The sequence below is a fragment of the Kitasatospora sp. NPDC090308 genome, from assembly GCF_044769485.1.
GTDB lineage: Bacteria > Actinomycetota > Actinomycetes > Streptomycetales > Streptomycetaceae > Kitasatospora > Kitasatospora fiedleri.
On the sequence record NZ_JBIVXY010000017.1, the window covers coordinates 1 to 57671 of the forward strand.

Annotated in this window: 46 protein-coding genes (1 of these 46 running past the window's edge); 28 read left to right on the top strand and 18 right to left on the bottom strand. The window is 74.4% G+C overall.

The genetic code is table 11. The features are described from left to right. The first annotated feature begins 239 nt into the window (after positions 1-239). Positions 240-1010 (top strand): phosphatase PAP2 family protein, encoded by a 771-nt coding sequence (locus tag ACIQVD_RS29205; protein ID WP_402292211.1) that lies wholly within the window; start codon positions 240-242, stop codon positions 1008-1010. A gap of 8 nt (positions 1011-1018) precedes the next feature. On the opposite strand, the gene ACIQVD_RS29210 is transcribed toward ACIQVD_RS29205, so the two are convergent. The 6 genes from ACIQVD_RS29210 to ACIQVD_RS29235 form a co-directional block, all read right to left on the bottom strand. After that, the gene (locus tag ACIQVD_RS29210; protein WP_402292212.1) at positions 1019-1876 is read right to left on the bottom strand and encodes a winged helix-turn-helix domain-containing protein; all 858 of its coding nucleotides are present in this window, start codon (positions 1874-1876) and stop codon (positions 1019-1021) included. Between the two features lie 169 nt (positions 1877-2045). Next, complete coding sequence (locus tag ACIQVD_RS29215) at positions 2046-3053, bottom strand: ABC transporter permease subunit (protein ID WP_402292213.1); 1008 nt, start codon at positions 3051-3053, stop codon at positions 2046-2048. Then, on the bottom strand, positions 3050-3955 hold the full coding sequence (locus ACIQVD_RS29220) for an ABC transporter ATP-binding protein (RefSeq protein ID WP_402292214.1): 906 nt from the start codon (positions 3953-3955) through the stop codon (positions 3050-3052). The genes ACIQVD_RS29215 and ACIQVD_RS29220 overlap by 4 nt, the downstream gene beginning before the upstream one ends. Further along, positions 3952-4341 (bottom strand): GntR family transcriptional regulator, encoded by a 390-nt coding sequence (locus tag ACIQVD_RS29225; protein ID WP_402292215.1) that lies wholly within the window; start codon positions 4339-4341, stop codon positions 3952-3954. Before ACIQVD_RS29225 ends, ACIQVD_RS29220 begins: the two co-directional genes overlap by 4 nt. A gap of 172 nt (positions 4342-4513) precedes the next feature. Further along, positions 4514-5068, bottom strand: a complete 555-nt coding sequence (locus ACIQVD_RS29230; protein ID WP_402292216.1) for an acetate uptake transporter — start codon at positions 5066-5068, stop codon at positions 4514-4516. A 302-nt stretch (positions 5069-5370) separates the two neighbouring features. Continuing rightward, positions 5371-8028, bottom strand: coding sequence for a SpoIIE family protein phosphatase (locus ACIQVD_RS29235; protein WP_400690272.1), 2658 nt, complete (start codon positions 8026-8028; stop codon positions 5371-5373). Positions 8029-8442: 414 nt separating this feature from the next. Between ACIQVD_RS29235 and ACIQVD_RS29240 the strand changes: the two genes are divergently transcribed. The 8 genes from ACIQVD_RS29240 to ACIQVD_RS29275 all read left to right on the top strand — a co-directional run bounded on the left by ACIQVD_RS29240 (position 8443) and on the right by ACIQVD_RS29275 (position 20984). Continuing rightward, positions 8443-12906, top strand: coding sequence for a HAMP domain-containing protein (locus ACIQVD_RS29240; RefSeq protein ID WP_100840724.1), 4464 nt, complete (start codon positions 8443-8445; stop codon positions 12904-12906). Positions 12907-13107: 201 nt separating this feature from the next. After that, positions 13108-13743: a response regulator gene (locus ACIQVD_RS29245; RefSeq protein WP_402292268.1), complete on the top strand. Its 636-nt coding sequence runs from the start codon at positions 13108-13110 to the stop codon at positions 13741-13743. 121 nt (positions 13744-13864) lie between these two features. Beyond that, positions 13865-16585 (top strand): DNA translocase FtsK, encoded by a 2721-nt coding sequence (locus ACIQVD_RS29250; RefSeq protein ID WP_402292217.1) that lies wholly within the window; start codon positions 13865-13867, stop codon positions 16583-16585. Positions 16586-16742: 157 nt separating this feature from the next. Further along, entirely contained in the window at positions 16743-17600 is an 858-nt protein-coding gene (locus tag ACIQVD_RS29255) for a helix-turn-helix domain-containing protein (RefSeq protein ID WP_402292218.1), read from the top strand. An 82-nt stretch (positions 17601-17682) separates the two neighbouring features. After that, entirely contained in the window at positions 17683-19164 is a 1482-nt protein-coding gene (rimO, locus tag ACIQVD_RS29260) for a 30S ribosomal protein S12 methylthiotransferase RimO (RefSeq protein WP_402292219.1), read from the top strand. Continuing rightward, positions 19161-19793, top strand: a complete 633-nt coding sequence (pgsA, locus tag ACIQVD_RS29265; RefSeq protein WP_400690283.1) for a CDP-diacylglycerol--glycerol-3-phosphate 3-phosphatidyltransferase — start codon at positions 19161-19163, stop codon at positions 19791-19793. The genes rimO and pgsA overlap by 4 nt, the downstream gene beginning before the upstream one ends. Next, positions 19786-20298, top strand: coding sequence for a CinA family protein (locus tag ACIQVD_RS29270; protein WP_402292220.1), 513 nt, complete (start codon positions 19786-19788; stop codon positions 20296-20298). The genes pgsA and ACIQVD_RS29270 overlap by 8 nt, the downstream gene beginning before the upstream one ends. 317 nt (positions 20299-20615) lie before the next feature. After that, positions 20616-20984, top strand: coding sequence for a helix-turn-helix domain-containing protein (locus ACIQVD_RS29275; RefSeq protein ID WP_030457965.1), 369 nt, complete (start codon positions 20616-20618; stop codon positions 20982-20984). Positions 20985-21318: 334 nt separating this feature from the next. Here ACIQVD_RS29275 and ACIQVD_RS29280 read toward each other — a convergent pair whose 3' ends face one another. Next, complete coding sequence (locus tag ACIQVD_RS29280) at positions 21319-25950, bottom strand: ATP-dependent helicase (RefSeq protein WP_402292221.1); 4632 nt, start codon at positions 25948-25950, stop codon at positions 21319-21321. Between the two features lie 149 nt (positions 25951-26099). Here ACIQVD_RS29280 and ACIQVD_RS29285 point away from each other — a divergent pair, with 149 nt between their 5' ends. Genes ACIQVD_RS29285 through ACIQVD_RS29305 form a run of 5 tightly spaced genes read left to right on the top strand, consistent with a single transcriptional unit; the run spans position 26100 to position 30950 of the window. Continuing rightward, positions 26100-27737 (top strand): S8 family serine peptidase, encoded by a 1638-nt coding sequence (locus ACIQVD_RS29285; protein WP_400690291.1) that lies wholly within the window; start codon positions 26100-26102, stop codon positions 27735-27737. 42 nt (positions 27738-27779) lie between these two features. After that, positions 27780-27974 carry a DUF3046 domain-containing protein gene (locus ACIQVD_RS29290; protein ID WP_100840424.1) on the top strand — a complete coding sequence of 65 codons (195 nt, stop codon included), beginning with the start codon at positions 27780-27782 and terminating at the stop codon, positions 27972-27974. A 34-nt stretch (positions 27975-28008) separates the two neighbouring features. Beyond that, positions 28009-29442, top strand: a complete 1434-nt coding sequence (locus tag ACIQVD_RS29295; RefSeq protein WP_400690295.1) for an AI-2E family transporter — start codon at positions 28009-28011, stop codon at positions 29440-29442. 57 nt (positions 29443-29499) lie between these two features. Then, positions 29500-30036, top strand: a complete 537-nt coding sequence (locus tag ACIQVD_RS29300; protein ID WP_402292222.1) for a SigE family RNA polymerase sigma factor — start codon at positions 29500-29502, stop codon at positions 30034-30036. 35 nt (positions 30037-30071) lie between these two features. Then, a complete protein-coding gene (locus tag ACIQVD_RS29305; RefSeq protein WP_402292223.1) occupies positions 30072-30950 on the top strand; it encodes a hypothetical protein in 879 nt (292 codons plus the stop codon). 56 nt (positions 30951-31006) lie between these two features. Here the strand turns inward: ACIQVD_RS29305 and ACIQVD_RS29310 are convergent, their stop codons facing one another. Beyond that, the gene (locus ACIQVD_RS29310; protein WP_402292224.1) at positions 31007-31972 is read right to left on the bottom strand and encodes a zinc-binding dehydrogenase; all 966 of its coding nucleotides are present in this window, start codon (positions 31970-31972) and stop codon (positions 31007-31009) included. Between the two features lie 79 nt (positions 31973-32051). Between ACIQVD_RS29310 and ACIQVD_RS29315 the strand changes: the two genes are divergently transcribed. Beyond that, positions 32052-32582: a MarR family winged helix-turn-helix transcriptional regulator gene (locus tag ACIQVD_RS29315; protein ID WP_402292225.1), complete on the top strand. Its 531-nt coding sequence runs from the start codon at positions 32052-32054 to the stop codon at positions 32580-32582. 151 nt (positions 32583-32733) lie between these two features. On the opposite strand, the gene ACIQVD_RS29320 is transcribed toward ACIQVD_RS29315, so the two are convergent. Further along, positions 32734-33177: a MarR family winged helix-turn-helix transcriptional regulator gene (locus ACIQVD_RS29320; RefSeq protein WP_400690307.1), complete on the bottom strand. Its 444-nt coding sequence runs from the start codon at positions 33175-33177 to the stop codon at positions 32734-32736. A gap of 135 nt (positions 33178-33312) precedes the next feature. Here ACIQVD_RS29320 and ACIQVD_RS29325 point away from each other — a divergent pair, with 135 nt between their 5' ends. The 4 genes from ACIQVD_RS29325 (at position 33313) to rny (ending at position 37607) form a co-directional block, all read left to right on the top strand. Beyond that, a complete protein-coding gene (locus ACIQVD_RS29325; protein ID WP_400690309.1) occupies positions 33313-33705 on the top strand; it encodes a nuclear transport factor 2 family protein in 393 nt (130 codons plus the stop codon). Positions 33706-33912: 207 nt separating this feature from the next. After that, positions 33913-35028, top strand: a complete 1116-nt coding sequence (gene recA, locus ACIQVD_RS29330; RefSeq protein WP_402292226.1) for a recombinase RecA — start codon at positions 33913-33915, stop codon at positions 35026-35028. 4 nt (positions 35029-35032) lie between these two features. After that, positions 35033-36010, top strand: coding sequence for a regulatory protein RecX (locus ACIQVD_RS29335; protein ID WP_402292227.1), 978 nt, complete (start codon positions 35033-35035; stop codon positions 36008-36010). A gap of 193 nt (positions 36011-36203) precedes the next feature. After that, complete coding sequence (gene rny / locus ACIQVD_RS29340; RefSeq protein WP_400690318.1) at positions 36204-37607, top strand: ribonuclease Y; 1404 nt, start codon at positions 36204-36206, stop codon at positions 37605-37607. A 64-nt stretch (positions 37608-37671) separates the two neighbouring features. Here rny and ACIQVD_RS29345 read toward each other — a convergent pair whose 3' ends face one another. From ACIQVD_RS29345 to ACIQVD_RS29365, 5 genes are all read right to left on the bottom strand, one after another. Next, positions 37672-39345, bottom strand: a complete 1674-nt coding sequence (locus ACIQVD_RS29345) for an FAD-dependent monooxygenase (protein ID WP_400690321.1) — start codon at positions 39343-39345, stop codon at positions 37672-37674. A gap of 107 nt (positions 39346-39452) precedes the next feature. After that, positions 39453-40280, bottom strand: a complete 828-nt coding sequence (locus tag ACIQVD_RS29350) for an amino acid ABC transporter permease (RefSeq protein WP_400690324.1) — start codon at positions 40278-40280, stop codon at positions 39453-39455. Next, positions 40277-40927: an amino acid ABC transporter permease gene (locus ACIQVD_RS29355; protein WP_100840413.1), complete on the bottom strand. Its 651-nt coding sequence runs from the start codon at positions 40925-40927 to the stop codon at positions 40277-40279. Before ACIQVD_RS29355 ends, ACIQVD_RS29350 begins: the two co-directional genes overlap by 4 nt. A gap of 40 nt (positions 40928-40967) precedes the next feature. Further along, positions 40968-41882 (bottom strand): glutamate ABC transporter substrate-binding protein, encoded by a 915-nt coding sequence (locus ACIQVD_RS29360; RefSeq protein ID WP_400690328.1) that lies wholly within the window; start codon positions 41880-41882, stop codon positions 40968-40970. 75 nt (positions 41883-41957) lie between these two features. Next, on the bottom strand, positions 41958-42740 hold the full coding sequence (locus tag ACIQVD_RS29365; RefSeq protein WP_400690331.1) for an amino acid ABC transporter ATP-binding protein: 783 nt from the start codon (positions 42738-42740) through the stop codon (positions 41958-41960). A gap of 416 nt (positions 42741-43156) precedes the next feature. On the opposite strand from ACIQVD_RS29365, the gene ACIQVD_RS29370 reads away from it, so the two are divergent. Both ACIQVD_RS29370 and ACIQVD_RS29375 read left to right on the top strand, forming a co-directional pair. Beyond that, a complete protein-coding gene (locus ACIQVD_RS29370) occupies positions 43157-43966 on the top strand; it encodes a response regulator transcription factor (protein WP_402292229.1) in 810 nt (269 codons plus the stop codon). A gap of 6 nt (positions 43967-43972) precedes the next feature. Then, a complete protein-coding gene (locus ACIQVD_RS29375; RefSeq protein ID WP_111555743.1) occupies positions 43973-45397 on the top strand; it encodes a HAMP domain-containing sensor histidine kinase in 1425 nt (474 codons plus the stop codon). A 42-nt stretch (positions 45398-45439) separates the two neighbouring features. Here the strand turns inward: ACIQVD_RS29375 and ACIQVD_RS29380 are convergent, their stop codons facing one another. Then, on the bottom strand, positions 45440-46477 hold the full coding sequence (locus ACIQVD_RS29380; RefSeq protein WP_400690337.1) for a TAXI family TRAP transporter solute-binding subunit: 1038 nt from the start codon (positions 46475-46477) through the stop codon (positions 45440-45442). A 105-nt stretch (positions 46478-46582) separates the two neighbouring features. Between ACIQVD_RS29380 and miaB the strand changes: the two genes are divergently transcribed. Together miaB and ACIQVD_RS29390 are read left to right on the top strand one after the other, a co-directional pair. Continuing rightward, positions 46583-48112 carry a tRNA (N6-isopentenyl adenosine(37)-C2)-methylthiotransferase MiaB gene (miaB, locus tag ACIQVD_RS29385; protein WP_402292230.1) on the top strand — a complete coding sequence of 510 codons (1530 nt, stop codon included), beginning with the start codon at positions 46583-46585 and terminating at the stop codon, positions 48110-48112. A gap of 249 nt (positions 48113-48361) precedes the next feature. Continuing rightward, positions 48362-49054, top strand: a complete 693-nt coding sequence (locus tag ACIQVD_RS29390) for a hypothetical protein (protein WP_400690341.1) — start codon at positions 48362-48364, stop codon at positions 49052-49054. Between the two features lie 9 nt (positions 49055-49063). Here ACIQVD_RS29390 and ACIQVD_RS29395 read toward each other — a convergent pair whose 3' ends face one another. Continuing rightward, on the bottom strand, positions 49064-49420 hold the full coding sequence (locus ACIQVD_RS29395; protein ID WP_402292231.1) for an antitoxin: 357 nt from the start codon (positions 49418-49420) through the stop codon (positions 49064-49066). A 108-nt stretch (positions 49421-49528) separates the two neighbouring features. On the opposite strand from ACIQVD_RS29395, the gene miaA reads away from it, so the two are divergent. From miaA to hflX, 5 genes are all read left to right on the top strand, one after another. After that, complete coding sequence (gene miaA, locus ACIQVD_RS29400; protein WP_402292232.1) at positions 49529-50506, top strand: tRNA (adenosine(37)-N6)-dimethylallyltransferase MiaA; 978 nt, start codon at positions 49529-49531, stop codon at positions 50504-50506. Between the two features lie 252 nt (positions 50507-50758). Beyond that, a complete protein-coding gene (locus tag ACIQVD_RS29405; protein WP_282202716.1) occupies positions 50759-51244 on the top strand; it encodes a hypothetical protein in 486 nt (161 codons plus the stop codon). A gap of 116 nt (positions 51245-51360) precedes the next feature. Beyond that, entirely contained in the window at positions 51361-52239 is an 879-nt protein-coding gene (dapF, locus tag ACIQVD_RS29410) for a diaminopimelate epimerase (protein ID WP_402292233.1), read from the top strand. Between the two features lie 176 nt (positions 52240-52415). Continuing rightward, complete coding sequence (locus tag ACIQVD_RS29415) at positions 52416-54704, top strand: RelA/SpoT family protein (RefSeq protein WP_402292234.1); 2289 nt, start codon at positions 52416-52418, stop codon at positions 54702-54704. Position 54705: 1 nt separating this feature from the next. Next, the gene (gene hflX, locus ACIQVD_RS29420; RefSeq protein WP_100840403.1) at positions 54706-56205 is read left to right on the top strand and encodes a GTPase HflX; all 1500 of its coding nucleotides are present in this window, start codon (positions 54706-54708) and stop codon (positions 56203-56205) included. 92 nt (positions 56206-56297) lie between these two features. Here the strand turns inward: hflX and ACIQVD_RS29425 are convergent, their stop codons facing one another. Both ACIQVD_RS29425 and ACIQVD_RS29430 read right to left on the bottom strand, forming a co-directional pair. Beyond that, complete coding sequence (locus ACIQVD_RS29425) at positions 56298-57443, bottom strand: trypsin-like serine peptidase (protein ID WP_400690356.1); 1146 nt, start codon at positions 57441-57443, stop codon at positions 56298-56300. A gap of 56 nt (positions 57444-57499) precedes the next feature. Beyond that, positions 57500-57671 carry the end of a trypsin-like serine peptidase gene (locus ACIQVD_RS29430; protein ID WP_402292235.1) on the bottom strand. The gene runs 959 nt beyond the window's last position, so 172 of the gene's 1131 nt are visible here — the last part of the coding sequence; its start codon lies beyond the right edge, outside the window; its stop codon occupies positions 57500-57502.

The following is a 57671-nucleotide window of genomic DNA, read 5'->3' on the forward strand; positions in this document are numbered from 1 at the left end:
CGCCGATGGTACTGCAGGGGGGACCCTGTGGGAGAGTAGGACGCCGCCGAACAATCTTTGTGGGAAAGCCCCCTGACGGGATGTCAGGGGGCTTTTTCGCGTTCCCGGGAACGGGCGGGTAGCCTTCGCCAATGCAGAACCTGACGTTGACGTGGCAAACCTCGGCCGGTGCCTCCGTGGCGCTGTACGCTGCGGCGTTCGCGGTCAGGCGAGGGGTGGCTCGGCGGGCCGGCGGGGAGGTGCGGCGGCTTCGGGCGGGGGTGGCGGCGGACGCGCTGCGGGAGGCGGGGACGCTGCTGGCGTTGTTCGCGCTGTGGCAGGTGGTGGGGCACCTGTCGTTGGTGGGCACCGGCCACGCGTTGGAGCGGGCGGAGTGGATCCACCGGACGGAGGGGGAGTTCGGGCTGCCGGACGAGGCGTCGTGGCAGCGGGCGGTGGTGGGGCATCCGTGGCTGGTGCAGGGGGCGAACTACTACTACGCGACCATGCACTTCGGCGTGATGCTGGTGGTGCTGCTCTGGCTGTTCCTGCGGCACCGGGCGCGGTACGCGTGGGTGCGGACCACGGTGGTGGCGACCACGGCGGTGTGCCTGCTGATCCAGTTCATCCCGGTGGCGCCGCCGCGGATGCTGCCGGGCAGCGGGTTCGTCGACCTGGCGGAGCAGTACGGGCAGTCGGTGTACGGCAGCGCGGTCGCGGGGGTGGTGGCGGACCAGCTGTCGGCGATGCCCTCGGTGCACGTGGCGTGGTGCGTGATCGCGGCGGTGGCGGTGGTCTCGGTGGCGCGCGGGCCGTGGCGGTGGCTGATGGTGCTGCACCCGGTGGTGACGGTGTGGGTGGTCGTGGTGACGGCGAACCACTTCTGGGCGGACGGCCTGGTGGCGGTGGTGATCCTGCTGACCGTGTACCTGGTGCAGGCGGCGGTCTCGGGGTGGCGCCAGAAGGAGGAGGACGGGCCGCAGGCCGCGGCGTCGGGGCCGGGGGAGCGGGAGCCCAGCGCGGCCCGGTAGGCCGGAGGTCAGCCGGGCTGGGCGGAGAGCAGGGCTTCGGCGAGGGCGGTGCGGTAGTAGCGGCCGGTGGTGGTGCCGGCGATCAGGCGGGCGTCGAGCAGGACGGTGAGGTGGTCGTCGACGGCGGCCGGGCCGAGGCCGGTGAGGGCGGCCAGCTGGGTGGTGTCGCGCGGGCGGTCGAGGCCGGCCAGGAGTTCGGCGCGGGCGCTGCCGAGCAGGCGGCCCAGGCTGGCGGGCGGAGTGCGCGGGCCGGGGACGGGGGCGGCCGAGGTCGGGTAGACGAGGGCGAGCCGGTTGCGCGTCTCGTCCGGGCAGAGCCAGCCGTGGCGGGCGCTGGTGGGGACGAGCAGCAGTTCGGGGGAGGGGTGCGGGGGCGGCGGGAGGTCGGGGGCGGTGAGGCGCAGGCGGCCGTCGGGGAGCCAGCGGTGGTGCGGGCCGGGGTGGGGGAGGGCGGCGGGCCAGCCGTGGCGTTCGGCGCGTTCGCGGCGGGCGGTGAGGTCGGCGCGGAAGGCGCGCAGGCGGGCGGGCCATTCGGGGCGGACGACGTGCTGCCACGTCCAGTCGAGGAGTTCGGTGAGGTCCGGTGGCAGGTCGGTGCCGGTGAGGTCGAGCAGCCGGGGGTCGGCGTCCGGGTCGGGGACGGGCAGGCGCAGTTCGCCGGGCCAGTCGGAGGCTTGGCGGGCGCTGGGCCGGGGGGCGGGTTGCCGGGTGGCCGCGAGGTGGGCCCGGAAGGCGGGTTGGTGGGTGGCGAGCCAGCCGCGGCGCCACGGCTCGGGGCGGATCTCGGCGAGGATGCCGACCGCGGCGACCGTCTCGACCAGGGGTGAGAGCGCGAAACGGCATGCGGCGAGGGACTCCGTGCCCACCAGCCAATGACCCATCCGTTCCCCTCCGCACGCCGACAGTAGCAACCCGAGGTGAACGGGTCAGGCGATTGCGGGAGGTGCGGGGCGGACGGGAGCGGCGGCCGGAGCGGACTGGCCGGTCCGGCCGCCGCGAGTACGGGCGGGCAGGCGGGTGCGGGCGGGTGGTGCGTCAGCCGCGGCGGCGCAGACCCCACGCAGTGAGGGCGGCGAGGGCGGCGGCCAGGACGAGGTACAGCCCGGTCTCGGCGAGTTGGAACGTCCAGTAGCGGTCGGCCGGCTGGTAGTCGACGGCGACGTACAGGTCGGACTTCTTCAGGCATCCGAGGTCCGGGAGGAGGCCGGCGGAGCCCGTGCAGGGCTGGGTGCCGAGGGTGAGGACGCGGCCCGTCGCGTCGCGGACCGGCTGCGGGGCGGCGCCGGTGAGCACCCAGCCGTCGGGGATCTCGAGGACGGCGATCATCCGGGAGTCGGGGGCGAGGGTGGAGCCCTCGAAGCCCGCCATCCGGGCGCTGCCGACCGGGACGGCGCCCAGCGAGGTGAGTGCGTGGACGGGCTGCTGGAGGTGCGGGCGGACGGCCAGCGGCACCAGGACCTGGACGGCGGCGAAGACGGCCAGGGTGACGGCCGCCGCGGCGAGGGTGCGGCGCAGGAACAGACCGGCGCAGGCCCCGAGCGCGACGGCGAACGCGGCGTAGCCGAGCGGGACGAGGCCGCGCAGGTCGAACAGCAGCGGGTGGAAGCGGTCGTGGTCGCGTTGGTCGAAGGGGACGGCGTACCAGGTGACCAGCAGGCTGAGCAGTCCGGTGACGAGGACGGCTGCCGCGGTGGTGATCAGCAGCCTGCCGGCCAGCCAGCGGCCGCGGTGGACGCTCTGGGTCCAGGCCAGCCGGTGGGTGCCGGTCTCCAGTTCGCGGGCGATCAGCGGGGCGCCCCAGAACGCGCCGATCAGCGCGGGGGCGAGCAGGACGAGCGCGCCGGCGGCCAGGTACGCGTTCTGGTGGCTCTGGAGCAGCCGGTCCGCGTCGACGCACCGGCCGTCCGCGCAGCCGACGGGCAGCCCGCGGAGGCCGTCGCGCAGCCGGAGCCCGCTCACCACCAGGTAGCCGGAGGTGACGGCGAGCAGGGCGGCGGCGGTCAGGAACTGGGCGCGGTACTGGCGCCAGGTCAGCCAGGTCATCGTTGCGGCTCCGGGACGGGGCGGGGGGCGGCGGGTTCGGGTCCGGGGTCGGGTTCGGACGGGTGGGACAGCAGGTGCAGGACCAGGTCCTCCAGGCCGAGCGGTTCCATCACCCAGGACGGGTCGTCGACGGGGCCCTCGGCGCGGACGGTGAAGGTGCTCTGGCGCCCGGTGTGTTCGGCCCGCAGGACGTGCATCCCGGCGGGCAGGGTGTCGGCGCCGCGGCGGGTGGTGGTGAGTCGGAAGTGGGTGGCGAGCAGGTCGTCGGTGCCGCCCTCGGCGCGGACCCGGGAGTCGGCGAGCACGACCAGGCGGTCGCAGACCCGTTCCAGGTCGGAGAGCAGGTGGGAGGAGAGCACCACGGTGGTCTGCGGTTCGGACTCGGCGACGAACTCCATCAGACCCTGCAGGAAGACGCGCCGGGCCAGCGGGTCGAGGGCGGCCACCGGTTCGTCCAGGAGCAGGAGTTCGGGCCGCTTGGCGACGGCCAGGGTGAGGGCGAGCTGGGCGCGCCCGCCGCCGGAGAGGCGGCCGGCCTTCTGCGCGGGGTCGAGGCCGAACTGCCGGACGCGGCGGGCGGCGAGGGCGGCGTCCCAGCGGGGGTTGAGCTTCGCGCCCATCCGCAGGTGGTCGGCGACGGAGAGCCCGGCGTACACGGGGGTGTCCTGGGCGACGAAGCCGACCCGGGCGAGTCGGCCGGGCGGGGCGCCGAACACCTCGATGCTGCCGCTGGTGGGGGTGAGCAGGCCGCAGGCGAGTTGCAGCAGGGTGGACTTGCCGGCGCCGTTCGGGCCGACCAGGCCGACGACGCTCCTGGCGGGGACGCTCAGCGTGCAGTCGGTGAGGGCCGGGCGGCGGCCGTAGCGCTTGTGCAGCGCCCGGGCTTCGACGATCGCGGTCATCGTTCCTCTTCGGTGGGGCTTCGGACGGTCTGGCGGAACAGTGCCTCGATGGACTCCTCGTCCAGCCCGGCGGCCCGGGCGGCGGTCAGCCAGCGGCGCAACTCCCTTCGCAACGGCTCGTGTTCGGACACGGCGGGGGTGCCGAGGGTGCCGGTGACAAAGGTGCCGACGCCCGGTTTGGGGGAGACCAGTCCTTCGTTCTCCAGCTGGCGGTACGCCTTGAGCACGGTGTTGGGGTTGATCGCGACCTTCGCCGCGACCTCCTTGACCTTGGGCAGCCGGTCCCCCTCGGACAGTAGGCCCAGCCGCAGCGCCTGCCGCACCTGGTGGACCAGTTGCAGGTAGGGGGCGACGCCGGACCGGGGCTCGATGTGGAACTCGATCACCGCAACCTCATTTATCTAGGTTCCTAGCACTATGGAACTGGCGGTCTGTCGGACTGTCAAGTCCTTTCTTCGGAGAGGCAGTTGACCTGCGGACATGCCGGAGCCCGGGCGCCGTGGGGGTGGCGTCCGGGCTCCGGGGTGAACGGTGGTGCGGTGGTGCGCGGTGCGGTGGTTACCTGACCGGGAGGGCGACCCGGCCCCAGCGGCCGTCGGTCAGGGCGGCGGTGGCCGAGTACCAGGCGGCGAGGCCGGCGACGGCGGCGATCCAGCCGCCGACCTTGGCCCAGCCGGAGGCGTCGGCGAAGGCTCCGATGGCGCTGAGCACCAGGGAGACCGTCAGCAGGCCGTACACCGCGCGGGTGAGCAGGCCGGCGCCCCAGGAGGCGGCGGTCAGGGTGAGCGCCAGCAGCGCCCACAGCAGCAGGAACAGGCCTGCGGTGTTCTTGCCGGCCGGGCCGGCGGCGGCCCAGGTCGCCCAGAAGGCGCCCAGGGCGGTGAACGCGGTGCCGCTGAAGCGGTCGCCGCCGCGGAACTGCCAGAGGCCGGCGACGAACAGCGTCACGCCGCCGACCAGGTTGGCCAGCGTGGCGGCGCCGCCGGCCGAGGTGCCGCTGAGGACACCCGTGCCGAGCAGGCCGTACGCCAGCAGGGTCAGACCGAGGGCCAGGTAACCGAGCGGACCCGCGTCAGCGGATCGGACGTTCGCCCCGGGGGCTTCGTTGCTCACCGGAGGCTCCTTTCACTCTGCGCCAGGGCATGGCGGGATCACGGTGAAAAGTGGGGTGTGCGGAGGTGGTGCCGAGTGCCGGGTCGTGGGCGCACCGAAGAGAGGGTGCGGCGGCTGCGGCGAGTGAGAGAACCGGCGGCCGAGCCGCTGGTCGTGCCCTCCGGGGTGGAAGCCCCCGGTGCTTGCGGTGTACCCGGCCGCCGGGTTCCGTACCCGCGCGCCTCACGCAGGATGAGCAAGTGTGAGCAAACCGTGACCGGTTCTGACACCGGCCCGTAACCGGTTCGAAAACCGGTGATCGGTCAGCTCTGCCGCTGGGTCGGGATGCGCAGGGTCAGGATGGCCATGTCGTCGGACGGCGGCTCGGGCGCGAACCGCTCCACCGCCCGGTGCACCCGGGCCGCGACGGCGCCCGCGGTCAGGCCCGCGCAGCCGGTCAGCACCTCGGCCAGGCCGTCGTCGCCGAGCATCCGGCGGCCCTCCCGGCGCTCGGTCACGCCGTCCGTCACGCACAGCAGCACCTCGCCCGGGGCGAGGATCAACTCCTCGGCGACGAGGTCGAGTTCGTCCATCACGCCGAGCAGCGGCTGCGGCGAGGCGGCCTGGTCGACCTGTCCGTCGGTGCGCAGCCGCAGCGGCAGCGGGTGGCCGGCGCAGACCAGCGACAGGACGGTCGAGCCGTCCTCGCGGGGCGTCAGCTCGCCGTAGAGCAGGGTGAGGAAGCGGGCCCGGCTGCCCTCGTCCAGGATCGCGGCGTTCAGCCGGGTGAGCACCTGCGGGGCGTCGAGGCCCTCGCGGGCCAGCAGGCGCAGCGAGTTGCGGGCCAGGCCGGTGACCGAGGCGGCCTCGGGGCCGGTGCCGCAGACGTCGCCGATGGCGAAGCCGTAGGTGCCCTCGCGGATCGGGAACAGGTCGTAGAAGTCGCCGCCGACCTCGTTGCCCTCGCCCGCGGCCTGGTAGAAGACCTCCACCTCGACGCCGGGGATCTTCGGCAGCTCCGGCGGCAGCAGGGCGCGCTGGAACGCCTGGCTGATCGCGGTGCGCTCCGAGTACAGGCGCGAGTTGTCCAGCGCCAGGGCGGCCCGGCGGGAGAGGTCCTCGCCGAGTTCCAGGATCTCCTGGCGGAACCGGACGCCGTGCCGGGTGCCGAGCACCAGCAGGCCGATCACGCGGTTGCGGGCGGACAGCGGCATCACCACCGTCTCGCCCAGCTCCGGCCCGACCGGGTGGCCGAGGGCCCGGGCGGTCTCGGCGGGCGCGGACCACGGGCGGGCGCCCGGGCTGGGCACCGCCTCCGGGGCGGGGGACTTGTCGAGCAGGGCGCGCAGCGCGTCGATCCGGTCCTCGTCCTCGTGCAGCACGAAGGCGAGTTCGGCGCCGGCCGCGGCGTCCGTGCCGGTGGTGTAGACGGCGCACCAGGAGGAGAGGGTGGGGACGGCCATCTGCGCCATCAGGGCGAGCGTCTGCTCGTGCTCCAGGGTGCCCGCGAGCAGGTCGGAGGCCTCCACCAGGAAGGACAGCGAGCCGCGCCGCAGCCGCTCCAGCTCGCCGAGCCGGGCGCTCTCCAGGGCCAGCGCGATCCGGTCGGCGGCGAACTGCAGGCGCAGTGCGTCCTCGTTGTCGTAGCGGCCGGGGGCGGCCGCGGCCACCCCGAGCGAACCGGTCAGCCGGCCCTCGACCTTGAGCGGGACGGTGATCAGCGAGCGCAGGTCGGTGCCGTCGAGCAGCGGGGCGGCGCCGGTGGGGCGGACCGCGAGGTCCTCGTGGACGGCGGGCAGCCGGGCCGAGTCGAAGCGGCCGGCCCCGGCGTCGATCGGCAGCCGGGAGAAGCGGCGGGCCGGGCCGGCCAGGCCGGTGGCGGCGCGCAGTTCGAACTCGGTCTCGTCCTCGCTGGTGAGCAGCAGGTAGGAGGCGTCGGCGTCGAGCAGGTCGCGGGCCCGCTCGACGATCCGCTGCAGCAGGCTGGACAGGTCGTCGGGGGAGACCGGGCCGACCAGCAGGTCCAGCGGCTCGACGGCGGTGCCGGCGCTCTCCACGGCGGCCCCGGGGGTGCCGGGGCTGCGCAGCACCGCGCGGTCGGCCTCCCGGACCAGCACGCACAGCACGGTCGGGGTGCCCTGGCTGTCGCGCAGCCGCACGTGGGTGCCGTACACCTCCTGCACCGCGCCGTCACCGCCGCGCACCGCGTACGAGCCCTCCCAGCGGGCCAGCCGCAGGGTGTCGCCGAGGCCGAGGCCGGGGGTCTGCGGCCAGACGGCCAGTTCGGCCCAGGGGCGGCCGAACACGGCGTCCGCCGGCCGGTGGAAGAGCGTCTCGGCGTCGGCGTTCCAGTGCCGGACCCGCCCGTGGTCGTCGAGCTGCACCACGGCGACCCGGACCGGGCCGTCCGTGGTCGGCAGCTCGCCGCCGGGCAGGCTGGGCAGCGCGTACCGGGTGCCGGGCCGCTGCTCGGGCAGGGCGAGCCGGAACCAGACGGTCTTGCGGCCGGCCGCGTACTCCACGCCCCAGCTGCTGGACAGCGCCGAGCACATCAGCAGGCCGCGGCCGCCCTCGCCGTCCGGGTCGGCGTAGCGCTGCGAGTTCATCGTCACATTGGCGAAGGAGGGCAGGCCGCGCTCCGGGTGCCGGTCGCTGACCTCGATCCGGACGGTGTCCTCCTCGCGCAGGCAGGCCACCTCGGCGGCCGTCCCGGCGTGCACCACGGCGTTCGTGACCAGCTCGCTGACCAGCACCACGGCGTCGTCCACCACCTCGGGCACGCCCCAGCCGAGCAGGGCGTCCCGGACGAAGCCGCGGGCCGCGGCGGCCGACCGGTCGACCGGTTCGAAGGTGGCGGCTGCGCGCGCGGTGACCACGGCCACGGCTCCTCTGCTGCTGGTCCGGCGGACGGTCCGGGCGGACGGTTCGGGCGGTACTGCGGGCGCGGGGCGGCGTCGCCTCGGCCCGGTGCGGCCCTCCACCCTACTTTCCGGTTGGTACCCAGCGGGGCCGGGGCGTCGAAACAGGCACCTGGGGGTGATTTCGTTCACCACTTTCCCTGCTCGCCGGGAAAACCCCGGGCAACCGGTCCGACACCGGCTGCCGGTGCTGCCACACTGGGGGGTCCGCGTGCCGTCACCGCCGCAGTACGGTCGACAGGGACGGCGCGGGAGCCGACCGGCCGGACGCCGATCCTCCCGCGGCGGTGAACCGAGTCAGGACCTGGGAGGGCCCCGTTGAGTTCGGCGACCAAGGACGTGTCCGGTACGACGACCGCCGCTGCGCGCGGCGCCCGCCCGGTGCCGCCGTCGCGGGCCGGCGGCGGGCGGCGCCCGGGGCCGGGGCGCGGCGCGGAGCCCGCGGAGCTGCGCAAGCTGCTGACCGCGCTGACCGCGATGCGCGACGGCAACTTCCGGCGCCGGCTGACCTTCCCGGGCGACGGCCTGCTGGCCGAGATCGCCGCGGTGTTCAACGAGGTCGCCGAGCGCAACCAGCACCTCACCGGTGAACTGGCCCGGGTGCGGCGGGCGGTGGGCCGCGAGGGCCGGCTCTCGGAGCGGCTGGAGACCGGGGTCGGCGAGGGCGCCTGGATGGCGGCCGTGGACAACTGCAACGCGCTGATCGACGACCTGGCCCGGCCGATGGCCGAGGTCGGCCGGGTGCTGTCCTCGATCGCCGAGGGCGACCTGACCCAGACCATGGAGCTGCGCTCGCTGCACACCACCGGGGCGAGCTACCCGCTGCGCGGCGAGTTCCTGAAGGTCGGCCGGACGGTCAACGGCCTGGTCGACCAGCTGTCGGAGTTCACCGACGAGGTGACCCGGGTGGCGATCGAGGTCGGCACCGAGGGCAAGCTCGGCGGCCAGGCCCGGGTGCGCAGCGTCTCCGGCTCCTGGAAGGACCTGTCGGACTCGGTCAACACCATGGCGGGCCGGCTGACCGCGCAGGTGCGCAACATCGCCGAGGTGACCACCGCGGTGGCCCGCGGCGACCTGTCGCGCAAGGTCACCGTCGACGTCGACGGCGAGATGCTGGAGCTGAAGAACACCGTCAACACCATGGTGGACCAGCTCAACTCGTTCGCCGCGCAGGTCACCACGGTGGCCCGCGACGTGGGCACCGAGGGCCGGCTCGGCGGCCAGGCGCAGGTGTCGGGCGTGGCCGGCGTGTGGCGCGACCTCACCGACTCGGTGAACTTCATGGCCGCCAACCTGACCGCGCAGGTCCGCAACATCGCCGAGGTGACCACCGCGGTCGCCAAGGGCGACCTGTCGCGCAAGATCGAGGTCGACGCCCGGGGCGAGATCCTGGAGCTGAAGAACACCATCAACACGATGGTCGACCAGCTGTCCGGGTTCGCCGAGCAGGTGACCCGGGTGGCGCGCGCGGTGGGCACCGAGGGCATCCTCGGCGGGCAGGCCCAGGTGCCGGGGGTGGCCGGCGTCTGGAAGGACCTGACCGAGAACGTCAACTCGATGGCGAACAACCTGACCAGCCAGGTCCGCAACATCGCGCAGGTCACCACCGCGGTCGCCAGGGGCGACCTGTCGCAGAAGATCCAGGTGGACGCCCGGGGCGAGATCCTGGAGCTGACGAACACCATCAACACCATGGTCGACCAGCTCTCCTCGTTCGCCGACGAGGTGACCCGGGTCGCCCGGGACGTCGGCACCGAGGGCATCCTGGGCGGCCAGGCCAGCGTGCCCGGGGTCTCCGGCACCTGGAAGGACCTCACCAACTCGGTGAACCTGATGGCCAACAACCTGACCAGCCAGGTGCGTTCGATCGCCGAGGTGACCACCGCGGTGGCCCGCGGCGACGTCTCCAAGAAGATCACCGTCGACGCGAAGGGCGAGATCCGCGAGCTCGTCACCACCGTCAACACCATGGTCGAGCAGCTGTCCGCGTTCGCCGACGAGGTCACCCGCGTCGCCCGCGAGGTCGGCACCGACGGCATCCTGGGCGGCCAGGCCCGGGTCTCCGGCGTCTCCGGCATCTGGCGCGACCTGACCGACAACGTCAACCTGATGGCGTCCAACCTGACCAGCCAGGTCCGCAACATCGCCGAGGTCGCCTCCGCGGTGGCCCGCGGCGACCTGTCCAAGAAGATCGCCATCGACGCGGCCGGCGAGGTCGCCGCGCTGGCCGGCACCCTGAACACCATGGTCGACCAGCTGTCGGCCTTCGCCGTCGAAGTCACCCGCGTCGCCCGCGAGGTGGGCACCGACGGCATCCTGGGCGGCCAGGCCGGCGTCCCGGGCGTGGCCGGGATCTGGAAGGACCTGACCGAGAACGTCAACCTGATGGCCAACAACCTCACCGGCCAGGTCCGCAACATCGCCCTGGTGATCACCGCGGTGGCCCGCGGCGACCTCTCGCAGAAGATCGACGTCGACGCCCGCGGCGAGATCCTGGAGCTCAAGACCAGCATCAACACCATGGTCGACCAGCTCGGCGCGTTCGCCGACGAGGTCACCCGGGTGGCCCGCGAGGTCGGCACCGACGGCCGGCTCGGCGGCCAGGCCCGCGTCCCCGGCGTGGCCGGCACCTGGCAGGACCTCACCGAGTCGGTGAACGAGCTGGCCAACAACCTGACCCGGCAGGTGCGCGCGATCGCCCAGGTCGCCACCGCCGTCACCCGGGGCGACCTGTCACCCCGGATCAACGTGGACGCGTCCGGCGAGCTCGACGAGCTCAAGGACAACATCAACCAGATGATCGCCAACCTGCGCGAGACCACCCGGACCAACAAGGAGCAGGACTGGCTCAAGTCCAACCTGGCCCGGATGTCCGGCCTGCTCCAGGGCCGCCGCGACCTGTCCGCCGTCGCCTCGCTGATCATGAGCGAGCTGACCCCGGTGGTCTCCGCCCAGCACGGCGCCTTCTTCCTCGCCCAGCCCGCCGGGCGCACCGCCGAACTCGTCACCGAGGACGACGACGAGAACGACATCGTGCTGCGCCTGATCGGCTCCTACGGCTACCACCGGCGCACCATGCCCACCACCTTCCGGCTCGGCGAGGGCCTGATCGGGCAGGCCGCCGTGGAGAAGCGGCCGATCGTGCTCAAGGAGACCCCGCCCGGCTACCTGAAGATCTCCTCCGGCCTCGGCGAGTCCTCCCCGGCGCACGTGGTGGTGATGCCGGTGCTGTTCGAGGGCCGGCTGCTCGGCGTGATCGAACTGGCCACCTTCTCCAGCTTCACCACCGTCGCGCTGGACTTCCTGAACCAGATCGCCGACCAGATCGGCGTCACCGTCAACACCATCTCGGTCAACACCAAGACCGAGGGCCTGCTGCTGGAGTCCCAGCGGCTGACCGCCGAACTCTCGATGCGATCCGCCGAGTTGGAGGCCCGCCAGGAGGAACTGGAGCGTACCAACGAGGAGTTGCAGGAGAAGGCCGAGCAACTCGCCCAGCAGAACCGCGACATCGAGATCAAGAACAGCGAGATCGAGGAGGCCCGGCAGATCCTGGAGGAGCGCGCCGAGCAGCTCGCCCTGGCCTCCCGCTACAAGAGCGAGTTCCTCGCCAACATGTCGCACGAGCTGCGCACCCCGCTCAACTCGCTGCTGATCCTGGCCAAGCTGCTCTCCGACAACAACGAGGGCAACCTGTCGGCCAAGCAGGTCGAGTTCGCCGAGACCATCCACGGCGCGGGCAGCGACCTGCTCCAGCTGATCAACGACATCCTCGACCTGTCCAAGGTCGAGGCGGGCAAGATGGACGTCCGCCCGGCCCGGATCGCGCTCGTCCAGCTGGTCGACTACGTGGAGGCCGCGTTCCGGCCGCTGGCCGCCGAGAAGAACCTGGACTTCGCGGTCCGGGTCTCCCCGGACCTGCCGGTCACCCTGCACACCGACGAGCAGCGCCTCCAGCAGGTGCTGCGCAACCTGCTGTCCAACGCGGTGAAGTTCACCGACGCCGGCGCGGTCGAGCTGATGATCCGCCCGGTGGCCGGCCAGGAGATCCCGCAGCACGTGCGCGAGCAGCTGCTGGAGTCCGGCACCATGGCCGACCCGGACGAGCCGCTGATCGCCTTCTCGGTCTCCGACACCGGCATCGGCATCCCCGGCAACAAGCTCCGGGAGATCTTCGAGGCGTTCAAGCAGGCCGACGGCGGCACCAGCCGCAAGTACGGCGGCACCGGCCTGGGCCTGTCGATCAGCCGGGAGATCGCCCGGCTGCTCGGCGGCGAGATCCACGTCGAGAGCGAGCTGGGCCGCGGCTCCGCCTTCACCCTCTACCTGCCGCTGCGCAGCGAGGGCCCCGAGCCGGTCACCCTGGAGCGCGGCGGCGCCCCGCGCGCCCTAGAAGCCCCCCGCACCCCCGCCGAGCAGTGGACCCAGGAGGCCCGCGGCCTGGTCGAGGAGCGCCGCCGCTCCACCGTCGAGCGCCGCCGCCCCGCCGACGCCCCCCGCCCGGCCGAGGAGACCGTCCCGCGCCAGGGCGAGCCGTCCCGCCCCGCCGCCGCCCCGCCGCGCTTCGACGGCGAGCGGGTGCTGATCGTCGACGACGACATCCGCAACGTGTTCGCCCTCACCAGCGTGCTGGAGCAGTACGGCCTGACCGTGCTGTACGCCGAGAACGGCCGCGAGGGCATCGAGATGCTGGAGCAGCACGAGGACGTCGCCCTGGTGCTGATGGACATCATGATGCCCGAGCTGGACGGCTACGCGACCACCGAGCAGATCCGCCGGATGCCCCGGTTCTCCGGCCTGCCGATCATCGCGCTGACCGCCAAGGCGATGAAGGGCGACCGCGAGAAGAGCCTCCAGGCGGGCGCCACCGACCACATCACCAAGCCGGTGGAGACCGACCACCTGCTGGCGGTGATGCGCCAGCACCTGCCTGTCAGGTGACCGCCGCCCGCGGGGGCCGCTCCGGCTGGCCCCCGCGGGCGGGAACCCGGTAGGGTCACCCGTCGTTGCCAACAGTGACCGTACGGTGACGCCCGGCACCGGGCCTGTGGCAGGCGAGGGGGTACGGCTAGCATGACCGGGGCAGTGATGGGCGGCACGAAGGTGCCGGCCCACGGGAAACAACCGGCAGGAGGGCGGGTCCTGGTGCAGAAGGCGAAGATCCTCCTGGTCGACGACCGTCCGGAGAACCTGCTCGCCCTGGAGGCGATCCTCTCCGCGCTCGACCAGACCCTGGTGCGCGCCTCCTCCGGCGAGGAAGCGCTCAAAGCTCTGCTCACCGACGACTTCGCGGTGATCCTGCTGGACGTCCAGATGCCCGGCATGGACGGGTTCGAGACCGCGGCGCACATCAAGCGCCGCGAGCGGACCAGGGACATCCCGATCATCTTCCTGACCGCGATCAACCACGGACCGCACCACACCTTCCGGGGCTACGCGGCCGGCGCGGTCGACTACATCTCCAAGCCCTTCGACCCGTGGGTGCTGCGGGCCAAGGTCTCCGTCTTCGTCGACCTGTACCAGAAGAACACCCAGCTCAAGGAGCAGGCCGCGCTGCTGCGCCTGCAACTGGAGGCGGGCGAGGAGCCGGCCATCGGCGGGGCGCTGCTCGGCGAGCTGTCGGCCCGGCTGGCCGCCGTCGAGGAGCAGGCCGAGGCGCTCACCAAGCAGCTCGACGCGGGCCCGGACGGCGGCGCCGCCGCCACCGCCGCGCACCTGGAGCGGAAGATCGCCGGCCTGCGCGGGGCGCTCGACGCGCTGCGCCCCGGCTCCCCCTGACGGGACGTCGGCGTCGCCCGTCCGGGTGGTTCCCGGGTGGCTGACGGCGCGTCGGCGACACAACCCGCCGAAGTGCGCCCGCGCATGTCCCCGGCCCGGGCGCGCCGGTAGGCTGCCCCCCATGGCCACACGAACGCCCGGAAGCGCCGCACGCACCAGCAAGCCCGGGCCGGCCAAGGGCGCGCCGGCCAAGAAGGCGCCCGCCAAGGCCGCCGCGGCCAAGGCGCCCGCCAGGAAGTCCCCGGCGAAGAAGGCCGCCCCGGCCCGGCGGGCCCCGGCCGCGCCGCCGCCCCCGCCGGCCCCGCCGAGGCGACCGATACTCTTCCGCGCCCTCCGCGCCCTCTGGCTGGGCCTGGCGCACCCGGTGGGCGCGCTGTTCCGCGGCTTCGGCCAGGGCGCCCGAAACCTGCACCCCGAGCACCGCAAGGACGGCGTGGCGCTGCTGCTGCTGGCGCTGGCCCTGGTGACCGCCGCCGGGACGTGGTTCAGCCCGCAGGGCTGGCTCGGGGAGGCCGCCACCAACGTGGTCTCCGGCCTGTTCGGCCGGCTCGACGTGCTGGTGCCGTTCCTGTTCGGCGCGCTCGCCGTCCGGCTGATGCGCCACCCCGAGCTCCCCGAGGCCAACGGCCGGATCGCGATCGGCCTGAGCACCCTGGTGGTCGGCGTCCTGGGCCTGGTGCACATCGGCTGCGGCGCGCCCGCGATGGGCGCCGGAGCCACGAGGATCCGGCAGGCCGGCGGGCTGATCGGCTGGGCCGCGTCCACCCCGATGATGGCCGCGGCCGGCCCGCCGCTGGCCGTCCCGCTGCTGCTGCTGGTCGCCTTCTTCGGCCTGCTGGTGGTCACCGCCACGCCCGTCAACCGCATCCCCGAGCGGCTGCGGCTGCTCGGCGTGCGCCTGGGCGTGGTCGAGCCGCTGCCCGGCGACCCGGAGGAGGCCGGGGCGTCCGACGCCGAGCGGGCCTACTCCACCGCCCCGCCCGAGGACGCCGACCCGGACGCGCTGCCGATCACCGTCGAGAGCGACGAGCTCTCCGCCCGCCGCCGGCGCCGCCGCCGCAAGGGCGAGGGCGACGGTGGCCTGGAGCCCACCGAGCCGCTCCCGCTGGAGAAGGACCCGTACCAGACCCGGGACATCGCGGCCGGGGTCGCCGCCGACCTGGACGGCGCGCTGCTGTACGGGGTGCCCGGCTCGCCCGCGGTGGCCAGCATGATCGGCCAGGTCAAGGACAACACCGCGCCCCCGGAGGAGCCCTGGACGCCCGAGGTGCCCGCCGCCCGGGCCGCGGACGCCCCGGCGGCCGCCCCCGGCGCCCCGGCCGCCCCCGAGGGCCACGGCGCCGCCCCGGCCCGGATGGAACAGCTCCGGCTCTCCGGCGACGTCACCTACGCGCTGCCCCCGCTGGACCTGCTGGAGCGCGGCGCCCCGGCCAAGGCCCGGTCCCAGACCAATGACGACGTGGTGGCCCAACTCAGCGGCGTGTTCGCCGAGTTCAAGGTCGACGCGCGGGTCACCGGCTTCACCCGCGGCCCGACGGTGACCCGCTACGAGGTCGAGCTCGGCCCCGCCGTGAAGGTCGAGCGGATCACCGCGCTGGCGAAGAACATCGCCTACGCGGTGGCCACCCCCGACGTGCGGATCATCTCGCCGATCCCCGGCAAGTCCGCGGTCGGCGTGGAGATCCCGAACCGGGACCGGGAGATGGTCACCCTCGGCGACCTGCTGCGCTCGCGCACCGCCGCCGAGGACACCCACCCGATGGTGGTCGGCATGGGCAAGGACGTCGAGGGCCACACCGTGATGGCCAACCTGGCGAAGATGCCGCACGTCCTGGTGGCCGGCGCCACCGGCGCGGGCAAGTCCTCCTGCATCAACTGCCTGATCACCTCGGTGCTGGTGCGCGCCACCCCCGACGAGGTCCGGATGGTGCTGGTCGACCCCAAGCGGGTCGAGCTGACCGCGTACGAGGGCATCCCGCACCTGATCACGCCGATCATCACCAACCCGAAGAAGGCCGCCGAGGCGCTCCAGTGGGTGGTGCGCGAGATGGACATGCGCTACGACGACCTGGCGGCCTACGGCTTCCGGCACGTCGACGACTTCAACGCCGCCGTCCGGGCCGGCACCGTGCAGCCGCCGCTCGGCAGCGAGCGCGAGCTGTCGCCCTACCCGTACCTGCTGGTGATCGTCGACGAGCTGGCCGACCTGATGATGGTCGCCCCGCGCGACGTCGAGGACTCGGTGGTCCGGATCACCCAGCTCGCCCGCGCCGCCGGCATCCACCTGGTGCTGGCCACCCAGCGCCCCTCGGTGGACGTGGTCACCGGCCTGATCAAGGCCAACGTGCCGTCCCGGCTGGCCTTCGCCACCTCGGCGATGGCCGACTCCCGGGTCATCCTCGACCAGCCCGGCGCGGAGAAGCTGATCGGCAAGGGCGACGCGCTGTTCCTGCCGATGGGCGCCTCCAAGCCGGTCCGGATGCAGGGCGCCTTCGTCACCGAGGCGGAGATCGCCAAGATCGTCCAGCACTGCAAGGACCAGCTGGCCGCCCGCTACCGCGACGACGTGGTGGTCGGCGGCGGCCCCAAGAAGGAGATCGACGAGGAGATCGGCGACGACCTCGACCTGCTGATCCAGGCCGCCGAGCTTGTCGTCACCACCCAGTTCGGCTCGACCTCGATGCTCCAGCGCAAGCTGCGGGTCGGCTTCGCCAAGGCGGGCCGGCTGATGGACCTGATGGAGTCCCGCGGCATCGTCGGCCCCAGCGAGGGCTCCAAGGCCCGCGACGTGCTGGTCAAGCCGGACGAACTGGACAGTGTACTGGTGACCCTCCGGGGGTAGGCGGCGGGCGGCCGCACGACCGGAGACCGCGGTGACCGCCCGTCAAGTTCTGTTGCGAGACTGTGGCACGTTCGGGCCCCCTCCGGTTGAGAAACGTTCCGCCCCCACCCCTAGACTGGTGCTTCAGCAGGTGGCCTCCGCTCGAAAGGCGTGCCCAGTGACCATCGGCAAGTCCCCCCGCAGTTCCGCCCCCGACGCCTCCGCGCCCGCCGCCGCCGAGGAGCCGAGCCGTACCTCCGGCGGGCCGAGCATCGGGCGGCTGCTCGCCAGGGCCCGGATCGACGCGGGCCTGACGGTCGACCAGGTCAGCACCCGGACCAGGATCCGGGTGCCGATCGTGCACGCCATCGAGTCCGACGACTTCGACCGCTGCGGCGGCGCCTTCTACGCCCGTGGCCACCTGCGGCTGCTGGCCCGCGAGGTCGGCCTGGACGGCGAGGCGCTGGTCGCCCGCTACGACGCCGAGCACGGCGGGGCGCCCGCGCCGACCGCCGGCCAGCTGATCGACTCCGGCCCGATCAAGGTCAAGGACCACAACCGGCCGAACTGGACCGCCGCGATGGTGGTGGCGATCCTCGCCGTGGTCATGCTGATCGGCTACAACCTGGTCGGCTCCTCGTCCTCCGCCGGCGACCAGCCCGGCGCGGCCAGCGCCCCGCTGCCCTCCGGCGTCCCCGCCCCGGCCACCGCCTCCCCGTCCGCGCAGCCGCCGGCCCCCGAGAGCAGCGTCGCCGCGATCGCCGCCGCGCCCGCCGACAAGGTCACCGTCAAGCTGGTCGCCGGGTCGGACAAGAGCTGGGTCACCGCCAAGGACGGCAACGGCAAGTCGCTCTACTCCAACAACCTGGAAGCCGGCCAGGACCAGACCTTCACCGACGCCAAGAAGATCACCCTGGTGATCGGCAACGCCGGGGCCGTCCACCTGTTCGTCAACGGCAAGGACCTCGGCCCGGCCGGTCAGGACGGCCAGGTCGTGCACCTCACCTACACCCCGGGCGACCCGCAGGCGGGCTGAATCGGGACGATCCGCCCGCCGAAGCGAACCGCGCGCCCTCCGGAGGGAACTCCACCGGGGGGCGCGCGTTAATCTTGGCGTCATGCCTGAAACCCGCACTGTCGCCCTGGTCACGCTCGGATGCGCCCGCAACGAGGTCGACTCCGAGGAACTCGCCGGGCGACTGGAGGCCGACGGCTGGCGGCTGGTGGACGACGCCAGCGAGGCCGACGTCGCCGTCGTCAACACCTGCGGGTTCGTCGAGGCCGCCAAGAAGGACTCCGTCGACGCCCTGCTGGAGGCCAACGACCTCAAGGGGCACGGCCGCACCCAGGCCGTGGTCGCCGTCGGCTGCATGGCCGAGCGCTACGGCAAGGAACTCGCCGACGCCCTCCCCGAAGCCGACGGCGTGCTCGGCTTCGACGACTACGCCGACATCTCCACCCGCCTGAACACCATCCTCTCCGGCGGCCACGTCGAGGCCCACACCCCCCGCGACCGCCGCAAGCTGCTCCCGCTCACCCCGGTCGAGCGGCAGGCCGCCGCCGCCGAGATCGCGCTGCCCGGCCACGGCGCCCCCGCGGACCTCCCCGACGGCCTGGCCCCCGCCTCCGGCCCGCGCACCCTGCGCAAGCGGCTGGACGACGCCCCGGTCGCCTCGATCAAGCTCGCCTCCGGGTGCGACCGCCGCTGCTCGTTCTGCGCCATCCCGGCCTTCCGCGGCTCCTTCATCTCCCGCCGCCCCGGCGACGTGCTGGGCGAGGCCGTCTGGCTGGCCGGACAGGGCGTGCGCGAGGTGGTCCTGGTCTCCGAGAACAACACCTCCTACGGCAAGGACCTCGGCGACATCCGCCTGCTGGAGACCCTGCTGAGCGAGATCGCCGCCGTCGAGGGCATCGAGCGGGTCCGGGTCAGCTACCTCCAGCCCGCCGAGATGCGCCCCGGCCTGATCGACGTGATGACCGGGACCGACAAGGTCGTGCCCTACTTCGACCTGTCCTTCCAGCACTCCGCGCCCGCCGTGCTGCGCCGGATGCGCCGCTTCGGCTCCACCGAGCAGTTCCTCGGCCTGCTGGAGACGATCCGGGCCAAGGCCCCCGGGGCCGGCGCCCGCTCCAACTTCATCGTGGGCTTCCCCGGCGAGACCGAGGAGGACTTCGCGGAGCTGGAACGGTTCGTCACCCACGCCGGCCTCGACGCCATCGGCGTCTTCGGCTACTCCGACGAGGACGGCACCGAGGCGGCCGGCTACGACGGCAAGCTCGACCAGGACGTCGTCGACGACCGCGTCGCCCGGCTCTCCAAGCTCGCCGAGGAGCTCACCGCGCAGCGCGCCGAACAGCGGGTCGGCAGCGAGGTGACCGTGCTGGTCGAGTCGGTCGAGGACGGGGTGGTCGAGGGCCGGGCCGCCCACCAGGCCCCGGAGACCGACGGCCTGACCACCCTGCTCGGCGTCCAGGACGCGGTGGTCGGCCGGTTCTACCGGGCCACGGTGACCGGCACCGAGGGCGTCGACCTGGTCGCCGAGGCCGTCGAGGCCATCGGGGCCGTCGAGGTCCAGCAGCTCGCCGGAGCCGACGTATGACGAAGGGGCCGGGCGCCCCGGCCGCCACCCGGCCGACCCCGGCGGCCGTCCCGCCGCAGCCCGGCGTGTGGAACATCGCCAACGTGCTGACCATGTTCCGGCTGGTGCTCGTCCCGGTCTTCGCCGCGCTGCTGTTCGCCGACGGCGGCCACGACCCGAAGTGGCGGGCCCTCGCCTGGGCGGCCTTCGCCATCGCGATGATCACCGACGTCTTCGACGGCGCGCTGGCCCGCAGCAAGGGCCTGGTCACCGACTTCGGCCGGATCGCCGACCCGATCGCCGACAAGGCGATCATGGGCACCGGCCTGATCGGCCTGTCCCTGCTCGGCGACCTGCCCTGGTGGATCACCGTGGTCATCCTGGCCCGGGAGATCGGCATCACCCTGATGCGGTTCTGGGTGATCCGCTACGCCGTCATCCCGGCCAGCCGCGGCGGCAAGGTCAAGACGCTCGCCCAGGGCACCGCGGTCGGCATGTACGTCCTGGTGCTCACCGGGCCGCTGGCCACCGCCCGGGCCGTGATGATGGGCGTCGCGGTCCTCCTCACCCTGGCCACCGGCCTCGACTACCTGCTCCAGGCCGTCCGGCTGCGCCGCGAGGGCATCGCCCGGGAGCGCCGCGGTGGGTGAGCCCGGCACCGCGGTGGGTGAGCCCGGTACCGCGGCGGCGGCCCGGGCGCTGGCCGCGCTGCGGGCCGACGGCGCCACCCTGGCCGTCGCCGAGTCCCTCACCGGCGGGCTGCTGGCCGCCGCCCTGGTCGGCGTCCCCGGGGCCTCCGCGGTCTTCCGGGGCTCGGTCACCGCGTACGCCACCGACCTCAAGTCCGCCCTGCTCGGCGTCGACGAGGGCCTGCTGGACGTGTACGGCCCGGTCCACCCCGTGGTGGCCCGGCAGATGGCCGAGGGCGTCCGCCGGCTGCTCGGCGCCGACTGGGCGCTGGCCACCACCGGCGTGGCCGGGCCCGAGCCGCAGGACGGGCAGCCGGTCGGCACCGTGTACGTGGCCCTGGCCGGACCGGCGGGAACAGAAGCGCTCCCGCTCCGGTTGTCGGGTGGGCGTGACACGATCCGGCAGGGGTCGGTGGACGCCGCGCTGGAGCTGCTGCTGCGGCGCCTGGCGTCCCGCTCCGGCTGAGCTTCGCCGAAAGACCCGGTGCGGCGGGCCGAAAACCCGGGAACCCACCGCACCCGCCGGGGGAACGTGTTACACCGGATGCTCCGGCCGGGCGGGGCCTCGCCGGGAGGCACGTCCGTCGACCCGGCGTCGACCGCGCGTCCGGAGCCGGACATCTGCCCGTCACGGGTGGTTCGACGGCCCCGGCGGGGAAGAAACAGGGAGGGGGCGCCTTGCAGCCCAGAGTGAACACGACCCCGGTCCCGGCACGGGATGCTGGCAAGGCGGTACGGTGGGGTCGTGACATCTCGATCCGCAGTCCGAGGAGGGAGGCACCGATGATTCTGCTCCGTCGCCTGCTGGGCGATGTGCTGCGTCGGCAGCGCCAGCGCCAGGGCCGCACACTCCGCGAGGTGTCGGCAGCCGCCAGGGTTTCGCTCGGGTACCTCTCCGAGGTCGAGCGGGGTCAGAAGGAGGCGTCCTCCGAGCTGCTCTCCGCCATCTGCGACGCGCTCGACGTGCGGATGTCGGAGGTCATGCGGGAGGTCAGCGACGAACTGTCGCTCGCCGAACTTGCGGCGATGGCGACACTCTCGGAGGGTGATCTGCTGAGGCCGGTGCTCGAACCGGTTCCGCTGCCGGCACCCGGCGTCGACCGGTCCGGGTCCATCTCGCCCAAGGCGGCGATGGACGTGGTGGCGGCCTGACCGGACCTCGTCCGCCCCGCCACCGCGGGGCGCCGGGTGAAGGAGGGCCACGATGCGGAGTGCGCGCAGTGCGCTGCTGCTCGGTGCGACGGCACTGGTCGGTCTGGGCCTGATACTGCTGCTGAGGGGCGGCACCGCGATACACGGCGGTGCCGCCCTCGGCATGCTCGCGGCCGGATGGTGGGGGGCCGGGCTGATCCCGGTGCACACCAGACTGGTGCCGGAACCCGGGAAACGGGGGGAGACCCCGGACGCCGGGAACCCCCCGCCGCCGGGGCCGCCCGGGGCGGGGAGCCCTCCCTCGGACGGGTGAACCGCCCGCACCCCGCCCCCGCTACCTGAGCCGGTAGCCCTTCGGAGTGGGGTGGAAACCGGCCGTTTCCAGGTGCCCGCCCAGTGGGCTGGTGAGGGCCGGGTGGCCGTTGACGCGCTCGATGGTGAGCGGCCCGGCCAGCCCGGCCAGCGCCGCGGCCAGCGCGGGGCCGTCGCCGGACCAGGCGAGCAGGGACTTGCCGCCGCGCTCCAGGTAGAGCACCAGCTCGCCGTCGACCAGGGCGACCAGCGAGCCCGCCTTGCGGCCGGGGCGGTGCGCGGCGGCGGTGTCCGCGGGCGGCTCGGGCCAGGGCAGGGCCGCGCCGTACGCGTTGGCCGGGTCGGCGGCGGCCAGCACCACGGCCTGCGGGGCCTGGTCGGGGGCGGCGGCCGTCCACTCGGTGGCCGCCGCCCGCTCCAGCCGGGAGCTGACCGAGCGCAGCCGGTCGGCGGCGCCGGCCATGGCGAACTGGGCGCCGCCCAGGCCCTCGACGAAGTAGCCGCGGCGGGCCTTGCCGCGCTCCTCGAACGCGGACAGCACCCGGTAGACGCCCGCGAAGCCGCCGGGCACCCGCTCGGCGGCCACGGTGCCGCGGGTCAGCACGCCGTGCCGGTCGAGCAGGGCCTGCGCCCGGGCGGCGGCCCGCACCGTCGGGTCCCCGTCGAGGGCGGGCAGCAGCGACCAGCGGCCCACGGTGGTCGGCGGGCCGGTGCGGGCTGCGGGGCGGGCCGGGCCGCGCCCCGCGCCGCCGTAGCGGCCGCGCGGGGTGGTGCGCGGTGCGCGGTGCGCGGTGGCCCCGGCGGTGCGGCCGGAGCCGAGCAGGCCGCGCAGCGGGGCCAGGGTGTCGTTGGTGACGTACCCGGCCCAGACCAAGTCCCACAGGGCGTCGGCGATCTCGGCGTCCGGGGTGCCGGGGACGCGCTCGGCGAGCTGGCGGAAGAACGCGCCGTAGCCGCCGGTGAGCGCCTCCAGCAGGGCGGTGTGCACCGGGCCCGGGGTGAGCGGCAGCGGCTCGGGGCGCAGCAGGTGGGCGTTCTCCGGCAGGTGCAGGCTGATCCAGCCGTCCTTGCCGGGCAGCGCGCCCGCGCCGGACCAGCCGATCTCGCCGGCCGCCGTCAGCTCGTCCAGCAGGGCGGGGGAGTAGTCGGCGAGCCGGGCGGGCAGCACGAGCTTCTCCAGGGCGGAGGCGGGCAGCGCGGTGCCCTGGAGCTGCTCGACCACCCGGTAGAGGCCGTCGGCGCCGCGCAGCCGGTGGCCGGCCAGGTGCTGCCACTGGGGGAGGAACGCGGCCAGCGCCCTGGCCGGGACGGCCTCCACCTCGTGGCGCAGGGCGGCCAGCGAGCGGCGGCGCAGGCGGCGCAGCACCTCGGTGTCGCACCACTCGGGGGCGGCGGCCGAGCCGTCCGGCCTGAACTCGCCCTGGACCAGGCGGCCGGCGGCGGTGAGGCGGTGCAGGGTGCCGGTGACCACGGCGGTGCCGAGGCCGAAGCGCTCGGCGGCGTCCTGCGCGGTGAACGGGCCGTGGGTGCGGGCGTGCCGGGCCAGCAGGTCGCCCAGCGGGTCCTTGACCGGCTCGGTGAACGCCTCGGGGACGCCGACCGGCAGCGGGGTGCCGAGGGCGTCGCGCAGCCGCCCGGCGTCCTCGATCGCGGCCCAGCGCAGCGCGCCGCCGATCCGGACCTGGATCGCCCGGCGGGCGGCCTCCAGCTCCAGCGCCCACAGCGGTTCGGCGCCGCGCAGGCCCAGTTCGGCCTCGGAGAGCGGGCCGAGCAGGCGCAGCGCGTCGGCGACGCCCTCGGCGTCCTTGATCCGGCGCTCGGGGGTGAGCCGCTGGAGCTCGGCCTCCAGGTCGGCGAGGACCTGCGGGTCGAGCAGTTCGCGCAGCTCGGCCTGGCCGAGCAGCTCGGACAGCAGCCGGGAGTCCAGCGCCAGGGCGGCGGCGCGGCGCTCGGCGATCGGGGAGTCGCCCTCGTACAGGAACTGGGCGACGTAGCCGAACAGCAGGGAGCGGGCGAACGGGGACGGCTCGGGGGTGGTGACCTCGACCAGCCGCACCGCGCGGGACTCCAGGTCTCCCATCAGCTCGACCAGGCCGGGCACGTCGAACACGTCCTGCAGGCACTCGCGGACGGCCTCCAGGACGATCGGGAAGGAGCCGTACTCGGCGGCCACCTCCAGGAGTTGGGAGGCGCGCTGGCGCTGCTGCCACAGCGGGGTGCGCTTGCCGGGGCTGCGGCGGGGCAGCAGCAGGGCGCGGCCGGCGCACTCGCGGAAGCGGGCGGCGAACAGGGCGGAGCCGCCGACCTGGTCGGTGACCAGCTGCTCGATCTCGGCGGCGTCGAAGACCGCGGCGTCGGCGCCGACCGGGGCCTCGTCGGCGGGCGGGGCCGCACCGGGGGGCGGGGTGGCCGAGGGGAAGTCGCCCAGCAGGTCGGCGTCCGGCAGCCGCAGCACGATGCCGTCGTCGGCGTGCATCACCTGCGGGTCCAGGCCGTGCTTCTCGCGCAGCCGGGCGCCGATGGCCAGCGCCCACGGGGCGTGCACCTGGGCGCCGAACGGGGAGTGCACGACGATCCGCCAGTCGCCGAGCTCGTCGCGGAAGCGCTCGACCACGATGGTGCGGTCGTCGGGCAGGTGGCCGCAGGCTTCGCGCTGCTCGGCGAGGTAGGCGAGCAGGTTGGCGGCGGCCCAGTCGTCCAGGCCGGCCGCGCGCAGCCGGGCGGTGGCCGCCGCCGGCTCCAGGGCGCCGAGCTCGCGGACGAACGCGCCCAGGGCGCGGCCGAGTTCGAGCGGGCGGCCGAGGGTGTCGCCCTTCCAGAACGGGAGCCGGCCGGGGACGCCGGGGGCGGGGGTGACCAGCACCTTGTCGTGGGTGATCTCCTGGATGCGCCAGGAGGTGGTGCCCAGGGTGAAGACGTCCCCCACCCGGGACTCGTAGACCATCTCCTCGTCCAGCTCCCCGACCCGGCCGCCGCCCTTCTTGCCCGCCTTCGAATCGGACCCGGCCGCGCCCGCGATGAAGACGCCGAACAGGCCGCGGTCGGGGATGGTGCCGCCGGAGGTGACGGCCAGCCGCTGGGCGCCGGGGCGGCCGGTGACGGTGCCCGCGACGCGGTCCCAGACCAGGCGGGGGCGCAGCTCGGCGAAGGCGTCGGACGGGTAGCGGCCGGCCAGCATGTCCAGGACGCCGTCGAACGCGGACCGCGGGAGGGTGGCGAACGGGGCGGCCCGGCGGCACAGCGCGAGCAGCTCGTCGACGTCCCAGACGTCCAGCGCGGTGATCGCGACCAGCTGCTGGGCCAGCACGTCCAGTGGGTTGCGCGGGACGCGCAGGGCCTCGATGGCGCCCGCCCGCATCCGCTCGGTGACCACGGCGGACTGCACCAGGTCGCCCCGGTACTTGGGGAAGAACACGCCGCTGGAGACCGCGCCGACCTGGTGCCCGGCCCGGCCGACCCGCTGCAGGCCGGAGGCCACCGAGGGCGGGGACTCGACCTGCACCACCAGGTCGACGGCGCCCATGTCGATGCCCAGCTCCAGGCTGGAGGTGGCCACCACGGCGGGCAGCCGGCCGGCCTTCAGCTCCTCCTCCACCAGCGAGCGCTGCTCCTTGGACACCGAGCCGTGGTGGGCCCGGGCCAGCAGCGGCGGGGCGCCCGCGACCGCCCCCGAGCCGCCCATCAGCTCGGCGGGGGAGTGCGCCTCGGGCAGCGGGGCGCCGGTGGCCCGCTCGTAGGCGATCTCGTTCAGCCGGTTGCACAGCCGCTCGGCCAGGCGGCGGGAGTTGGCGAACACGATGGTCGAGCGGTGCGCCTGCACCAGGTCGACGATCCGCTCCTCGACGTGCGGCCAGATCGAGCCCTGCCGCTGCGGGTCGGTCTCCTCGGCCGGGGCGGCGGGCAGGTCGGCCAGGTCCGGGACGGGGACCACCACGGACAGGTCGAAGCGCTTGTCGCCGGCGGGCTGGACGATCGCCGCGCCGCGCTGCGGGCTGAGGTAGCGGGCGACCTCCTCGACCGGGCGGACGGTGGCGGACAGGCCGATCCGGCGGGCCGGGCGCTCCAGCAGCTCGTCCAGGCGCTCCAGGCTGAGCGCCAGGTGCGCGCCGCGCTTGGTGCCGGCCACCGCGTGCACCTCGTCCAGGATCACCGTGTCGACGCCGCGCAGGGCCTCCCGGGCGGCGGAGGTGAGCAGCAGGAACAGCGACTCGGGGGTGGTGATCAGGATGTCCGGCGGCTGGGTGGCGAAGCGGCGGCGGTCGGCGGCCGGGGTGTCGCCGGAGCGGATGCCGACCCGGACTTCGGGCTCGGGCAGGCCGAGCCGGACGCTGGCCTGCCGCAGGCCGGCCAGCGGGGCCCGCAGGTTGCGCTCGACGTCGACCGCGAGTGCCTTCAGCGGGGAGACGTAGAGCACCCGGCAGCGGCGCTTCGGGTCGGCCGGGGGCGGGGTGGCGGCCAGCCGGTCCAGCGCGGAGAGGAAGGCCGCCAGCGTCTTGCCGGAGCCGGTCGGGGCGACCACCAGCACGTCCGTCCCGAGCCCGATCGCCGACCAGGCCCGGGACTGCGCCTCGGTGGGCGCGGCGAACGCCCCCGTGAACCAGGCCCGGGTGGCCGGGGCGAAGCCGTGCAGCGGGTCAGCGTCTGAGGAGGCCATGACCCCATGGTGCCCCGACACGCTGACAGGTCACGGAACGGTCACCGTCTGACCCAACCCCGTGAAGCAAATCGTACAAATCGCTCATATGGTGAGGAACCGGACCCGATCCCGGTGTCCGGCCCTGCCTGACGAGCGGAGAGCGTGCGATGGAGCAGGTGAGCCAGGCCCCCGGCAGCACCCCCGCCCCCCGCCGGCGCCGCAGCGTCCGGGTGCTCGGCGCGACGCTGCTCACCGGACTGCTGCTCGGCGGCGCCGTCCCCTACGTCACCGGCACCGGCGACACCTACCTCAGCTACCTGGTGCTGGACGAGCGCACCGACGCCCGGGGCGCCGAGCACGCCGGCGACCAGGCCCGGGCGGTCGGCGGCAAGGTCGTCCAGGACTACCCGCAGATCGGCGCGGTGCTCGCCTACGCCGGGCCCCGGTTCGCCGAGAAGCTGCGCGGACGGCCCGGGATAGCCGCCGTCGGCGCCACCCGCACCGTCCCGGTGCCCTCCCCGCCCCGGCCGCTGGCCGGCGCCGCCTTCGACACCGGCACCGGCACCGCCGCCGGCGCCCGGCCCGGCGCGCTGCCGCTCGGGGACGCGGAGCGGGCCGCCGCGCGCGGCACGACGGGCCCGGGGGCGGCCGTCGAGACGGTCGAGGGGGCCGACGACTCCACCGCCACCGTGCCCGACCCCGGCGAGCAGTCCGACTGGAACCTCGCCATGATCGGCGCCCTCGACCGCCCCGCCGGGCGGGGCGCCGCCCTGCTGCGCCCGCCGGTCGCCGACCGGGCCGGCCCGGCCTCCGCCGACCGGGCCGGCGCGCTGCCCACCGCCCAGCAGCTGTCCAAGGTCACCGTCGCCGTCCTGGACTCCGGCGTCGACGACACCCACCCCGACCTGCGGGCCGCCGTCGACCCGGCCGCCTCCGCGTCCTGCGCCGACGGCCGCCCCGACTCCCGCAGCGGCGCCTGGCGGCCCGACGACGCGATCAACGAGAGCGGCCACGGCACCCACGTCGCCGGGATCGTCGGCGCCGCCCGCGACGGCCACGGCGTCACCGGCGTCGCCCCCGGCGTGCGGATCGCCGCCGTCCGGCTGCTCGGACCGCTCGGGCAGTACTACACCGAGAACATCGTCTGCGGCATGCTCTGGGCCGCCGACCACGGCGCCCGCGCGATCAACGACAGCTACTTCGCCGACCCGTGGAAGTACAACTGCCCCGAGGACGCCGACCAGGCCGCGCTGGCCGCCGCCGTCGGCCGGGCCGTCGCCTACGCCCAGCGCAAGGGCGCCGTGGTGGTCGCCTCGGCCGGCAACGACGGCCAGGACCTGAACGCCGGACGCACCGACCAGCGCAGCCCCAACGACCGCACCACCGGCCCCCCGGACGACCGGCAGCTCGGCACCGAGTGCATCCGGCTGCCCGGCGAACTGCCCGGCGTGGTCACCGTCACCGCCGTCGACCGCAACGGCCTGCCCGCCGGGTACAGCAACTACGGGCGCGGCAAGGTCTCCGTCGCCGCCCCCGGCGGCGACCCCGACGGCGGCACCCAGGGCGCGATCGTCTCCGACTGGCCCGGCGGCCGGTACGCCGCGCTGGCCGGCACCTCGATGTCCGCCGCGCACGTCACCGGCGCGGTCGCCGTGGTCGCCGCCCAGCACCCCGACTGGAGCCCCGACCGGATCGCCGCCGCGCTGGCCCTGGCCGCCGACCGGGGCTGCACCACGACCCTGCCGCTCGGCTGCCAGGACCGCGACTTCTACGGCGCCGGCCTGCTCACCCTGCCGACGGGCTGACCACCGCCCGGGGCGGGCGGCCGGTGCCCGATACTGGGGCGCATGAGGCTGACCGAGTTCTGGCGACGGATGCACGAGCACTTCGGCGAGGCGTACGCGGAGTCCTTCGCCCAGGACCACGTGATGGGCGAGCTCGGCGGCCGCACCGTCCGGCAGGCGCTGGACGCCGGGTGGGAGGCCAAGGACGTCTGGCGGGTGGTCTGCGCCACGCAGGGGGTGTCGCCGCAACTGAGGTGAGATTATTCGCGCCGGAGTGGGTGAGACTGTCCCGGTGGCGAGCAGCGCAGAGAACCCCGACCCGACCGGCGACCCGGCCCCCGACACCGCGCCCGGCACCACGGCCCGGGCGGCCGACGCGGTGGAAGCCGCCGACACCGCGAGGGCGGGCACCGGGAGCCCGGGCGCCGAGGGGGCGGACACGGTGGCCGCCCGGCTGCTGCGCCGGGCCGAGCTCGGCGGCGGCGCGATGCCCCGCTGGCTGCCCAGGGCACTGCTGCTGGCGCTGCTCGGGGTCGGGCTGTTCCAGCTCGCCGACTGGGCCTTCCACCAGCTGATCGACCTGTTCGTGATGCTGCTGGTGGCGTTCTTCCTGTCGCTGGCGATGGAGCCCGCCGTCGACCGGATGGCCGCCCGGGGGGTGCGCCGGGGCCTCGGCACCTTCCTGGTGTTCATCGGCCTGTTCATCGCCGCCGCCGGCTTCCTGGCCTCGCTCGGCACCCTGCTGGTCGACCAGATCACCCAGATCGCCGGGAAGCTCCCGCAGCTGCTCCAGGACCTGATCAACTGGATCAACCACACCTTCCACACCGACCTGTCGCTCGACCAGCTCCAGCACCAGGTGCTCAAGGACTCCGGGACCATCGAGAAGTACGCCCAGCAGGCCGCCGACAACGTCTGGGGCGTCACCGGCACCGTCATCGGCGGGCTGTTCCAGGCGTTCACCGTCGGCCTGTTCACCTTCTACTTCACCGCCGAGGGCCCCCGGGTGCGGCGCACCGTCTGCTCGCTGCTGCCGCCCTCCAAGCAGGGCGAGGTGCTGCGGGCCTGGGAGATCGCGCTCGCCAAGACCGGCGGCTACCTCTACTCCCGGGCGCTGCTCGCGCTGATCTCCGCGCTCGCGCACTGGGCGTTCTTCGCGATCATCGGGCTGCCGTACGCCGCCGCGCTGGCCGTCTGGGTCGGCGTCATGTCGCAGTTCGTGCCGACCATCGGCACCTACCTGGCCGGCGCGCTGCCGGTCCTGGTCGGGCTGACCGTGCGGCCGGTGGACGCGCTGTGGGTACTGGCCTTCGTGACCGTCTACCAGCAGATCGAGAACTACCTGCTGCACCCGCGGATCACCGCGAAGACGGTCGACGTGCACCCCGCCGTCGCGTTCGGCGCGGTGATCGCCGGGGCCGCGCTGCTCGGCGCGGTCGGCGCGCTGATCGCCATCCCGGTCGCGGCCACCCTGCAGGGCTTCGTCGGGACGTACGTGCGCCGCTACGAGGTCGAGGACGACCCGCGGATCGACCACGGCGAGGAGCGGCGCGAACGGCGGCGGCACACCGTGCGGCGGCTGCGGCGGATGGTGTCGGGCGGCACGGGGCGCTCGGGTGGCTCCGGCGGCGCGGGTGGCTCCGACGGCGCGGGTGGTTCGGGTGCGGACGGTGCCGGTGGGGGCCGGTCGGACGGGGAGCGGCGGGAGGAACCGCCGGGGGAGTGACCGGGCGGGTGAGCGTTTCGCACCTCCTCCGGGCTCCGGACGGGTGAGGAGGTGTTCATGGGAGAAGAGACGCGGAGCGGCCCGGAGCAGGATTTCCGGGCGTTCATCGTGGGGGCGTGGCCCTGGCTGCTGCGGACGGCGTACCTGCTGACCGGCGACCGGCACGCGGCGGAGGACCTCGCGCAGTCCGCCGCGGAGCGGACCTGCGCGGCCTGGACGAAGGTCCGCCGGGCCGACGACCCGCACAGCCACGTGCGCCGGATCATGGTCGACCAGCACGCCCGCCGCTGGCGCCGCCGGCCCCCGGAGGTGCTGGTGGAGGCCGTGCCGGACACGGCCGGGCCCGAGGACGGGTACGTCAGGTCGGACCAGCGCCGGGAGCTGATGGCGGCCCTCGCGACGCTGCCGGCCCGGCAGCGGCAGGCCGTGGTGCTGCGGCACCGGGAGGACCTGAGCGACAGCCAGGCGGCAGCGGCGATGGGGTGCTCGGCCGGGGCCGTGCGCAGCCACGCCGCCAAGGGGACAGCCCGGCTGCGGGAGACCGCGGGCCTGGGGCAGTCGAAGGACATGACACGGATCGGGGGTGCGGTGTGACCACGGGTGGCGACGGAACGCGGGGGGACGGCGAGATGTGGGTCGAGCTCGGGCTCGCCGGGGCCGCGGCGCAGGTGCCGATCGGGCCGGTCCCGGTCGAGGGCGTCGAGGCCGGGGGACGGCGGATCCGCCGGCGCCGCCGGACCGCGGTCGGCGCGCTCGCGCTGGCCTCGGTGGTGGTCCTGGGCGGCGGCGCGGCGGCCGGACCGCACGCCGGACCGGCCGGTGCGCGCACCCCGCAGTCGACCGGCCCGGCCGGCACCGGGGGCGACGGCGGCCCGGCCGCCGCGTCCCCGTCGGCCGTGTCCTCGTCCGCGGCCCCCCGGGACCCGCTCACGCCCGTCCGGGCGGTGATCGGGCAGGGCGTCGTGGACGGCAAGGAGTGGAAGCTCTGGGAGGCGCTCTGGCCGGTCGCCCCGCAGGGGCGGGCGTACGAGCAGGCGGTCGCGGTCTGGCAGGAGCGCAGCGCCGTCGACCCCTCGCCGGACCGGCCCACGGAGGCGTACGTCCAGCAGTACCGGCAGCCGAACGAGGACGTCGTCAACACCTGCGCGACCCTGGACGGGGTCCGGCAGAAGTACGACGAGCAGGGCGGCTACCCGGCCCCCGGGCACCTGGAGCCGGGGACGGGCACGACCTTCAGCGGCGGCATGATGGCGGCCCGGACCAAGGGCGACCACCCCGGGCCGCTGCCGGTCGCGCTCGCCGTGATGGCGTTCGGCCCGGACATCGCCAAGGTGGTGGTGACCTGGGACGACGGCACCGCCTCCGAACCGCCGCTGGTCACCGTCGGGGACTCCCCGTACCGGCGGACGGTGGTGCCGGAGCAGGGCGGGAAGCGGGCCGTGTCCTGGCAGTTCTTCGACAGGGCCGGCGCCGAGGTGCCGAACGCCGGGGAGGACATGCTGAGTTGAACCCCCGCGGCCGGTGCCCCGCGGAGGCCGGGCGCCGGCCGTGCGCGGGTGGGCGGTCAGGGCAGCAGGACGGTGCGCACGCCCGGGGCCTCGGGGGCGGTCCACACCGTCTCCACGTCGGCGAGCGGCGCGGTCCGGGCGGGGACGGTGAGTCGGCCGTGGTCGATCTCCTCGATCAGGGAGGGCAGTTCGGCCAGGTAGGCGCGGGTGGAGACGGCGCCCTGGCCGTTGCCCTGGAGGCGCAGGTCGGCCGAGCGCAGCAGGACCGAGGGCAGGTCGAGCGAGGGGCCCGCCACCGAGCCGATCTGCACCCAGTCCAGCGCCCGGCTCCGGTCCGACCTGGCCCGCAGCAGGGCCGACATCGCGGCGGCGGCCGGCTCGCCCCACAGGTAGTCGAGCACCACGTCCACCTCGGCGGCGGCCTCCGCCAGGGCCGCTGCGGTGGCGTCGGCGTCGGCGGTGAGCGCGACGGTCGCGTCCGCCCCCAGGCCGGGCAGGGCCGCCAGCCGCTCCGGATCGCGGCCGGCGCCCACCACCCGGCCGGCCCCGAGGCGCCCGGCGACCTGGACCGCCATCCGCCCGGCGTTGCCGGTCGCGCCCAGCACCAGGACCGACTGCCCCGGTCGGAGCGGGACGCGGCGGCGCAGCGCCACCCAGGACGACATCGCGGGGTTCATCGCGGCCGCGATCCGCACCGGGTCCGTGCCCTCGGGCAGCGGGATGCTGCGGCGGGTGTCGATGACGGTGCGGGTGGCCATCGGGCCGACCAGGTCGTCGTCGGCGACGAAGTACACCGCGGTGCCGTCCGCGCGGCGGCCGACGCCGTCGACGCCGGGGACCAGCGGGAGCCGCCCGGTGCTGGTGTAGTGCCGCCCGGACGCGCCGGTGCGCACCCGGGGGTGCAGGCCGACGGCGAGGACGTCGACCAGCGCGTGGTCCTCGTCGGTCGGCGCCGGGAGGTCGAAGGGGCGGTAGCGGGGCGGGCGGTCGAACGAGTCGACGACGGCGGCGCGGATCTCCACGGGGTTCCTCCAGGGGTTGGTTTGTGCCACGTACCAAAAGTAGTACGTGGCGCAAACCTTTTCAACTATGATCGGGCCCATGACTTCCTCCGAGGGCGCCCGGCCCGACTCCGCCTCCGCCCCTGTTTCCGTTGCCGCCTCCGCCTCCGCCTCCGCCTCCGTGGCGGACCTCGGCCTGGTCGACGGGCTGGCCCAGCTCACCTTCCTCGTCCACGGCGCCCTGGCCGAGATCGCGGCCCGGCAGGACCTGTCGATGATCCAGGTCCGGCTGCTCGGCGTGCTCCGCGACCGCGAGCCCGCCATGCGGGAACTGGGCCGGCTGCTGGGTCTGGACAAGTCCTCGGTCACCGGCCTGGTCGACCGGGCGCAGCGCCGCGGCCTGGTGGTCCGCGAGGCCAGCGCCACCGACCGCCGCTCCTACCGGGTCTCCGCCACCCCCGCCGGGCGGGAGCTCGCGGAGCGGGTCGCGGCGGAGTTCGCCGAGCGGATCGACGCCTTCGCGGCGGCGCTGACCGGGGACGAGCGGCGCCTGCTGGCCGGACTGGCCACCCGGGTCGTCGCGGCGGACGCCCACCGGCACGGCGTCGACCTGCGGACCGGGGGGAGCTGAGCGGTCCGGCGGGTGGCGGTGGTGGGGCTTGGGTCGGGGGCCGCGCCTCGGTGGGCGTCGAGGCGGGGCCGGGCTCCGGCGGGCGCTGAAGCGGGGCCCGGGGTCGGGCTGTCGGGCGGGGTCCGCGGCCGGGCGGGGGGTGCCGGGCGGGTCAGGCGAAGGGGCCCTCGGTGGTGAAGCGGCGCAGCTGGCGGGCGAAGTCCTCGGCCTCGCCCGGCGGCCAGTCGGCGAGGCCCTCGGTGATGCGTTCGGTCAGGCGGCGGCGGAGTTCCGCGACGGCCCGTTCGCCCTGCGGGGTCAGGACCAGCAGGTGGGCGCGGCGGTCGGCCGGGTCCGGCTCGCGGCGGATCAGGCCCGCCTCCTCCAGGCGGGAGGCCCGGCGGGTGGTGCCGGAGCGGTCCAGCCCGATCTCGGGCGCCAGGTCGGCGGCGCTGTGCGGGCCGGTGCGGGCCAGTGCGCTGAGGACCGGGTAGGTCAACTCGTCCAGGGCCGGCCCCAGGCCCTCGGTCAGCTGCCGGTGCAGCCGGACCCGGGTGGTGCGGCGGAGCAGGACGCCGAGTGCTTCGGCGATGGCGGTGCCCGTGTCGTTCTCCATGCCCACCAGATTAGCGTGCGCGGCGCACGCTTTTTCGGCCCAGATGCGTGCGCCGCGCACGCATCTGGGCTAGAGTCCTGGAAGAAGCGTGCGCCGCGCACGCATTTCGATCCGCATCGACGGAAGGACCCCGCCATGACCCGCACCGGCATCGAGGCCGCGCTCACCGACCTCCTGCTCGACCGCGACCTCACCGTCGCCGAGGCCGCCGACCGCCACTTCACCCCTGACTACCGCCAGCGCACCGACGGCGAGTGGGCCGACCGCGCGCAGTTCGTCGACCACATCGCGCACCTGCGCGGCGTCGTCGCCGGGGGCCGGTTCGAGGTCCACGAGGAGCTGCGCGACGGCGACCGCTACGCGGACCGGCACACCGCGCACCTGGTCAAGACCGACGGCTCCACCGTGAGCATGGAGGTCTACGTGTTCGCCGACCTGGCGGCGGACGGCCGGTTCCGCCGGATCGAGGAGACCACCCTGCTGCTGGAGGGGGCCGAGGCCGACCGGGGCATGGGCAGCGCCCGTTGAGTCGGTCCGGGTCCGCGCCGCGCCGCACCGGGCGGCGCGGCCCCGGAACGGGCGGGTGAGGTGCGACACTGGAATCGAACAGATGTTCTTTGTACTCTTCGGCGCGGAGTTTTCCACAGGCCGAGCCCGTCCGGGGCCGATTGTCGGTGGGACGCGCTAGCGTCGGTGACGATGAAGCGCACAGGACAGAACCCGAGGGTGGAAGCCATGGCAGGAACGGACCGCGAGAAGGCCCTTGAGGCCGCACTCGCCCAAATCGAGCGACAGTTCGGCAAGGGCTCGGTGATGCGCCTCGGCGAGAAGGCGAACGAGCCGGTCGAGGTGATCTCCACCGGATCCACCGCCCTCGACGTGGCGCTCGGCGTGGGCGGCATCCCGCGCGGCCGGGTGGTCGAGATCTACGGCCCCGAGTCCTCCGGCAAGACCACCCTGACCCTGCACATCGCCGCCAACGCGCAGCGGGCCGGCGGCACCGTCGCCTTCGTCGACGCCGAGCACGCGCTCGACCCCGAGTACGCCAAGAAGCTCGGCGTGGACACCGACGCCCTGCTGGTCAGCCAGCCGGACACCGGCGAGCAGGCGCTGGAGATCACCGACATGCTGATCCGCTCCGGCGCGATCGACCTGGTGATCATCGACTCGGTGGCCGCGCTGGTGCCGCGCGCCGAGATCGAGGGCGAGATGGGCGACTCGCACGTCGGCCTCCAGGCCCGGCTGATGAGCCAGGCGCTGCGGAAGATCGCCGGTGCGCTGAACCAGTCGAACACCACCGCGATCTTCATCAACCAGCTGCGCGAGAAGATCGGCGTGATGTTCGGCTCGCCGGAGACCACCACCGGTGGGCGCGCGCTCAAGTTCTACGCCTCGGTCCGCCTCGACATCCGGCGGATCGAGACCCTGAAGGACGGCACCGACGCGGTCGGCAACCGCACCCGCGTCAAGGTGGTCAAGAACAAGGTCGCCGCGCCGTTCAAGCAGGCCGAGTTCGACATCCTCTACGGCGTCGGCATCAGCCGCGAGGGCGGCCTGATCGACATGGGCGTGGAGCACGGCTTCATCCGGAAGTCCGGCGCCTGGTACACCTACGAGGGCGACCAGCTCGGCCAGGGCAAGGAGAACGCCCGCAACTTCCTGCGCGACAACCCGCAGCTGGCCGACGAGATCGAGGCCAAGATCAAGGGCAAGCTGGGCATCGGCCCGAAGTCGCCCGTCGCCGAGGGCGAGGGCGAGGCTCCCGCGGCGGAGGTCCCGGCCGTGGTCCCGGCCGCGGCGGCCCCCGCGAAGGCCGCGGCCAAGAAGACGGCGGCCGCTGCCAAGAGCTGATCCGTTGACACGCCACCAGCAGCACGACCACCCGGCACCGGGTCCGTCCGAGGACGGGCCCGGTGCGGGCGTTCCCGGGGACGCCGGCGACCACGGGAGCGGGGACGGCCCGCCGGACTGGTTCGCGGCCGTCGCGGGGGAAGAGGAGGAGCCGGCGCCGGAGTCGGACGGCCCGCCGGACTGGTTCGCGGCGGCGGCCGGGGAACCGGCCGCTCCGGTGGGGGAGTTGCCCGGGCTGGTGCGGGCGTCCGAGCTGCCCGGGGGCAGGCGGCGACGGCGCAGCGCGCTGGGGGAGCTGCCGGCCGCGGAGCCGGTGGCGGCGGAGCGGCCGCGGGCCCGGCGGCGCACCAAGGCCGAACGCGGCGAGACCGAACGCGCGGAGACCGGGCGCGCGGGGGGCGAACGGACCGGCGACGGGGAGTCGCGGTCGGGACGGCGCGGGCGGGCGCGGGCCGTCGAGCCGGTCGGCGATCCGGCGGACCGGGCCCGGGACATCTGCCTGCGGCTGCTCACCGGGGCCGCCAAGTCCCGCAAGCAGCTGGCCGACGCGCTGCGCCGCAAGGAGATCCCGGACGAGGTGGCCGAGCAGGTGCTGTCCCGGTTGGAGGAGGTCGGGCTGATCGACGACGCCGCCTTCGCCGAAGCCTGGGTGGAGTCCCGGCACGCGGTGCGCGGGCTGTCCCGGCGGGCGCTGGCCCAGGAGTTGCGGACCAAGGGCGTCGTCGGGGAGGCCGCCGAGCGGGCCCTGCTCCAGGTGGACGCCGAGGACGAGTCGGAGGCCGCCCGGGCGCTGGTGGCCCGGAAGTTGCGCTCCACCGCCGGGCTGGACCGGGACGTCCGGACCCGGCGGCTGGTCGGGGTGCTGGCCCGGCGCGGCTACGCCGAGGGCCTGGCGTTCCGGGTGGTCCGGGAGGCGCTGGACGCGGAAGGCGCCGACGGTGCGGAGGAGGGTGCGGAGGACTGGGCGGACGCGGACGACTGACCACGGGTGCGGGGCGCGGGACGCGGGGCGAGATGTGGTGCGGTGCGATGTGATGACCGGTGATCAGATCGCCGGAGCCAATTCTCGATCGCATCTTGACCGTTTCGTAACCTCGGCCTAGCCTCACACTCAGTGGCAGGACGATCGCGGAGGTCGCCTCGGCGGTAGCGTGAGCAGGACGGGGAGTGGCCGGATGGGCATCGCTCAGGGCACCGAAACGGGTTCCTCCCTGCTGCTGGCGGCCGGAGTGCTGATCGGCGCCCTGGTGCTGGTGCTGGCCGCCGGGTTCCTGATGCTCCGGCAGCGCCGGGCCGAACTCGACCGCCGCGAGGAGCGGTTGACCTCCGAACTGCACCGCCTGCACGCGCACGAGGACGAACTCGCCGCCCGCGCCGCCGACGCCGAGCGGGTGCGCGACGAACTCGCCGGCCAGGCAGTGGAGAACCGCCTGCTGCTGGAGCGCACCGCCGGGCTGACCGCCGCCCAGGCCCGCGAGGAGATCGTCCGGGCCGCCGAGTCGGAGGCCCGCCGGGAAGCCGCGCTGAGCGTCCGGGAGATCGAGCGGCGGGCGGTCACCGAGGGCGAGGGCCGGGCCCGGGAGATCATCGCCTCGTCCGTCCAGCGGCTGGCCGCCGAGCACACCGCCGACACCGTGGTCACCACCCTGCGGCTGCCCAGCGAGGACATGAAGGGCCGGGTGATCGGGCGCGAGGGCCGCAACATCCGCGCCTTCGAGGCCGTCACTGGCGTCAACCTGATCGTCGACGACACCCCCGGCCTGGTGCAGCTCTCCTGCTTCGACCCGGTCCGCCGGGAGAGCGCCCGGCTCACCCTGGAGGCGCTGCTGGTCGACGGGCGGATCCACCCGGCGCGGATCGAGGAGGCGCACGAGCGCAGCCGGGTCGAGGTCGAGCGGCTCTGCGTCCGGGCCGGGGAGGACGCGCTGCTCACCGTCGGGATCGGCGCGAGCGGCGAGATGTCGCCCGAACTGGTCCGCACGCTGGGCACGTTGCGCTACCGCACCTCGTACGGGCAGAACGTGCTCGGGCACCTGGTGGAGTCCGCGCACCTGGCCGGGATGATGGCCGCGGAGCTCGGCGTCGACCCCGAGCAGGTGCGCCGGGCCGCGCTGCTGCACGACATCGGCAAGGCGCTCAGCCACCGGGTGCCGGGCAGCCACGCCGCGATCGGCGCGGAGTTCGCCCGGCGGCACGGCGAGGCGGAGGAGGTCGTGCACGCGATAGCGGCGCACCACGGCGAGATCGAGGCGAAGACCGTCGAGGCGGTGCTCACCCAGGCCGCCGACGCCTGCTCGGCCGGGCGGCCGGGCGCGCGCAAGGAGTCGGTGGAGGCGTACGTCCGCCGGCTGGAGCGGCTGGAGGAGATCGCCCGGGCGCACGAGGGCGTCACCAAGGTCTACGCGATGCAGGCCGGCCGGGAGGTCCGGGTCATGGTGCAGCCGGAGGCGGTGGACGACCTGCGGGCGCAGGAGATCGCCAAGGAGGTCGCCCGGCAGGTCCGGGAGGAACTGACCTACCCGGGGCAGATCCGGATCACGGTGGTGCGGGAGTCGCGGGCGACCGAGGTAGCCCGCTAGGACCCGTCTTCGAACCCCCCGTCTTCGAACCCCCGCGGTCGGACCCCGGCGCGGGGGAGGCCGGTCAGCCCTTGGTCGGTTCCTGCTCCAGGCCCGGCTTGGGGGTGAGCGGGGCGGTCAGGGCGTGCAGGGTCTCGGGCTGGAGGCCGGGGGTGGTGCCCAGCAGGTGGCCGTCGGGGCGGATCAGCAGGACGGTGTGCGGGGTGGCGCCGGGGTAGCCGTCGGTGACCAGGACCTCGGTGGGGACGGGGAGGGCGGCGGCGAGTTCGGCCAGGCGGGGCATCAGGCCGGCGCCGAGCCAGTGCTCGGCGGACCAGACGGTGGTGCCGGGGGCGACCAGGACCAGCAGGAACGGGCCGCCGAGGCGGGCCCGGAGGGTGTCCGCGGCGCCGTCGGCGGTGACCACCGGAAGGTCGGGGACCAGGACGCCGGGGGCGGTGGCCGGGAGCTGCTCGGTGAGCGCGGTGCCGCGGCCGGCGCCGCGCTGCTCGGGGACGCGGGGGGCGACGCCGGAGGGCGCGGCCGGGTAGGCGGGGGCGCCGCCGAAGCGGCCGGTGCCGAGCTGGCCGTCGGCGAGCAGCGGAGCGTGCTTGCGGAAGGAGCCGGAGATCAGCGCGCGCCGGGTCTCGGCCCAGCCGCGCAGCGGGCGCAGCAGCGGCATGCTCTGGTCGACGGCGCGCAGCCGGGCGCCGACCGCGCCGCGGCGCTCGGCCTCGTAGCCGTCCAGCAGGGCGCGGTCGGCGCGCTCGGTGCCGGGGGGCAGGTGCCAGGCGAGGGCGAGCCGCCAGGCGAGGTTGTCGGCGTCGCGCAGGCCGTCGGCGAGGTTCTGCATGCCGAGGGCGCCGTGCAGGTGGGCGGCGTCGCCGGCGAGGAAGCAGCGGCCGGTGCGGAACCGGCCGGCCAGCCGCTGCTGGTAGGTGTGGTCGGCGGCGGCCAGCAGCTGGTGGGGCGGGAGTTCGCCGCACCAGCCGGTGAGCGCGGCGGTGACCCGGGTGAGCAGGGTGTCGCCGGTGACGATGCCGGGCCAGGTGGCGTGCGGGTCGACGGGCTCGGTGGGCTGGGGGCGGCCGGGGGGCAGCCGCCAGTCGAGCCGCCACAGGCCGTCGGGCAGCGGGCGGGCGGAGGCCTCGCGGTCGCCGCGCCACGGGGGTTCGCGGTGCAGCCGGGCCTCGCCGGGGAAGGGCAGGTCGACCCGGACGGTGGCGACGGCGTGCCGGTCGACGGCGGGCCGGCCGGGGAAGCGGACCTTGAGCAGCTTGCGGACGGTGGAGCGGGCGCCGTCGCAGCCGACCAGGTGGCTGCCGTGCCACCAGGCCTCCTCCCCGGCGGAGGTGGTGCGGACCGTCACCCCGTCGCGGTCCTGGGCGAGTTCGACCACCCGGTGGCGCGGCAGCAGGCGGATCAGCGGGGTGGCGGCGACGGCGTCGCGCAGGCCGCGCTGGAGGCGGTGCTGGGCGAGGTGCAGCACGGGTTCGGCGTCCAGCGGCAGGCGCAGCACCTCGGCGCGGCGGCGCCAGACGGTGAAGGCGTCCCAGCGGGCGGCGTCGGAGACCACCCGGGTGTAGCCGATCCGGGCCAGGAAGGCGGCGGTGTCGCCGCCGAGCACGACGGTGCGGGGGCTCTCCGGGCTCACGCCGGTGCCCTCGTCCAGGACGGTGCTGGGCACGTCGTTGCGGGCCAGGGCGAGGGCCAGGGCGAGACCGACCGGCCCGGCCCCGACGATGATCACCGCGTCCATGTCGGGGCCTTCGGGCGGGCGGCCGCGGCCGCCGGTGCGTCATATGCCGGGTGGGAGGTCCCAGGTGGTGTCACGAAGAGCAATGCAACAGATCACCTGGGTGTCCGTCAAGCAGCGGACGTGCGGCGGGGCTTCGCGCCGCGACGGCCGCGGGACTCGATCCAGCGGGCCAGGCCGCCGAGGGCGAGGCACATGGCGATGTAGATCGGGGTGATCACCAGGACGACCGGGATGTACGGGTAGCCGTCGGAGTTGGAGGCGATCAGCTTGCCCACGTACAGCAGCTCGGGGTAGGTGATGATGTAGCCGAGCGAGGTGTCCTTGAGGGTGACGACCAGCTGGCCGATGATCGCGGGCAGCATGGTCCGGACCGCCTGCGGGACGAGCACCAGGCTCATCACCTGGGTCTTGCGCAGGCCCAGGGCGTGGGCCGCCTCGGACTGGCCGCGCGGGACGGCGTTGATGCCGGAGCGGATGATCTCGGCCTGCACGGCGCCGTTGTAGAGGACCAGGCCGATGACCAGGCCCCACATCGGCCGGGCGGTGAACACCGCCTGGTAGAGCGCGAAGATCATGATCACCAGCGGCATGGCCCGGAAGAACTGGACCACCGCGGTGCACACCGCCCGCACCGGGCGGTGGTCGGACAGCCGTCCGACCGCGAGCAGGGAGCCGAGCACCAGCGAGCCGACCGCGGCCAGGCCGAAGGCCTTCAGGGTGGCCAGGACGCCGTCGAGGATGCGCTGCTGGACGGCGGTGTACTGGAAGGAGTCCCACAGCCAGCCGTCGAACTGGCCCTGGTCGGCCAGGGTGGAGACGACCCACCAGAGCAGGGCGGCGATGCCGAGCGCGCCGAGCGCGCCGAGCAGCAGGTAGCGCCGCCGGGCCCGCGGGCCGGGGACGTCGTACAGGACGGAGGCGGTGCGGGTGCTCATCGGGTCACCGCCGTGCGCCGCTCCAGGGCGGAGACGACCGTGCCGATCGCGAAGCTGATCACCAGGTAGGCCAGGGCCACCCAGAAGAAGATGGCGAAGATGGCGTACCCCTTCTCGGTCAGGGTCTTCTGCACGCTGAACAGCTCGAACACGTTGAAGGCGCCGGCGATGGCCGAGTTGCGGGGCAGCGCGATGAACACCGAGCCCATCGGCGCGGTCACCGCCCGGGCCGCCTGCGGCAGCACCACCAGGCCGAGGGTCTGGCCGAAGCCCATGCCCAGCGAGCGGGCGGCCTCGGCCTGGCCCAGCGGCACCGTGTTGATGCCCGCGCGCAGCACCTCGCAGACGAAGCTGCCGGTGTAGACGCTGAGCGCGGCCACGGCGGCGGTGAAGCTGCTGATGTGCACGTCCAGCCGCGGCAGCACGAAGGTCACCGCGAAGAACAGCAGGGTCAGCGGGGTGTTGCGGAAGATCGTCACCCAGGTGCCGCCGAAGGCCCGCAGCACCGGGACCGGCGAGACGCGGAAGGCCGCCAGCATGAAACCCAGCAGCAGGGCGAACAGGGCACTGAGCGCGCTCAGTTCGAGCGTTCCCAGGAACCCGCGGACGAACAGCGAGAAGTTGCCGTCCTCGAACGGTATGCCCATGCCGGCGGCCCTCCTTTCTCGGTATCGGTCGGGTCGGGCGTCAGGCGGTCGGGTCCAGCGCGGGGACGGACGGCGCGGCCGAGCCGGACAGGCCCAGGGTGGCGTCGTACGCCTTCTTCCAGTCGCCGTTGTCCTCGTGCTTCTTGAGGGCGTCGTTGATCGCCTTCTGCAGCACCGCGTCGCCCTTCTTCAGGCCGACGCCGTAGCGCTCGGTGGAGAACGGCTCGCCGACGACCTTGAGCTTGCCCTGGTTCTTCGCGGCGTAGCCCTTGAGGATCGCGTCGTCGGTGGTGACCGCGTCGACCTCCTTGGTGAGCAGCTTCTCCACGCAGAGCGAGTAGCTCTCGAAGGTGGTGACCTTGGCGCCGTACTTGTTGATGTTGTCGACCGAGGTCGAACCGGTGACGGTGCAGACCGCCTTGCCGCTGGTCGACTTCGCGTCGGTGATGGAGGTGTCGTCCTTGTTCACCAGCAGCGACTGGCCGGCGATGTAGTACGGGCCGGCGAAGTCGATCTGCTTCTTGCGGTTGTCGTTGATCGAGTAGGTGCCGACGTAGTAGTCGATCTGGTCGCCGGCGATCGAGGTCTCGCGGGCGCTGGAGTTGATCGTGGTGAACTCGACCTGGTCCGCGGAGAAGCCGAGGTCGGCGGCGATCATCTTGGCGATCTCGATGTCGAAGCCGTTGCGCTTGCCGGTCTGCACGTCCTCGAAGCCGAGGAACGGCTGGTCCGACTTGGCGCCGATGCGGAGCTTGCCGCTCGCCTTGGCCTTGGTCCACACCGGCGAGCCGTCCAGCTTGGCGTCGGCGTTCACCTGGTAGGTCGGCAGCTGGGGGGCGGCCGAGCCGCCCTTCCCGCCGGCGTCCGAGTTCGGGGTGCCGTCCTTGCCGCAGGCCGCGACCGCGGTCAGGGCGAGCACGGACAGGGCGGCGGCTACGGTACGACGGGCCTTCATGCGGTCGTTCTCTCCTCGGTAGGGGCCATCGCTGGCTCCGGGCAAATGCGAACTGACGCTAGATCAATGTCGGACTCAGTGGTGCAGGATCTTCGAGAGGAAGTCCTTGGCGCGGTCGCTGCGCGGCGCGGTGAAGAACGCCTCCGGGGTGTTCTCCTCCACGATCCGGCCGTCCGCCATGAACAGGACGCGGTTGGCGGCCGAGCGCGCGAAGCCCATCTCGTGGGTCACCACCACCATGGTCATGCCCTTGGCGGCGAGCGAACGCATCACCTCCAGCACCTCGTTGACCATCTCCGGGTCGAGGGCCGAGGTCGGCTCGTCGAACAGCATCACCTTCGGGTCCATCGCCAGCGCGCGGGCGATCGCCACCCGCTGCTGCTGGCCGCCGGACAGCTGGGCGGGGTACTTGTCGGCCTGCGCGCCGACGCCGACCCGCTCCAGCAGCTCGCGGGCGGTCCGCTCGGCCTGCGCCTTCGGCACCCGGCCGACCTTCACCTGGGCGAGCACCACGTTCTGCAGCACCGTCTTGTGCGCGAACAGGTTGAAGGACTGGAACACCATGCCGACCTGGGCGCGCAGCCGGGCCAGCTCGCGGCCCTCGGCGGGCAGCGGGCGGCCGTCCACCTCGATCGTGCCGGAGTCGATGGTCTCCAGCCGGTTGATGGTGCGGCACAGCGTGGACTTGCCGGAACCGGACGGGCCGATCAGCACCACGACCTCGCCCTGGGCGATCTCCAGGTCGACGTCCTGCAGCACGTGCAGCGCGCCGAAGTGCTTGTTCACCCCGCGCAGCGCCACCAGCGGGGCGGCCCCGCCGCCTTCCGGCTCGGGCAGCCCGGCACTGTTCTCGGTCATCGCGGCTCGCTCCCTCGTCCTCCGAACCCGGGCCAACTCGCAAGGGCCGCAGAGCCGGTGATGGTCCGTCTGATGTCCGGGGGCCGGAGCCGGCGGAGCCCACGACCCCCGGACGGGGTGACTTTAGGCAGGTACACGACCCCTCGTCAGCCGATCTGAGCTGAACTTGAGGATCACGGTTCGGCTACGCCGGGTAGTCGACGGGTAGCGGATACCGGCTGGGTAACGGACCGGGCAACCCGGTTGACCGGGTGACGCCGGATGGGCATGGATGCCAGGATGGCCCGGTCCCGCCGCGGGCCCGGCCATGACAACGCGCTGCCGCGGGCCGTGCCCCGACCCGGGCGCGGGCCGCGGCACCGAACGCCCGCACGTGTCCGAACCAGCCCGAACGAACCCCACGGAAAGGAAACCCGATGCGCCTGCTCCTGGTCGAGGACGACGACCGCGTGGCTTCCGCCCTGGTGGCGGTGCTCGGCCGGCACGGCTTCCAGGTCCGGCACGCCCGCAGCGGCCACGAGGCGCTGGACGCGCTCGTCCCGGACGGCAGCGACCCCTACCGGGTGGTGCTGCTCGACCTCGGCCTGCCCGACCGCGACGGCTTCGAGGTGTGCAGCCGGATCCGGGCCGGCAGCGGCGTCCCGGTGATCATGGTGACCGCGCGGGCCGACATCCGCTCCCGGATCCACGGCCTCAACCTCGGCGCCGACGACTACGTGGTCAAGCCCTACGACATGGGCGAGCTGCTGGCCCGGATCCACGCCGTGGCCCGCCGCGGCACCCCCCGCAGCACCGAGGAGAACGGCCCCGAGCCGTCCGGGCCGCTGGCCTCCCGCGGCGTCGAGATCGACCGCGAGCGCCGCCGGGTCTCCGTCGAGGGCCGCGACGTCCCGCTCACCCGCAAGGAGTTCGACCTGCTGGCGCTGCTCGCCCAGAGCCCCGGCGTGGTCTACCGCCGCGAACAGATCTTCAGCGAGGTCTGGCGCTCCGGCTGGGAGGGCAACGGCCGCACCCTGGAGGTGCACATCGGCTCGCTGCGCACCAAGCTCGGCCTGCCCGGCCTGGTCGAGGCCGTCCGCGGGGTCGGCTACCGGCTGATCCCCGACCAGCCCGACAGCGGCCCCGAGCAGCCCGACAGCGGCCCCGGGCACGGCACCACCGGTCCCGGGCACGGCTCCGGCTCCCAGGACGGCACCGGCTCCCGCGACGGCGCGGCGGGGCGCTGACCGCACGTGCGCAACCGCCTGCTCGGCATCCTGATCGCCCTGATGGCCTGCGTGCTGGCCGCGCTCGGGGTGCCCCTGGCCTACCTGATCGCCGCCTCCGAGCAGTCCAAGGTGGTCGTCGACCGGATCGACGACGCCGCCCGCTTCGCCCAGGACCTGCCCACCCAGGGCCGCCTCACCACCGCCGTCAAGGGCGACCCGCAGCCCGGCCCCGGCGACAACGGCCGACTGCACGCCCTGGCCACCGAGGCCGACCGCTACCAGGAGCTGTACGGCGCCCGGATCGGCCTCTTCCAGCGCGACGGCAGCGCCATCGCGGTCTCCCCCGGCGGCTGGCGGCCCCCCGCCGCCGGGCCCGGCCGGCAGGCGTACCAGGAGGCCCTGGCCGGCCGCCGCAGCCACAACCCGCCGCAGGTCTGGCCCTGGACCCCCGACCGCACCCTGGCCGTCGCCCTGCCGGTGGTCCGGGACGGCGACGTGATCGCCGTGGTGCTCACCGAGTCGCCCACCGACGGGCTGCGCTCGCGCGTCCTGCACCGCTGGATGGTGCTGGCCGGCGGCGAGGCGCTCGCCATGATCGTCGCCATCCTGCTCGCCGTCCGGCTCACCGGCTGGGTGCTGCGCCCCGTCCGCACCCTGGACCGGGCCACCCACGACATCGCCACCGGACGGCTCGGCGCCCGGGTCGCCCCCAGCGGCGGACCGCCCGAACTGCGCCGGCTGGCCCGCTCCTTCAACGACATGGCCGACCACGTGGTGCTCGCCATCGACCAGCAGCGGGCCTTCGTCGCCGACGCCTCCCACCAGCTGCGCAACCCGCTCGCCGCGCTGCTGCTGCGGGTCGAGCTGATCGGCCTGGACCTGCCCGAGGGCCACGAGGAGGAACTCGTCGCGGTCCGCGAGGAGGGCGCCCGGCTGGCCCGGGTCCTGGACGACCTGCTCGGCCTGGCCACCGCCGAGGGCTCCCGGCCCGAACCCGAGCCGGTCGACCTGGTCGACCTGGTCCGCACCCGGGCCGACGCCTGGCGCCCGCTCGCCGAGCAGCGCGGCGTCGCCCTGCACTGGGAGGGTCCGCCGATGGCGCACGCCTGGGCCGACCCGATCGGCTTCGGCAGCGCGCTGGACGCCGTGCTGGACAACGCGCTGAAGTTCACCCCGGCCGGCAGCACCGTCCGGGTCGGCCTGCTGATCGGCAAGGACGAGGTCACCGCCACCGTCACCGACGCCGGACCGGGCCTCACCGAGGAGGAGCTGGACCGGGTCGGCGACCGGTTCTGGCGCTCCTCCCGGCACCAGAACATCGACGGCTCCGGCCTCGGCCTGTCCATCGCCCGCACCCTGCTGCTGGCCGGCGGCGGCGGCCTCGGCTTCGAGCCCGCCGAGCCGCACGGCCTGACCGTGCGGCTCAGCGTGCCCCGGCGGCGGCGCTGACCGGCCCGCGCCGGGCTCCGCGGCGGCGGCCGGGGCGGCGGCTCAGGGCTTGACGGACTGGTAGTAGCGCCGGGCGCCCTCGTGCAGCGGCAGCGGGTCGGTGTACACCGCGGTGCGCAGGTCCACCAGCTGGGCGGCGTGCACCTGGCGGCCGATGTCGTCCCGGCTGTCGATCACCGCCCGGGTCAGCGCCTCCACCAGCGCCGGGTCCACGTCCGCCCGGGTCACCAGCAGGTTCGGCACCGCGACCGTCGGCACCGCCGTCCGCTCCGGCTCCACGTCCGGGTAGGCGTCCGCCGGGATGGTCGCCGCCCGGTACGCGTCCATGCCGGGGCCCGCCAGCTGGTGCAGCGGGTCGGACAGGTCGCCCATCGGGACGATCCGGATCGGGGTCCGCTCCGACAGGTCGGACAGCGCCGCGGTCGGCAGGCCGCCCGACCAGAAGAACGCGTCCAGCCGGTCGCGCTGCAGCTCGTCCGCGGCCTGGACGACGCTGACCGGCGACGGCCGCACGTCCCGGTCCGGGTTCAGGCCCGCCGCCTCCAGCAGCCGCCGGGTCACCAGGTTCACGCCCGACTTCGCCTGCCCCACCCCGACCCGCAGCCCGCGCAGGTCCGCCACCGAGTGCACCGGCGAGTCGGCCGGCACCACCAGCTGCATGTAGTCGTCGTACAGCCGGGCGATCGCCCGCAGCCCCGGCTTGTCCGGACTGCCGAAGCTGGCCACCGCGTCCGCCGTGGCCACCGCGAAGTCGTCCTGGTGCGTCACCAGCCGCTCCAGGTTGTCCAGCGAGCCCTCGGAGTTGTCCAGCTGCACCTTCAGCCCCGGCATGTGGTCGCCCAGGTACTGCTGCAGCAGCACGCCGTAGCGGTCGTACACCCCGCCGTCCACCCCGGTGGCGAACGCCACCCGCCCGTGCGGGCCGGACGAGGAGCGCGCCGAGGACACCCACCAGCCGCCCGCGCCCCCCGCCACCAGCAGCAGCACCGCGGCGACCCGCACCAGCCGGCCGCGCAGCACGGAACGGGCCGCGGACCGCAGCGCGGCGCCGGGGCGGAGGAGCGGGTTCGCAGCAGCCATGCCGTGGATACTGCCAGCCCCCACCGCCCGGCGGGAGCCCCCTCCCCGCCGCCCGCACCCCGGCGGGAGGCCCGCGCCGCTGCCCTTACCCTTGGCTCTGTGGGTATGGAGGAGAGCTTGCGAACTTACAAGGTCGTCACGTACGGCTGCCAGATGAACGTCCACGACTCCGAGCGCCTGTCCGGGCTGCTGGAGGAGGCCGGCTACGCCAAGGCGGCCGGCGACGGCGACCCCGACCTGGTGGTCTTCAACACCTGCGCGGTCCGCGAGAACGCCGACAACAAGCTGTACGGCAACCTCGGCCGGCTCGCCCCCGCCAAGCAGGCCAACCGCGGCATGCAGATCGCCGTCGGCGGCTGCCTGGCGCAGAAGGACCGCGAGACCATCGTCCGCAAGGCCCCCTGGGTCGACGTGGTCTTCGGCACCCACAACATCGGCCACCTGCCCGCCCTGCTGGAGCGCGCCGCCGTCGAGCGCAAGGCCCAGGTCGAGATCCTCGAATCGCTGGAGACCTTCCCCTCCACCCTGCCCACCCGGCGCGAGTCCGCGTACGCCGCCTGGGTCGCGATCTCGGTCGGCTGCAACAACACCTGCACCTTCTGCATCGTCCCCGCCCTGCGCGGCAAGGAGGAGGACCGCCGGCCCGGCGACGTCCTCGCCGAGGTCGAGGCGCTGGTCGCCGAGGGCGTCGTCGAGGTCACCCTGCTCGGGCAGAACGTCAACGCGTACGGCTCCGACCTCGGCGACCGGGAGGCGTTCGGCAAGCTGCTGCGCGCCTGCGGCCAGGTCGAGGGCCTGGAGCGGGTCCGGTTCACCTCCCCGCACCCGCGCGACTTCACCGACGACGTCATCGCCGCGATGGCCGAGACGCCCAACGTGATGCACCAGCTGCACATGCCGCTGCAGTCCGGCTCCGACACCGTCCTCAAGGCGATGCGGCGCTCCTACCGGCAGGAACGCTTCCTCGGCATCATCGAGAAGGTCCGGGCCGCGATGCCGGACGCGGCGATCTCCACCGACATCATCGTCGGCTTCCCCGGCGAGACGGACGAGGACTTCGAGCAGACCCTGCACGTGGTGCGCGAGGCCCGGTTCGCCAACGCCTTCACCTTCCAGTACTCCAAGCGCCCGGGGACGCCGGCCGCCGACATGGCGGACCAGGTGCCCAAGGCCGTGGTGCAGGAGCGCTACGACCGGCTGATCGCCCTCCAGGAGGAGATCTCCTGGGAGGAGAACAAGAAGCAGGTCGGCCGCACGCTGGAGATCCTGGTCGCCGAGGGCGAGGGCAAGAAGGACGACCGCACCGACCGGCTCTCCGGCCGCGCCCCCGACAACCGGCTGGTCCACTTCTCCCGGAGCTTGCGAGGGGAGAACGAAGAGCACGGCGCGCGGCCCGAGGGCGGCGTGCGGCCCGGCGACATGGTCACCGTCGAGATCACCTACGCCGCCCCGCACCACCTCCTCGCGGAGGGCCCCGCGCTCGCCGTCCGCCGCACCCGGGCGGGCGACGCCTGGGAGAAGCGGCAGGCGGCCCCGCCGACCGCGAAGCCGGCCGGCGTGATGCTGGGGCTGCCGACGATCGGCGCGCCCAAGCAGCCGGCGACCGCGCCGAGCGGCGACGGGTGCGGCTGCTAGCGGAGGCGGACGCGCATCCGGGGGCGGACGCGCATCCGGGGGCGCGGGGAACCGCGCGCGGCGGGAGTCGCACGTCGGTGGGGTCGCGGGAGGGTGCGAGGCGCTGTCCTGCGTCGCGATCCGCCGGTGCGCGCCCGCTGGGCCGCGCAGTTCCCCGCGCCCCTGTCCGCAACCGTCTGCCACGCCCGGCGCAGCGGTTCGCTCAGCGTCCCCGGTTCCGTCCGGTCGGTGGCGCGTAGAGTGATCGACATGCTTGCTGCCGCCGCCGTGTGCCCCTGCCCGCCGTTGCTCGTGCCGGAGGTGGCGGCGGGGGCCGCCGGTGAGGTGGCGGGGCTGCGGGAGGCGTGCCTGGCGGCGGTGGGGGAGCTGGCCGGGGTCGATCTGGTGGTGGTGGTCGGGACCGGTGAGCGGGCCGGGGTGTGGACGGAGGGCGGCGCGGGCTCGCTGCGCCGGTACGGGGTGGCGAAGGCGGTGCGGCTGCCGCTGGGCGGGGTGGACGGTCCGGAGCTGTCGCCCGCGTTGACGGTGGGGGCGTGGCTGCTGGAGGAGGCGGGCGTGCGGGTGCCGACGCACGCCGTCGCGGTGCGGCCGGACACGGTGCCGGAGCGGCTGCTGGGCCTGGGCCGGGGGCTGGCCGAACTCGCGGACCGGGTGGGCCTGTTGGTGCTGGGGGACGGCAGCGCCCGGCGCTCGGTGAAGGCCCCCGGGTATCTGGACGGGCGGGCCGAGGGGTACGACCGCGCGGTGGCGCTCGCGCTGGCCGGGGCGGACGCGGCGGCGCTGGCCGGGCTGGACGCGGAGCTGTCGGCGGAGCTGATGGCCGAGGGGCGTGCCCCGTGGCAGGTGCTGGCGGGCGCCGCGGAGGGCGCCGCGCTCGGCGGTGAACTGCGCTACGAGGACGCCCCGTACGGCGTCGGCTACCTGGTGGCCTCCTGGCGCTGACGCGCCGGTTCAGCCGTTGGCGGGCGGGACCGGCGGGGTCGGGCCGCCCGCGGCCGGCGGGGTCGGGCCGGTCGGCGGCGTCGGGCCGCCCGCGGCCGGCGGGGTCGGGCCGGTCGGCGGCGTCGGGCCGCCCGCGGTCGGCGGCAGGTCGTCCGTGGGCTTGGCCGCGAAGTCGTCCCGGGCGTGCTTGGTCGCGGAGGTGCCCTTCACGATCTTGTCGGAGTACTTGTGCTTGGTGGCCTTGTCGATCGTCTCACCGGCCTTGTCCACCATGCCGTCGATCTTGTCGCCGTGCTTCCCGGCCAGCTCGCTGGCCTTCTCCTTCAGTTCCTCGGCCTTGCCCTTGAGGTTGTCCATCAGGCCCATGGGTGCACTCCTCGCATTTCGGGTCATTCCCGCACCAGACATAGCTGATCCTCCCCGGTCAACGACGCAGTGACACGGGAGGTGCTCGGCTTTTGCGAGACTGGTGGGGTGAGCGGTTCCTCTTCTTCCCCTTCCACGCGTCCCGACACCCCGCCCCGGGTGGTCTCGGTGGTCGGCCCGACGGCGGCCGGCAAGTCCGACCTGGCGGTGGCGATCGCCCGCGAGCTCGGCGGGGAGGTGGTGAACACCGACTCGATGCAGCTGTACCGGGGCATGGACATCGGCACCGCCAAGCTGACGGCGGCGGAGCGCGGCGGCGTCCCGCACCACCTGCTGGACGTGTGGGAGGTGACCGAGGCCGCCTCGGTGGCCGAGTACCAGGGCCTGGCGCGGGCGGAGATGGACCGGCAGCTGGCGGCCGGGCAGGTGCCGGTGCTGGTCGGCGGCTCGGGCCTGTACGTGCGGGCGGCGATCGACGAGATGGAGTTCCCCGGGACGGACCCGGCGGTCCGGGCCCGGCTGGAGGAGGAGCTGGAGCGGGTCGGCCCCGGCCCCCTGCACCGGCGCCTCGCGGAGCTGGACCCGGCGGCGGCGGAGGCGATCCTGACCAGCAACGGGCGGCGGATCGTCCGGGCGCTGGAGGTCATCGAGATCACCGGCCGGCCGTTCACGGCCAGCCTGCCGACCCAGCGGGCGGTGTACCCGGCGGTGCAGATCGGCGTCCGGGTGCCGCGCCCGGAGCTGGACCGGCGGATCGAGCTGCGGGTGGACCGGATGTGGGAGGCCGGGCTGCTGGACGAGGTGCGGGAGTTGGAGGAGGCCGGGCTGCGCGAGGGGCTGACCGCGAGCCGGGCGCTCGGCTACCAGCAGGTGCTGGCGTTCTTCGCGGGGGAGTGCACCGAGGACGAGGCGCGGGCGGAGACCGTGCGGGCCACCCGGCGGTTCGCCCGGCGCCAGGAGTCCTGGTTCCGCCGGGACCCGCGGATCCACTGGCTGGAGCGGCCGGAGGGCGCCGATCCGGTCGAGCTGCTGGGCCGCGCACTGGAACTGATCCACCGTCCGGAAGCGTCCCACCGGGCGGGCTGACCGGCGGTTTCCGGCTGCCCGGCGGAGGTATTCGGCCAGGCTCGCGGCGTCTGCACCGGCAGACGCAGGTGCAGGAGGTACCGGCGGTCACGGCGGGATCACGTCCTGGCATCGGATCACCCGATCAAGCCGTGCGACCCCCTGCGGGCGTGTTGGTACGTGCCATCATCGGTACCACCGAGGCCCGGCACGCGGGCCGGCCTCACCGCCCGCGAGCTCCGGAGCTCGTGTCGAGCCGTCAGGGGAGGCCGCGTGTCAACGGGTACCGGCCCCGAAACCGATGAGCTGCTCGGCGACGTCTCCGACGGGTCCGAGACCCTCCCCGAGCTCGCCGTCCCCACCACCTCGTACGCGGTGGCACTGCCCGCGATCGACGACCTGGCCGCCGCGCCGGGCGTGGTCCACGAGCGGGACATCCGGCCGCGCCGCCGGCTGCGCTGGTGGCAGATCCTGCCGATCGCCGCGACCGTGATGTTCGGCTCGCTGATGTTCGCCTTCCCGCTGGCCTTCGGCAGCGAGGGCGCCACCGCGATGATCGGCATGCTCGGCCTGCTGATCACCGCCGCCTCGGTCGGCTGGGGCGCGATGGCCGCCCGCCGGGCCGGGTACAAGTGGCCGGGCGTGCCGCGCCGCGGCAGCACCGAGCGGGCCGGGTGGAAGGCCATCGTGCTGTACACCCTGCTGGCCGCCGTGGCCGTGGCCCTCGCCGTCTGGCGGGTCGTCCACCTGCGCGGCTAGGCCCCGCCCGGCAGGATCGGCCGGACAGGGGCCAGGCCCCGTCCGCCGGGTCCGCCCCCGTCTCACGGGCCGTCCGCCCGAGGTCGGAGCGGCCCGGTTTCGTTACCATCGGCGGTGTGAGCGAGCGCAGCGGTACCAGCGGAACGGCCTTCCTCAAGGGGCACGGCACCCAGAACGACTTCGTGATCCTCCCCGACCCGGACGGCCGGATCGACCTGTCGGCGGCCACCGTCGCCGAGCTGTGCGACCGGCGGGCCGGGATCGGCGCGGACGGCGTGCTGCGGGTGGTCCGCTCGGCGGCCGAGCCCGCGGCGGCGGGGGCGGCCGGGCAGGCCGAGTGGTTCATGGACTACCGCAACGCGGACGGCTCGATCGCCGAGATGTGTGGCAACGGGGTGCGGGTGTTCGCCCGCTACCTGGTGCACGCCGGGCACGCCAAGCCGGGCGAGCTGGCGGTGGCCACCCGCGGCGGGGTCAAGCGGGTGCGGATCGCCGAGGACGGCCCGGACGGCACCCCGGGCGAGGTCACCGTGGACATGGGCCGCGCCGTGCTGCCCGGCCCGGACGGCATCACCGTCACCGTGGACGGGCGCAGCTGGCCCGCGCTGAACGTCAACATGGGCAACCCGCACGCCGTCGCCTTCGTCGAGGACCTGGCGCACGCGGGCACCCTGCTGGACGCCCCGGCCACCGCCCCCGCGGGCGCGTACCCGCAGGGCGTGAACGTGGAGTTCGTGGTGGACCGCGGCGAGCGGCACGTGGCGATGCGGGTGCACGAGCGCGGCTCCGGCGAGACCCGCTCCTGCGGCACCGGCGCCTGCGCCGTCGCGGTGGCGGCGATCCGGCGGGACGGCGCCGACCCGGCGGTCACCGGCGAGGCGGTGCGCTACACCGTGGACGTGCCCGGCGGGCGGCTGGTGATCGAGGAGTTCCCGGACGGCCGGATCGAGATGACCGGCCCCGCGGTGATCGTCGCCGAGGGCGTCCTGGTCTGACCGCAGGTCAGCGCGACGGTGCGTCAGCTCCCGCTTCCCACCCGGCCCTCCGGCTAATCCGCCCGTTCGAGTGATCCGAGTGACAGAGGGGAAGCGGGGGCTCGCGGAACGTGCTCTGCTCGGTAGCATGGACCACCGGGTCGGCCGTCGCTCCGGTGTTGCTGCCGGAGGTGCAGATGACCATCCGCTCCGAGTTGGCGGGTTCGCCGTCCAAGCAGCAGGCGAGCCGGTTCAGCCGCGCGGCACTCGGCCGAGCCGGCCGGGCGGCGCTGCTCGCCACCGGGCGGACGCCCGTCCCCGACGCCATCGAGCCGATCGTCCAGGCCCACCGGGTGCACCACCCGCAGGCCGACGTACCGCTGCTGACCAGGGCGTACCGGGTCGCCGAGGAGAGCCACCGCGGGCAGACCCGCAAGAGCGGCGAGCCCTACATCACCCACCCGCTCGCGGTGACGATGATCCTCGCCCAGCTCGGCGCGGACACCACCGCGCTGGTCGCCTCGCTGCTGCACGACACCGTCGAGGACACCGAGGTGACGCTCGATCAGGTCGCCGAGGACTTCGGGCCCGAGGTGGCGTACCTGGTCGACGGCGTCACCAAGCTGGAGAAGGTCGACTTCGGGGCCGCCGCCGAGCCGGAGACCTTCCGCAAGATGCTGGTCGCCACCGGCGACGACGTCCGGGTGATGGTGATCAAGCTCGCCGACCGGCTGCACAACATGCGCACCATCCGGCACATGAAGCCCGCCAGCCGGGTGCGGATCGCCAAGGTCACCCGGGACGTGCTGATCCCGCTGGCCGAACGGCTCGGCATCCAGGTGGTCAAGGCGGAGCTGGAGGACATCGTCTTCGCCACCCTGCACCCCGAGGAGTACGAGCACACCGGCGCGGTGGCCGAGGGCTGGGCGGACGGCGTGCTCGCCCCGTTCGCCGCCGAGCTCGGCCGCCAGCTCGGCGAGGCCGGCGTCCCCGCCGCGGTCACCGTCCGCCCCCGGCACCTGGTCTCGCTGCACCGGGTGATGATCAAGCGCGGGGCCGGGCCGGACGGCGCCGGACTGCGGCCCGCCGACTTCGGGCGGCTGCTGGTGGTGGTCGAGGAGAACGCCGACTGCTACGCCGTGCTCGGCGAGCTGCACACCTGCTGGACGCCGCTGCCCGGCGAGTTCAAGGACTTCGTCGCCGCCCCCAAGTTCAACCTGTACCAGTCGCTGCACACCGCCGTCGCGCTGCCCGGCGGCGAGGTGGTCGAGGTGCTGGTCCGCACCCGGCGGATGCACGAGGTCGCCGAGACCGGCGTGGTCGCCCTCGGCGACCCGCGCACCGCGCAGCAGGGCGCCGCCGACGACCCCGAGGACCGCACCGACCCGGCCCGCCCCGGCTGGCTGGCCCGGCTGCTCGACTGGCAGCAGGACACCCCCGACCCGGACGCCTTCTGGTCCGCGCTCACCGCCGACCTGCGCGACGACCGCGAGATCACCGCCGTCACCGAGGACGGCGCCACCCTGCACCTGCCCGCCGGGTCCAGCTGCCTGGACGCCGCCTACCTGCTCGGCGAGGAGACCGGCCACCGATGTATCGGCGCGCGGGTCAACGGCCGGCTCGCCGCGCTCTCCACCGAACTGCGCGACGGCGACATGCTCGGCCTGCTGCTCGCCCCCGACGGCGAGGACAGCGGGCCCGACCCGCAGTGGTTGGAGTACGTCCGCACCCCCGGGGCCCGGCTCGCCGTCGAACGCCGGCTGGCCGCCCGTCCGGCCGCCCCCGCCGCCGAGGTGCCCGAGCAGACCGGGGCCCCGGCCGTCCCCGCCGCCGGGGCCCCGGTCGCGCCGCCCGCCGCCGTCGCCCCGGCCGAGGTGCCCGACCTGCCCGGCGCCGCCGTCCGGCTGGCCCGCTGCTGCACGCCCGTCCCGCCCGACGAGGTGACCGGCATCGTGCTGCGCGGCGGGGCCGTCGCGGTGCACCGGGCGGGCTGCCCGACCGGCACCCGGATGCTGCACGGCGGCCGCCGCCCGGTCGTGGTCCGCTGGCTGCCCGGCGGCGCCCCGCAGTGGGGCTACCGGGCCACTCTGCACGCCGAGGCGCTCAACCGCCCCCGGCTGCTCGCCGACCTGACCGCGGCGATCTCCGGCGAGGGCGTCTCCATCTTCTCCGCCGAGGTCGAGCCGCCCCGCCAGCTGCGGGTCCGGCACAGCTACACCCTGGAGCTGCCCGACGCCGCCGCGCTGCCCGCCGTGATGCGCGCGGTGCTCCGGGTCTCCGGCGTGTACGACGTCTACCGGCCCGGCGGTCCCGAGACGGCGGCGGACGGGGCGGCGGGGGACGGGACGGCGGGGGCGGGTGCCGACCCGGACGGGGCGGCTGGTAAAAGGGATGACTCGGGCACGGCGGACGTGCAACCATCGTGGGGAATTCACGGCGGCTCCGCCGTGTTGTCCGAGAGCACGATCCGATCAACCCAAGGATGAAATGACCTCCACGTTCGACAGCCGCACCCGATCGAGCGAGTCCGCCAGCCGGCTCGCCGACCTCAAGGCGGAAGCCCTGATGGACGAGGACCTCGCGGCGATCGACGAGGGCCTCGGCAACTACGACGGAGAGCAGTACGACCGCTCCGAGCGCGCCGCGCTCCGGCGCGTGGCCGGCCTCTCCACCGAACTGCAGGACGTCACCGAAGTCGAGTACCGCCAGCTCCGCCTGGAGCGCGTGGTGCTCGTCGGCGTGTGGACGGACGGCACGCTGGAGGAGGCGGAGAACTCGATGGCCGAGCTCGCCGCCCTCGCCGAGACGGCCGGCTCCGAAGTCCTGGACGGCGTGATCCAGCGCCGCGACAAGCCCGACGCGGCCACCTACATCGGCTCCGGCAAGGCCAAGGAGCTGCGCGACATCGTCGCTTCCACCGGCGCCGACACCGTGGTCTGCGACGGCGAGCTGACGCCCGGCCAGCTGATCCACCTGGAGGACGTGGTCAAGGTCAAGGTGGTCGACCGCACCGCCCTGATCCTGGACATCTTCGCCCAGCACGCCAAGTCCCGGGAGGGCAAGGCGCAGGTCTCGCTCGCCCAGATGCAGTACATGCTGCCGCGGCTGCGCGGCTGGGGCCAGTCGCTGTCCCGGCAGATGGGTGGCGGTGGCTCCGGCTCCTCGGGCGGCGGCATGGCCACCCGCGGTCCCGGTGAGACCAAGATCGAGACCGACCGGCGGCGGATCCGCGAGAAGATGGCGAAGCTCCGCAAGGAGATCGTCGAGATGAAGAAGGGCCGCGACACCAAGCGGCAGGAGCGGCGGCGCAACCACGTCCCCTCGGTGGCCATCGCCGGGTACACCAACGCGGGCAAGTCCTCGCTGCTCAACCGGCTCACCGGCGCCGGCGTCCTGGTGGAGAACGCCCTGTTCGCCACCCTGGACCCGACGGTCCGCCGGGCCGAGACCCCGAGCGGCCGGCTCTACACCCTGGCCGACACCGTCGGCTTCGTCCGGCACCTGCCGCACCACCTGGTCGAGGCGTTCCGCTCCACCATGGAGGAGGTCGCCGACGCCGACCTCATCCTGCACGTGGTGGACGGCTCGCACCCCGAGCCGGAGACCCAGCTCGCCGCCGTCCGCGAGGTGATCGTCTCGGTCGACGCGCAGAACGTGCCGGAGATCGTGGTGATCAACAAGGCCGACGCGGCGGACCCGCTGGTCCTCCAGCGCCTGCTGCGCCGCGAGCCGCACGCCCTGGTGGTGTCGGCCCGCAGCGGTCAGGGCATCGAGGAGCTGCTCGCCCTGATCGACCAGGAACTGCCCCGCCCCGCGGTGGAGGTCAGGGCCCTGGTCCCCTACACCCGCGGCGACCTGGTCTCCCGGGTGCACGCGGAGGGCGAGCTGATCTCCACCGAGCACACCGCGGACGGCACCCTGCTGCACGCCAAGGTGGCGACGGCACTGGCCGCCGAGCTGGAGCGGTACGCGGTCGTCACGGCCTGACCGACCCGGCACCGGCACCGGCCGTCCCGGCGGCGGAGGAACGGGCGGGTGGCGCACCCCGGGGTGCGCCACCCGCCCGTTCGTCGTCGCGGCTACTTCACCAGGAAGGCGTCGAACATCTTCTTGGCGTCCGGGCCGAGGGTCGGCCCGGCCTGCCAGCGGTTGGCGTTGTCGCCGATCGAGACGTTGGAGAACAGCATCGTCCGGCCGCCCTGCTTGGTCAGCCAGCCGCCGCCGGAGGAGCCGCCGGTCATGGTGCAGCCGATGGCCAGCATCGGCGGGCGCGAGCGGTCGAAGACGAACGGGGTCAGCTTGGCGCCGGAGTCGCAGTGCTCCAACTCCTCGCCGTCGTAGGGCTTCCCGGCCGGGTAGCCGTACGCCCTGGGCGCGGTGATGTCCTCCGGCTCGGCGTTGAACAGGATCGGCACCGACCCGCCGACGGTCTCCTCCAGCGAGACGTCCGAGCCGTCCAGCGAGGCCACCCGGATCACCGCGAAGTCGAACTGGTTGGCCGCGGTGCCCACCATGCTGCCCTCCTGGGTCCACTGCGGCATCACCAGCATGCCGGTGGCCAGCCAGCGGCCCAGCGGGGCGACCTGCTCCCAGGTGGCGTCCCGACCCTTGCCGTTGCTGGTGACGCCGGTGCGGTTGTAGCCGGGCGCGAACATCACCTTGGTGAAGTAGCCCTTGCCCTTGCCCCCGTGGGCGCAGTGCGCGGCCGTCCAGACCAGGTTGCTCTTCCCCGGGTTGTTCGGGTCGGAGACCACGGTGCCCGAGCAGACCGCCTGGCCCTCGTCCGTCTCGAAGAAGATCTTGCCGATCACGGCGGTGTCCGCGGCGTACGGGTGCGGCTGGGCCTTGGCCGGTACGGTCGGCGGGAAGACCACGTCCCGGATGCTGGGGGCCTTCTCGTCCGGCGTGATCACGGTGGTCTTCTTGGGGTCTGAGGGCTTCTTGGTGTCCCAGAAGCTCCTGATCGCCTCGATGTCCTCCGGCTTGAAGCCGTTCTTGGAGGCCCACTCCTTCCAGTCGTCGGAGCTCCAGTTCGGCACCCGGGACAGGAAGTTCTGCAGTGCGCCGATGTCGACGGCCTCCTTCGACGCGGAGGAGGACTCGGCGGGCGGCGGCGAGGGGAGCGCCTTCTGGGTGCAGCCGGCGGTGGTGACGGCGAGTACCGTCACCAGGGCGGCCGCGGCCGCGTTCCGGACTCGGCGCGCTGTGCGGTGCTGGTCGGTCATTGGGTGTTCCCCCGGGGTCGGGTCGGGTCGGATCGGGCGGAGGCGACGGGCGGTCGTCACTTCCGGGAGATGTAGTCGAGCGCCTGGCGGGCCACGTCCTCCAGGTAGGGGCCGTTGAGCGCGGTGTGCGCCTGGGTGCCGATCGAGGTGTTGCTGACCAGCCGCTGGCGGCCGTCCGGGCCGTCGGCGAACCAGCCGCCGCCCGACGCGCCGGCCGTCATGGTGCAG

Excerpts from the sequence above, each read along its gene's own strand:
- ACIQVD_RS29215 (WP_402292213.1), bottom strand. The coding sequence starts at position 3,053 with ATGACCTGGCTGACCTGGCGCCAGTACCGCGCCCAGTTCCTGACCGCC.
- ACIQVD_RS29220 (WP_402292214.1), bottom strand. The coding sequence starts at position 3,955 with ATGACCGCGATCGTCGAAGCCCGGGCGCTGCACAAGCGCTACGGCCGC.
- ACIQVD_RS29240 (WP_100840724.1), top strand. The coding sequence starts at position 8,443 with ATGCGCGACGGCAACTTCCGGCGCCGGCTGACCTTCCCGGGCGACGGC.
- ACIQVD_RS29250 (WP_402292217.1), top strand. The coding sequence starts at position 13,865 with ATGGCCACACGAACGCCCGGAAGCGCCGCACGCACCAGCAAGCCCGGG.
- rimO (WP_402292219.1), top strand. The coding sequence starts at position 17,683 with ATGCCTGAAACCCGCACTGTCGCCCTGGTCACGCTCGGATGCGCCCGC.
- pgsA (WP_400690283.1), top strand. The coding sequence starts at position 19,161 with ATGACGAAGGGGCCGGGCGCCCCGGCCGCCACCCGGCCGACCCCGGCG.
- ACIQVD_RS29275 (WP_030457965.1), top strand. The coding sequence starts at position 20,616 with ATGATTCTGCTCCGTCGCCTGCTGGGCGATGTGCTGCGTCGGCAGCGC.
- ACIQVD_RS29280 (WP_402292221.1), bottom strand. The coding sequence starts at position 25,950 with ATGGCCTCCTCAGACGCTGACCCGCTGCACGGCTTCGCCCCGGCCACC.
- ACIQVD_RS29285 (WP_400690291.1), top strand. The coding sequence starts at position 26,100 with ATGGAGCAGGTGAGCCAGGCCCCCGGCAGCACCCCCGCCCCCCGCCGG.
- ACIQVD_RS29290 (WP_100840424.1), top strand. The coding sequence starts at position 27,780 with ATGAGGCTGACCGAGTTCTGGCGACGGATGCACGAGCACTTCGGCGAG.
- ACIQVD_RS29300 (WP_402292222.1), top strand. The coding sequence starts at position 29,500 with ATGGGAGAAGAGACGCGGAGCGGCCCGGAGCAGGATTTCCGGGCGTTC.
- ACIQVD_RS29305 (WP_402292223.1), top strand. The coding sequence starts at position 30,072 with ATGTGGGTCGAGCTCGGGCTCGCCGGGGCCGCGGCGCAGGTGCCGATC.
- ACIQVD_RS29315 (WP_402292225.1), top strand. The coding sequence starts at position 32,052 with ATGACTTCCTCCGAGGGCGCCCGGCCCGACTCCGCCTCCGCCCCTGTT.
- ACIQVD_RS29320 (WP_400690307.1), bottom strand. The coding sequence starts at position 33,177 with ATGGAGAACGACACGGGCACCGCCATCGCCGAAGCACTCGGCGTCCTG.
- ACIQVD_RS29325 (WP_400690309.1), top strand. The coding sequence starts at position 33,313 with ATGACCCGCACCGGCATCGAGGCCGCGCTCACCGACCTCCTGCTCGAC.
- recA (WP_402292226.1), top strand. The coding sequence starts at position 33,913 with ATGGCAGGAACGGACCGCGAGAAGGCCCTTGAGGCCGCACTCGCCCAA.
- rny (WP_400690318.1), top strand. The coding sequence starts at position 36,204 with ATGGGCATCGCTCAGGGCACCGAAACGGGTTCCTCCCTGCTGCTGGCG.
- ACIQVD_RS29345 (WP_400690321.1), bottom strand. The coding sequence starts at position 39,345 with ATGGACGCGGTGATCATCGTCGGGGCCGGGCCGGTCGGTCTCGCCCTG.
- ACIQVD_RS29350 (WP_400690324.1), bottom strand. The coding sequence starts at position 40,280 with ATGAGCACCCGCACCGCCTCCGTCCTGTACGACGTCCCCGGCCCGCGG.
- ACIQVD_RS29355 (WP_100840413.1), bottom strand. The coding sequence starts at position 40,927 with ATGGGCATACCGTTCGAGGACGGCAACTTCTCGCTGTTCGTCCGCGGG.
- ACIQVD_RS29360 (WP_400690328.1), bottom strand. The coding sequence starts at position 41,882 with ATGAAGGCCCGTCGTACCGTAGCCGCCGCCCTGTCCGTGCTCGCCCTG.
- ACIQVD_RS29365 (WP_400690331.1), bottom strand. The coding sequence starts at position 42,740 with ATGACCGAGAACAGTGCCGGGCTGCCCGAGCCGGAAGGCGGCGGGGCC.
- ACIQVD_RS29370 (WP_402292229.1), top strand. The coding sequence starts at position 43,157 with ATGCGCCTGCTCCTGGTCGAGGACGACGACCGCGTGGCTTCCGCCCTG.
- ACIQVD_RS29380 (WP_400690337.1), bottom strand. The coding sequence starts at position 46,477 with ATGGCTGCTGCGAACCCGCTCCTCCGCCCCGGCGCCGCGCTGCGGTCC.
- miaB (WP_402292230.1), top strand. The coding sequence starts at position 46,583 with ATGGAGGAGAGCTTGCGAACTTACAAGGTCGTCACGTACGGCTGCCAG.
- ACIQVD_RS29390 (WP_400690341.1), top strand. The coding sequence starts at position 48,362 with ATGCTTGCTGCCGCCGCCGTGTGCCCCTGCCCGCCGTTGCTCGTGCCG.
- ACIQVD_RS29395 (WP_402292231.1), bottom strand. The coding sequence starts at position 49,420 with ATGGGCCTGATGGACAACCTCAAGGGCAAGGCCGAGGAACTGAAGGAG.
- ACIQVD_RS29415 (WP_402292234.1), top strand. The coding sequence starts at position 52,416 with ATGACCATCCGCTCCGAGTTGGCGGGTTCGCCGTCCAAGCAGCAGGCG.
- hflX (WP_100840403.1), top strand. The coding sequence starts at position 54,706 with ATGACCTCCACGTTCGACAGCCGCACCCGATCGAGCGAGTCCGCCAGC.
- ACIQVD_RS29425 (WP_400690356.1), bottom strand. The coding sequence starts at position 57,443 with ATGACCGACCAGCACCGCACAGCGCGCCGAGTCCGGAACGCGGCCGCG.